Annotated in this window: 48 protein-coding genes and 1 pseudogene (1 of these 49 only partly in view); 14 read left to right on the top strand and 35 right to left on the bottom strand. The window is 67.4% G+C overall.

What is annotated here, in order from left to right; genetic code table 11:
- Positions 1-47: 47 nt before the first annotated feature.
- The 3 genes from AC1DR1_RS11530 to AC1DR1_RS11520 all read right to left on the bottom strand — a co-directional run bounded on the left by AC1DR1_RS11530 (position 48) and on the right by AC1DR1_RS11520 (position 3,386).
- Positions 48-1,220 carry a glycosyltransferase family 4 protein gene (locus AC1DR1_RS11530; protein ID WP_476992610.1) on the bottom strand — a complete coding sequence of 391 codons (1,173 nt, stop codon included), beginning with the start codon at positions 1,218-1,220 and terminating at the stop codon, positions 48-50.
- Between the two features lie 423 nt (positions 1,221-1,643).
- Positions 1,644-1,883 carry a hypothetical protein gene (locus AC1DR1_RS11525; RefSeq protein WP_364747149.1) on the bottom strand — a complete coding sequence of 80 codons (240 nt, stop codon included), beginning with the start codon at positions 1,881-1,883 and terminating at the stop codon, positions 1,644-1,646.
- A gap of 66 nt (positions 1,884-1,949) precedes the next feature.
- Positions 1,950-3,386 (bottom strand): flotillin family protein, encoded by a 1,437-nt coding sequence (locus AC1DR1_RS11520; protein ID WP_229994015.1) that lies wholly within the window; start codon positions 3,384-3,386, stop codon positions 1,950-1,952.
- Positions 3,387-3,711: 325 nt separating this feature from the next.
- Here AC1DR1_RS11520 and AC1DR1_RS11515 point away from each other — a divergent pair, with 325 nt between their 5' ends.
- Positions 3,712-4,173: a hypothetical protein gene (locus tag AC1DR1_RS11515; RefSeq protein ID WP_476992609.1), complete on the top strand. Its 462-nt coding sequence runs from the start codon at positions 3,712-3,714 to the stop codon at positions 4,171-4,173.
- Entirely contained in the window at positions 4,173-5,159 is a 987-nt protein-coding gene (locus AC1DR1_RS11510) for a phenylacetate--CoA ligase family protein (protein ID WP_476992608.1), read from the top strand. The genes AC1DR1_RS11515 and AC1DR1_RS11510 overlap by 1 nt, the downstream gene beginning before the upstream one ends.
- A 5-nt stretch (positions 5,160-5,164) precedes the next feature.
- Here the strand turns inward: AC1DR1_RS11510 and AC1DR1_RS11505 are convergent, their stop codons facing one another.
- The 3 genes and pseudogenes from AC1DR1_RS11505 to AC1DR1_RS11495 form a co-directional block, all read right to left on the bottom strand.
- Complete coding sequence (locus tag AC1DR1_RS11505) at positions 5,165-6,043, bottom strand: HNH endonuclease (protein WP_364747153.1); 879 nt, start codon at positions 6,041-6,043, stop codon at positions 5,165-5,167.
- Between the two features lie 89 nt (positions 6,044-6,132).
- Positions 6,133-7,344 (bottom strand): serine hydrolase domain-containing protein, encoded by a 1,212-nt coding sequence (locus AC1DR1_RS11500; protein WP_476992607.1) that lies wholly within the window; start codon positions 7,342-7,344, stop codon positions 6,133-6,135.
- 208 nt (positions 7,345-7,552) lie between these two features.
- A pseudogene (locus AC1DR1_RS11495) lies at positions 7,553-7,702 on the bottom strand (helix-turn-helix domain-containing protein); the annotation flags it as partial.
- 58 nt (positions 7,703-7,760) lie between these two features.
- On the opposite strand from AC1DR1_RS11495, the gene AC1DR1_RS11490 reads away from it, so the two are divergent.
- Positions 7,761-7,994: a hypothetical protein gene (locus AC1DR1_RS11490; protein ID WP_229994011.1), complete on the top strand. Its 234-nt coding sequence runs from the start codon at positions 7,761-7,763 to the stop codon at positions 7,992-7,994.
- A gap of 418 nt (positions 7,995-8,412) precedes the next feature.
- Here AC1DR1_RS11490 and AC1DR1_RS11485 read toward each other — a convergent pair whose 3' ends face one another.
- A complete protein-coding gene (locus AC1DR1_RS11485; RefSeq protein WP_476992606.1) occupies positions 8,413-8,976 on the bottom strand; it encodes a dihydrofolate reductase family protein in 564 nt (187 codons plus the stop codon).
- 227 nt (positions 8,977-9,203) lie between these two features.
- Here AC1DR1_RS11485 and AC1DR1_RS11480 point away from each other — a divergent pair, with 227 nt between their 5' ends.
- Positions 9,204-9,683 (top strand): hypothetical protein, encoded by a 480-nt coding sequence (locus tag AC1DR1_RS11480; RefSeq protein WP_229994009.1) that lies wholly within the window; start codon positions 9,204-9,206, stop codon positions 9,681-9,683.
- A gap of 375 nt (positions 9,684-10,058) precedes the next feature.
- Here the strand turns inward: AC1DR1_RS11480 and AC1DR1_RS11475 are convergent, their stop codons facing one another.
- The 11 genes from AC1DR1_RS11475 to AC1DR1_RS11425 all read right to left on the bottom strand — a co-directional run bounded on the left by AC1DR1_RS11475 (position 10,059) and on the right by AC1DR1_RS11425 (position 21,549).
- Positions 10,059-11,198 (bottom strand): aminopeptidase P family protein, encoded by a 1,140-nt coding sequence (locus tag AC1DR1_RS11475; RefSeq protein ID WP_364747159.1) that lies wholly within the window; start codon positions 11,196-11,198, stop codon positions 10,059-10,061.
- A gap of 116 nt (positions 11,199-11,314) precedes the next feature.
- Entirely contained in the window at positions 11,315-11,872 is a 558-nt protein-coding gene (locus tag AC1DR1_RS11470) for a putative immunity protein (RefSeq protein WP_476992605.1), read from the bottom strand.
- A 533-nt stretch (positions 11,873-12,405) separates the two neighbouring features.
- Positions 12,406-13,221 carry an MBL fold metallo-hydrolase gene (locus AC1DR1_RS11465; RefSeq protein WP_476992604.1) on the bottom strand — a complete coding sequence of 272 codons (816 nt, stop codon included), beginning with the start codon at positions 13,219-13,221 and terminating at the stop codon, positions 12,406-12,408.
- A 371-nt stretch (positions 13,222-13,592) separates the two neighbouring features.
- A complete protein-coding gene (fdxA, locus tag AC1DR1_RS11460; RefSeq protein ID WP_476992603.1) occupies positions 13,593-13,922 on the bottom strand; it encodes a ferredoxin in 330 nt (109 codons plus the stop codon).
- A gap of 6 nt (positions 13,923-13,928) precedes the next feature.
- On the bottom strand, positions 13,929-15,404 hold the full coding sequence (locus tag AC1DR1_RS11455) for an aldehyde dehydrogenase family protein (protein ID WP_476992602.1): 1,476 nt from the start codon (positions 15,402-15,404) through the stop codon (positions 13,929-13,931).
- Positions 15,405-15,451: 47 nt separating this feature from the next.
- Positions 15,452-16,237 carry an SDR family oxidoreductase gene (locus tag AC1DR1_RS11450; protein WP_476992601.1) on the bottom strand — a complete coding sequence of 262 codons (786 nt, stop codon included), beginning with the start codon at positions 16,235-16,237 and terminating at the stop codon, positions 15,452-15,454.
- Entirely contained in the window at positions 16,237-17,169 is a 933-nt protein-coding gene (locus AC1DR1_RS11445; protein WP_476992600.1) for a dihydrodipicolinate synthase family protein, read from the bottom strand. The genes AC1DR1_RS11450 and AC1DR1_RS11445 overlap by 1 nt, the downstream gene beginning before the upstream one ends.
- An 89-nt stretch (positions 17,170-17,258) precedes the next feature.
- A complete protein-coding gene (locus tag AC1DR1_RS11440) occupies positions 17,259-18,044 on the bottom strand; it encodes an enoyl-CoA hydratase-related protein (protein ID WP_229994025.1) in 786 nt (261 codons plus the stop codon).
- A gap of 29 nt (positions 18,045-18,073) precedes the next feature.
- The gene (locus tag AC1DR1_RS11435) at positions 18,074-19,336 is read right to left on the bottom strand and encodes a CaiB/BaiF CoA transferase family protein (protein ID WP_229994002.1); all 1,263 of its coding nucleotides are present in this window, start codon (positions 19,334-19,336) and stop codon (positions 18,074-18,076) included.
- Positions 19,333-20,715 (bottom strand): FAD-dependent oxidoreductase, encoded by a 1,383-nt coding sequence (locus tag AC1DR1_RS11430; protein WP_476992599.1) that lies wholly within the window; start codon positions 20,713-20,715, stop codon positions 19,333-19,335. Before AC1DR1_RS11430 ends, AC1DR1_RS11435 begins: the two co-directional genes overlap by 4 nt.
- 225 nt (positions 20,716-20,940) lie before the next feature.
- On the bottom strand, positions 20,941-21,549 hold the full coding sequence (locus AC1DR1_RS11425) for a helix-turn-helix domain-containing protein (RefSeq protein ID WP_229994000.1): 609 nt from the start codon (positions 21,547-21,549) through the stop codon (positions 20,941-20,943).
- A 606-nt stretch (positions 21,550-22,155) separates the two neighbouring features.
- Between AC1DR1_RS11425 and AC1DR1_RS11420 the strand changes: the two genes are divergently transcribed.
- The gene (locus AC1DR1_RS11420) at positions 22,156-23,460 is read left to right on the top strand and encodes an MFS transporter (protein WP_476992598.1); all 1,305 of its coding nucleotides are present in this window, start codon (positions 22,156-22,158) and stop codon (positions 23,458-23,460) included.
- Between the two features lie 41 nt (positions 23,461-23,501).
- Positions 23,502-23,999 (top strand): cytidine/deoxycytidylate deaminase family protein, encoded by a 498-nt coding sequence (locus AC1DR1_RS11415; protein ID WP_229993998.1) that lies wholly within the window; start codon positions 23,502-23,504, stop codon positions 23,997-23,999.
- A 254-nt stretch (positions 24,000-24,253) separates the two neighbouring features.
- Here the strand turns inward: AC1DR1_RS11415 and AC1DR1_RS11410 are convergent, their stop codons facing one another.
- Positions 24,254-24,739, bottom strand: coding sequence for a DUF4383 domain-containing protein (locus AC1DR1_RS11410; protein WP_090583425.1), 486 nt, complete (start codon positions 24,737-24,739; stop codon positions 24,254-24,256).
- 153 nt (positions 24,740-24,892) lie between these two features.
- Here AC1DR1_RS11410 and AC1DR1_RS11405 point away from each other — a divergent pair, with 153 nt between their 5' ends.
- Positions 24,893-26,212 (top strand): cell division protein PerM, encoded by a 1,320-nt coding sequence (locus AC1DR1_RS11405; RefSeq protein ID WP_476992597.1) that lies wholly within the window; start codon positions 24,893-24,895, stop codon positions 26,210-26,212.
- Between the two features lie 33 nt (positions 26,213-26,245).
- On the opposite strand, the gene AC1DR1_RS11400 is transcribed toward AC1DR1_RS11405, so the two are convergent.
- Entirely contained in the window at positions 26,246-26,674 is a 429-nt protein-coding gene (locus AC1DR1_RS11400) for a hypothetical protein (RefSeq protein WP_229993996.1), read from the bottom strand.
- Positions 26,675-26,713: 39 nt separating this feature from the next.
- Here AC1DR1_RS11400 and purN point away from each other — a divergent pair, with 39 nt between their 5' ends.
- Positions 26,714-27,292: a phosphoribosylglycinamide formyltransferase gene (gene purN, locus AC1DR1_RS11395; protein ID WP_229993995.1), complete on the top strand. Its 579-nt coding sequence runs from the start codon at positions 26,714-26,716 to the stop codon at positions 27,290-27,292.
- A gap of 97 nt (positions 27,293-27,389) precedes the next feature.
- On the opposite strand, the gene AC1DR1_RS11390 is transcribed toward purN, so the two are convergent.
- Positions 27,390-28,742 (bottom strand): MFS transporter, encoded by a 1,353-nt coding sequence (locus AC1DR1_RS11390; protein WP_229993994.1) that lies wholly within the window; start codon positions 28,740-28,742, stop codon positions 27,390-27,392.
- Positions 28,743-28,892: 150 nt separating this feature from the next.
- Here AC1DR1_RS11390 and purH point away from each other — a divergent pair, with 150 nt between their 5' ends.
- Positions 28,893-30,578 (top strand): bifunctional phosphoribosylaminoimidazolecarboxamide formyltransferase/IMP cyclohydrolase, encoded by a 1,686-nt coding sequence (gene purH, locus AC1DR1_RS11385; protein ID WP_229993993.1) that lies wholly within the window; start codon positions 28,893-28,895, stop codon positions 30,576-30,578.
- A 1,101-nt stretch (positions 30,579-31,679) separates the two neighbouring features.
- Here purH and AC1DR1_RS11380 read toward each other — a convergent pair.
- Entirely contained in the window at positions 31,680-32,678 is a 999-nt protein-coding gene (locus AC1DR1_RS11380; protein ID WP_229996100.1) for a trypsin-like serine peptidase, read from the bottom strand.
- Positions 32,679-32,923: 245 nt separating this feature from the next.
- Here AC1DR1_RS11380 and AC1DR1_RS11375 point away from each other — a divergent pair, with 245 nt between their 5' ends.
- Entirely contained in the window at positions 32,924-35,146 is a 2,223-nt protein-coding gene (locus tag AC1DR1_RS11375; protein WP_229996099.1) for an NADP-dependent isocitrate dehydrogenase, read from the top strand.
- A gap of 139 nt (positions 35,147-35,285) precedes the next feature.
- On the opposite strand, the gene AC1DR1_RS11370 is transcribed toward AC1DR1_RS11375, so the two are convergent.
- The 11 genes from AC1DR1_RS11370 to AC1DR1_RS11320 form a co-directional block, all read right to left on the bottom strand.
- Complete coding sequence (locus AC1DR1_RS11370; RefSeq protein ID WP_229996098.1) at positions 35,286-35,870, bottom strand: SRPBCC family protein; 585 nt, start codon at positions 35,868-35,870, stop codon at positions 35,286-35,288.
- A gap of 213 nt (positions 35,871-36,083) precedes the next feature.
- A complete protein-coding gene (locus AC1DR1_RS11365) occupies positions 36,084-36,605 on the bottom strand; it encodes a mucin-associated surface protein (RefSeq protein WP_476992596.1) in 522 nt (173 codons plus the stop codon).
- The gene (locus AC1DR1_RS11360; RefSeq protein ID WP_364747507.1) at positions 36,602-37,840 is read right to left on the bottom strand and encodes a serine/threonine-protein kinase; all 1,239 of its coding nucleotides are present in this window, start codon (positions 37,838-37,840) and stop codon (positions 36,602-36,604) included. The genes AC1DR1_RS11365 and AC1DR1_RS11360 overlap by 4 nt, the downstream gene beginning before the upstream one ends.
- A 627-nt stretch (positions 37,841-38,467) precedes the next feature.
- Positions 38,468-39,706: a hypothetical protein gene (locus AC1DR1_RS11355; RefSeq protein ID WP_476992595.1), complete on the bottom strand. Its 1,239-nt coding sequence runs from the start codon at positions 39,704-39,706 to the stop codon at positions 38,468-38,470.
- Positions 39,707-39,860: 154 nt separating this feature from the next.
- A complete protein-coding gene (locus tag AC1DR1_RS11350) occupies positions 39,861-40,931 on the bottom strand; it encodes a Gfo/Idh/MocA family protein (RefSeq protein ID WP_229992932.1) in 1,071 nt (356 codons plus the stop codon).
- A 185-nt stretch (positions 40,932-41,116) separates the two neighbouring features.
- Positions 41,117-41,824: an ABC transporter ATP-binding protein gene (locus tag AC1DR1_RS11345; protein ID WP_476992594.1), complete on the bottom strand. Its 708-nt coding sequence runs from the start codon at positions 41,822-41,824 to the stop codon at positions 41,117-41,119.
- A 2-nt stretch (positions 41,825-41,826) separates the two neighbouring features.
- Positions 41,827-43,263, bottom strand: a complete 1,437-nt coding sequence (locus AC1DR1_RS11340; protein ID WP_476992593.1) for an ABC transporter permease — start codon at positions 43,261-43,263, stop codon at positions 41,827-41,829.
- 263 nt (positions 43,264-43,526) lie between these two features.
- Positions 43,527-44,630: a substrate-binding domain-containing protein gene (locus tag AC1DR1_RS11335; RefSeq protein WP_476992592.1), complete on the bottom strand. Its 1,104-nt coding sequence runs from the start codon at positions 44,628-44,630 to the stop codon at positions 43,527-43,529.
- Between the two features lie 64 nt (positions 44,631-44,694).
- On the bottom strand, positions 44,695-45,963 hold the full coding sequence (mmsB, locus tag AC1DR1_RS11330) for a multiple monosaccharide ABC transporter permease (protein ID WP_229992928.1): 1,269 nt from the start codon (positions 45,961-45,963) through the stop codon (positions 44,695-44,697).
- 54 nt (positions 45,964-46,017) lie between these two features.
- Positions 46,018-47,574 (bottom strand): multiple monosaccharide ABC transporter ATP-binding protein, encoded by a 1,557-nt coding sequence (gene mmsA / locus AC1DR1_RS11325; protein WP_229992927.1) that lies wholly within the window; start codon positions 47,572-47,574, stop codon positions 46,018-46,020.
- Positions 47,575-47,704: 130 nt separating this feature from the next.
- Positions 47,705-48,895, bottom strand: a complete 1,191-nt coding sequence (locus AC1DR1_RS11320) for an ROK family transcriptional regulator (RefSeq protein ID WP_229992926.1) — start codon at positions 48,893-48,895, stop codon at positions 47,705-47,707.
- 245 nt (positions 48,896-49,140) lie between these two features.
- Between AC1DR1_RS11320 and AC1DR1_RS11315 the strand changes: the two genes are divergently transcribed.
- Positions 49,141-49,974, top strand: a complete 834-nt coding sequence (locus AC1DR1_RS11315) for a nitrilase-related carbon-nitrogen hydrolase (protein WP_229992940.1) — start codon at positions 49,141-49,143, stop codon at positions 49,972-49,974.
- Here AC1DR1_RS11315 and AC1DR1_RS11310 read toward each other — a convergent pair.
- The gene (locus AC1DR1_RS11310; protein WP_364747193.1) at positions 49,953-51,776 is read right to left on the bottom strand and encodes a PucR family transcriptional regulator; all 1,824 of its coding nucleotides are present in this window, start codon (positions 51,774-51,776) and stop codon (positions 49,953-49,955) included. The genes AC1DR1_RS11315 and AC1DR1_RS11310 overlap by 22 nt on opposite strands.
- Positions 51,777-51,887: 111 nt before the next feature.
- On the opposite strand from AC1DR1_RS11310, the gene AC1DR1_RS11305 reads away from it, so the two are divergent.
- Positions 51,888-53,426 carry an amino acid permease gene (locus AC1DR1_RS11305; RefSeq protein WP_229992924.1) on the top strand — a complete coding sequence of 513 codons (1,539 nt, stop codon included), beginning with the start codon at positions 51,888-51,890 and terminating at the stop codon, positions 53,424-53,426.
- Complete coding sequence (locus AC1DR1_RS11300; RefSeq protein ID WP_364747196.1) at positions 53,423-55,147, top strand: flavin monoamine oxidase family protein; 1,725 nt, start codon at positions 53,423-53,425, stop codon at positions 55,145-55,147. Before AC1DR1_RS11305 ends, AC1DR1_RS11300 begins: the two co-directional genes overlap by 4 nt.
- 61 nt (positions 55,148-55,208) lie before the next feature.
- Here the strand turns inward: AC1DR1_RS11300 and AC1DR1_RS11295 are convergent, their stop codons facing one another.
- Entirely contained in the window at positions 55,209-55,730 is a 522-nt protein-coding gene (locus AC1DR1_RS11295) for a gamma carbonic anhydrase family protein (protein WP_229992922.1), read from the bottom strand.
- Between the two features lie 89 nt (positions 55,731-55,819).
- Between AC1DR1_RS11295 and AC1DR1_RS11290 the strand changes: the two genes are divergently transcribed.
- Positions 55,820-56,280: the 5' portion of a hypothetical protein gene (locus tag AC1DR1_RS11290; RefSeq protein ID WP_229992921.1), read on the top strand. The gene runs 43 nt beyond the window's last position; 461 of the gene's 504 nt are visible here — the first part of the coding sequence; its start codon is at positions 55,820-55,822; its stop codon lies off the right edge, out of view.

Genomic DNA, 56,280 nt, shown 5'->3' with positions numbered 1-56,280 from the left:
CCCGCGGGTAAGGACCAAACGCCCCGTTGCGCTTTCACCTAGGGTGCTCAAAAGCCCGGGTTGGCCGCCCTAAGTGATAGGGCAACGAGAGGGGACTGGCCAATTAGGGGTTCCCGGGTCACGGCCTTGTAATGGCCAACGAGTTCGGCCCCGAGGACGGACCACGTCCGGCCCTGGACCGAGGCGTGCGCGGCCGCGGCGAACGCGCGGCGCTTGGCGTCGTCGCCCATCAGGTCCACCACCCGGGCACGGAGCGCGGCAAGGTCACCGGGCTCGTACAGCCAGCCGGTCCGCGAATTCTCCACGAGGTCCAGCGGGCCGCCTCGGCCCGTGGCCACCACCGGCACGCCGGACGCCATGGCCTCCTGGATGGTCTGGCAGAAGGTCTCGAACTCGCCGGGATGGACGAAGAGATCGAAGGACGCCACCGCCCGGGCGAGGTCGGCGCCGCCGAGGAATCCGGTGAAGACCGCCTGTGGCAGGGCAGCTTCCAGGGCTGGCCGCTGGGGCCCGTCGCCCACGATCACCAGCCGGGTCCCGGGAACATCGCCCAGCACCGCCAGATCCTCCACCTGTTTCTCCGCCGCCAGCCGGCCCACGTAGCCGATCAGGCGCTCGCCGCCGGGTGCCACCGAAGCCCGCCAGCCGGCGTCGCGCTTCGCGGGGCTGAACCGCTGGGTGTCCACGCCGCGCCGCCACATGTCCACGCGCGGAATGCCGCGGCCGCGGAGCTGGTTGAGCGCGAAGGTGGAGGGGACCAGGGTGCGCGAGGCCAGCAGGTGGATCTGGTCCACCCGGTTCCAGGCCCAGTTCTCCAGGAAGGGGACGCCGTAGCGGCCCGCGTAGCCGGGGACCTCGGTCTGGTAGACGGCGACCGTGGGGATGCCGAGCTGGTGGGCGGCCTGCGCTGCCCGCCAGCCGAGCACGAACGGGGACGCGAGGTGAACGACGTCGGGCGCGTAGTCGGCAAGGATTCGCTTGACCCGATACACACCGCCCATCGCCACCCGCACATTGGCATAGCCGGCCAGCGGAACCGAGGGGAGCCGATGGACGTGGGCGCCATAGACCTCGTCCGGAACGTCCGTGTCCTGCGTGGACGGCGCGATCACGAGCACCTCGTCCCCGCGCTCCTGCAGATGCTCCAGCACGCGCAGGATGGAGTGGGTGACTCCGTTCATGAGCGGCAGGAATGATTCGGCGACGATTGCGATCCTCACTCCTCCACGGTGCGGGCGGCGGCTTGCGGCGCGGGGGAGCGGGTGTGGCCTGCAGAGGAAGAGTGGGTTAACAGGTGGGCGCGCTCAGGCGTGAACTGCCACGGGGCGGACAGCGCGGAAAATGGGCGGTCAGGGCGGGGGCCTGCGGGGACTTAGCTAAGAAGTGCAAAGAGGGCGTACTTGATTGCGGCCATGCGTCCGAGGCGCAAACCCGACAAAGCAGCGGTGCCGGACGGCATGACGAAAGACGAACTACAGCGGATCGGGCCAGTTGCCGACCGGGAAGAGGGAACGGATGCCGGAAACCATCGCTATCCTCACACCCGGACCGCTACGCGCACGCATATTGCCTTCCATCTGAAAATACCTCCAGAGGCTACGGAACTTCAGAATACGCCCGTCGCCTCCAAGCGTCCAGAGGGGTCATTCGGCCTTGAGGATATCCGGAAGCTCGTCCACAAACACGGTTTGCGGCGGTTCAAAATAGATGACCAGGACCTGCTCGCCCACGGCGAAGACGCTGCTCTTGTCGAACGGGTGCGCATGGAACGCGCTGGTTCCGCCGCGGACGGGGAGCATGACCTCGCCGATGGTGCCCGGGCCGATCCGACCCGTGACCCGCCCGATCTTTCCGGTCAGGCTCCGGTCAACATCCCTGTGCATCAGAATCCCCGTACATCTAGACCCCTGCGTATCAGAATCCCCGTGTTTGCCCTCGCATGGCGGCCACTACGCCCCCGGAGCCTTGGTATCCCGTTTGGCGGCGTCCCGGCCGTGCTTGAGCGCGGTGGAGAGTGCCGGGAGGTAATCGCCCACCTGTGCCAAAATACCGCCGATCATCCGGTTGACCCCTTCGCCGCCGTTGAGGACGGTCATCTGTCCAACGTGTGAAAACGGCTCGGCCGCCGCCGCCACGATCGCCGGCATGTTCTCGGCGAGCTGCTGGGAGATGACGGCGTCCTGGTTGGTTGCGAGTGCTTCGGCACGGGCCTTGATGCCTTCCGCCTCGGCCAGTGCCTTGGCCTTGATGGCGGAGGCGGCGGCATCGCCGCGGGCCTTCGTGGCGGCAGCCTCGGCCTCGCCGGTGACCTTGGTGGCCCCGGCCGCCGCCGCTGCCGCCGTCGCGTTCGCCTGGGCCTGCAGCTCAGTCCGCCGGGCGTTGGCCGTAGCCTCGAGCTCGGTGCGCCGGGCCAGCGCCTCGGCCGCGCTGATGTCTGCGGATTTCTGACCCTCGGCATCGGTGCGCTTGGCGTAGGCCCTCGCGTCGGCGGGCTTGCGGACGGTGGTCTGTAGCTTCTGCTCCTCCCGGTCGGCCTCGAGCTTGGCCACCTCGGTTTCCTGGACCACCACCTGCTGACGCGCCGTCGCGTCCGCCAGCGGCCCGGCCTGGGCCGCGTTCGCCTTGGCGCGCTCGGCATTGGCCTGCGCCTCGGACTGCCGGATCGCGGACACGCTCCGGGCGTCGGCAATCAGGGCCTCGGCCTCCGCTTCCTTTTCTGCGGCCTCCCGGTTCCGGGTGGCCTCCGCGATGCGGGCTTCCATCTTGACCATGGCGATGTGCGGCTTGGCGATGTTCTGGATGTAGCCCGTGGGGTCCTGGAGGTCCTTGATCTGCAGCGAGTCGACCACCAGGCCTAGCTTTTCCATTTCGACGCCGCTGGCGCTGCGGACCTGGGAGGCCAGTTTGTCGCGCTCGCGGATGATTTCCTCGACCGTCATGCTGCCGATGATCGAACGCAGGTGGCCCTCGAAGACGTTGTACACCTGGCTTTCCATCTTGGGCTGCTGGCCCAGGAACCGCCGTGCGGCGTTGGCAATGAACGGCGGGGCGTCCCCGATCTTGTAGATGACCACGCCGTCGACAATCACCTGGATGCCCTGGGAGGTCACGCAGGAGACCTTGAGTTCGGTTTCATTCAGCGTCAGGGACAGCGGCCGCACAGTCTGGAGGCCGGGCAGCACCAGGGCCCCCTTGCCCGTGACGATCTTGAAGTCCATCCCCTCCCGGGTTTCCAGCGTGCCGCGGGTCAGCCCGGAGATGATGAGGGCCTCGTTCGGTTCCGCTACCTTCCACATCAGTTTTGTTGCCACCCAGATGACGCCGACGACGGCGACCGCCCCCAGGATGATCGAAATGAGCGGATACAAAAATGACAAGTCCGGCATAACCAGGTCCTTTCACGGCGGTGGAAAAAGGTATTAAGCAAAGCCCCAAACGATGCTGCTGGTAGTCCCGGCCGGCCTGGAGGCAGGAATTCTTACGCCGCCCAGCCAGCCGTTGTACACAGTCTGTGGTGCTGCCTGCCGTTAGTCCAGCAATTCGACGGTGTCCGGGCATATGCCCAGGTCCCGCCGGTGCCTAAAGCCCCTGTTGGGGCGGCCGCCGCCGTGCCAGCGTGGGAGAGGGTGCGAGCGTGGAAGAGCGGGTGAGCGTGAAAGAGCGGGTGAGGCCGAGATCTGGAGTGCCGGCCCCGCGAAAGGATGATGGGTGATGCGCGGCTCTCCTCTCGGGATGACACGACTGACCGGGATCGCGTGGGACATCTGGCGGGCCGGGCGGGCAAGCCAGGACGCGATCGCCCGCCGGCAACGGGACCGGCTCGCCGCGCTGGTTGAGTGCGCGCGGTCCTCCTCGCCCTACTACCGCAGGCTGTACCGGGACGTTCCGGACACGGTCACCGATCCGGTCACGAACCTGGGGGAGCTGCCTCCGGTGGGCAAACGCGAGCTCATGGAGAACTTCGACGAATGGGTCACCGACCCGCACATCACGCTCGCCGGGCTGAAGCAAGACCTGCTCGATGACCCCTCGCGCATCGGCGGCCTCTACCGCGGGCAGTACCTCGTGGTGACGTCGTCGGGGTCCACGGGGGACCCCTCGGTCCTGGTCCACGACCGACCTCGCAGCTGGTGGCGAGCCTCCTCGGCCCGATCCGCGAACGGCGGACCCTGATGACGGCTGCGGAGGCCCGCGCTTTCCTGCACCGGGGGCTGCGGGCCGCGGCGCTGATCGCGGACGGCGGCCACTTTGCCGGCGTCGTGCTGACCGAAGCCGCGCGGCGACGCAGCCCCCGCATTGCCCGCAGGGTCCGCGTGTTCTCCGTGCTCCGGCCGCTCCCGGACCTCGTGGCGGACCTCAACGACTTCCAGCCGACCGTCCTCTACGGCTATCCGAGCGCCATGCTGCAACTGGCCGCCGAACAGAAATCGGGACGGCTCAGAATACATCCGCTCCTGGCGGTCGCTTCCGGGGAGTCCCTGGCAGCCCATGCCGGGGCGGACATCGAGGCGGCCCTCGGCTGCCGGGTCACTGTGCGGTACCTTGCCTCGGAGGCCCTCGCACTGACCAGCCGCTGCCGGCAGCGGCTGCTTCATGTCAACGCGGACTGGAACATCGTGGAGCCGGTGGACGACGCCTTCCGTCCCGTGCCGGCCGGGGAACTCTCCCACACGGTGCTGGTCACCAACCTGGCCAACCGGGTCCAGCCGCTGATCCGGTACAACCTGGGCGACCGGGTGCAGCTGGGTGCCGGGCCGTGCGCCTGCGGCAGTCCGTTTCCCACGCTGCGGGTCGAAGGGCGCAGTGGCGACGTACTGAGCTTTGGTGCCGCCGAAGGGGCAGAGTTCGACAGCGCAGGGTTGGACGGCGCAGGGTTGGACGGCGCAGTGGTGACCGTGTTGCCGTTGGCGCTGGGGACGGTGATCGAGGAGACCGCCGGCGTCCGGCGGTTCCAGGCGATCCGCACCGGGCTGCGGTCGCTCACCGTGCGGCTCGAGCTCTGGCCGGGCGCCGAGCCAGGTGCCGTGCAGGCGGCGACTCGGGATCGCCTTAGTGCGTTCTTCGCGGCCCAAGGCGCCGACGGCGTCGATGTCCGGTTTGCCGAGGAGCCACCCCGGCCGGACCGCAGCGGCAAGTTCCGGCAGGTGTGGTCCGCCTGAGAACGCTACTGCTGATTAAGGATCCGCCGGGCGTCCTGCTGGGCCTGGAGCTCTTTCTGGGTCAGCGCCTGCCCGGTCAGGTACCCGGCTCCGGCCATGGCCCGGCGCAGCTCCGCGACCGTGCGCGGCGTCGTCACCCCGAGGTGCGCCATGGCATGGCAGTTGGCGCAGAGCGGCACGAGGTCCGTGACGGGATCAAGTTCATAGGTGCTGCCCAGCTGTGACACCGGGACCAGATGGTGGACCGGGATGAAGTCCTTGCCGATGTCCCCGTAGGCGATTTCAAAGGAGAACCCGCACACGGCGCAACTGGTCCCGTGATGGGCGATGCAGGCCCGCCGCGCGTCCGGATTGTGCTCATACCGGTTCACCTCGACCCGGCTGACCGCCGCCGACGTGACGGTTCCGGGCACCGGCTGGGTGGGGTCGGCCCCCGGCGGTGGGCCAAACTCTCGCCAGAGTCCGCGGAGCAGGGGCTCGACGGGCGGTTCGACCGCCAGCGCGGGGCCGTGCAGCGCTTCCCAGTCGAGGCCGGGCACGGTCTCCTGGAGGACCGCGGGCGGGATCTGGTCCCCGGCGGGCAGGAGGGCGTCGAAGGCCACCCGGACGTAGAGCGGGGACCAGTCCTCCGCGGCGCCCGCGGCGTCCGGTGCTTGGGGCCGTGGCGCCGGCCGCTCCGAGACGATAACGCCGTGGCCGATCAGGCCGCGCCCGTGGCGGCCCTGGAGCACCAGCCACGCGTCCGCGCCGGAGGTAGCGAAATCTGTAGTGCCGACCTCCCAGCTGGCCAGGAACCGGCCGGTTTCGGCGACCTCTTCCAGGACCGCCGGGTAGGTCCATTCGTTCCATTCGTCGGGGTTCCAGACGAGGATGATGGCTGTCATCTGCCCATTGTCGCAGTGACTTTTGCCTGCTTGTCACGGAGACGACTACTGGTCACAGAGACGCCTGCTTGTCACAGAGACTGCCGCCGTTAGCCCGGACTTCCTGCGGCATTGTTGAGGGGCCCTGTCGGCCCGGTCTGGCACGTCGCGTTGAGGGTGTCCTCCGCGATGGATTCCATCTGGTGCAGGATGCGGGTGTCCCCGGACCGGAGCGGTTCCGGCGGGTAGGCCACGGCCATGGTGAGCTGCCGGGTTCCGTCCGCGCTGGTCATGGCGATGGTGCCGTAGCCGGGCACGTCGCCGGGATGGCCGTAGTAGAAGTTGTTGGTGCAGAGGTCGTTCCAGCGGACCACCCCGAGTCCGTACCTGGCGTAGAGCGGGCTCTCCATTTGCGCGATCGTGTCCGGCTTGAGCAGCCGGTTCTGCAGCAATGCGCGGTAGAACGTATTCACGTCCGCCACGGAGGACACCATGCCGCCGGCGGCGTTGTCGATCTGGGCGGCCGGGTACGTGACATCGAGTTGTTTGCGGTCCAGCGCGATGTAGCCGTGGATCATGGACGACGGCGGCGGCCCGACGGCCGTCATCGAAGTTTCGCTCAGGCCAAGCGGCTGGATGATGTCGGTGCTGATCACCTCGCCGATCCGGCGGCCGCTCAGGCGCTCGACGATCAGCGCCAGGGCAATGTAGTTCGAGTTGGAGTACTCAAATCCCTGGGCCAGCTTCGCCTGCCACGATATCCGCCCCGCCATGGCCAGCAGGTCCGCCAGGCTCACCCTGGTGGTCAGGGCCTCCCGCACGGTGGCCGGATCGAACAACGGCCCGTCCACGGACGGCATGCCGGAGCGGTGCTGCAGCAGTTGGCGGACGGTGACAGGTCCCGGCGGGTGCATCACCTTGTTAAACTCCGGCAGGTAGGTGCTGACCGGTGCGTCCAGCTCCAGCCGGCCTTCCTCGGCCAGTCGGAGCACACAGACCGCCACCATGGATTTGGTGATGCCGCCCACGTGGACAGGGTCCGTTATTTCGGCCCGGGAATGGCTGGCCAGGCYTCGAACACCGTAGGCCGCGGACCACTCGTCCCCGCCCACGCGGATCTGGATGAGCACGGCCGGGGCGCCGTCGTCGAGCAATCTCCTGCTGAACTGTTCCAGCATGGCCCGGTAGCCGGAATCGGGCGACACCGGCTGCGCCGGCGGCTGGGGCCCGGGACTGCACCCGCCCGTCGCCGCCGCGAGCACGACGGCGACGATCGCGGCCGTGAGCCGGCGGAACGATGCTCGAGTCCAGGCCACCGACATGATGGTCCTTCTTGCAGGGCGGGTTTGTGGTCGGCGTAGGAGGATGCCCCTGGCCGGGCACAGTCCTGACCCTTGTGATGCTCCTCAGCCGGACGTCAGGAGACCAGAGCCATAGGTCACGGGTGTGGATTTGATAGCTCTTCGGCGGCGTTCTGTGATCGCTTGGTGTCGCCTTCAGGGAGGATGCGACGCGGCTAGTCCCTTGAGTGCTCGCGACCCGTCTATAAAACGTTGCTCGGGACATTCCGAGATCGCGGGCAACCTGCGCAGCGGGCTGACCGCCTTCGACCAGGCGGACAGCGCGTCGAATCTGACTGTCGGTGACCCGGCGGGGTCGGCCGCCAAGGTCCTTTCCTCCGGAGCTCGTCCCACGGCGGAACCTGTACACAGGACTTCGTCGGTGCAACACTGCGTCGATGAACATCTTCGAGTGGTGGCCTCTGGTCGATGCGGAAACACGCCGCTGGCTCATTGAGCACAACGGCGAGCCGCTGCCGCCGCATGTCATCGCCGACATCATGGCGACTACGGGCGGCGTGACCGATTCTGAGTGGTGGGCTGGCGAATCAGGAGACGGTCCCCAGCTTTCCGACGAGGCTGTGGATTGGATCGAGGCTGTCGCCAACGATGAGGAGCCGACAGCCGGCTGATATCTTCCGCCGCGTCCCGCTGAGCGTTCGGCTTACGGGCAGAGCTGCCTGCTGGTGCTTCAGCGTGGCACCACGTCACTGAAAGGGATCACTTTGTGGTGCTGCTCGCGGAGGCGGAGCTAGTGTGCGGATAGGCCAGTTTTCTCGCGTGGGTCGCACAATTCGGTGTCGTTCAAGGGACCATCATCGACGCCACACTGCGGAGCGGGATCTGGTGATCTGCGAGTCCCAATTGGAGTTGGCGCGTTTGCTGTTCGCGGACTTCGATGGCTCGGTGGGCCATATTGTGGCGCAACCGTTTCTGTTGAAGGCTGAGGTCGCCGGGGCGGTGCGCAGGCACATTCCGGACTATCTGCTGSCCRCCGACGTGGGGCCGCGGGYGGTGGAGTACTTCCCTGACCGCSCGGAGGAATYGCGCTCAGCGCCTCRTCTCGTACCTGGTCAGGACCACGCCGCCGGGAAACGTCCGCGTYTCCACCAGGTCCAGGTTCACCCAGCTKTCCAGCGMGGTGAAGAACGGMGTGCCGCCGCCCACCAGGACCGGATGGGTGGCCAGCACGTAYTCGTCGATCAGCCCGGCCCGCATGGCCGCCCCGGCGAGCGTTGCGCCGCCGACGCTCATCGGGCCGCCGTCCCCGGCCTTGAGCCGRGTGATCTCGGCGATCGCGTCGCCGCTGACCAGGCGGGTGTTCCAGTCGACCCTGTCGATCGTCGAGGAGAACACCACCTTCGGCGTGTCCCGCCAGTTCCGCGCGAACTCGATCTCCGCCGGGGTGGCGTCTGGCTGCTGGTCGCCGGTCGGCCAGTAGGAGCTCATTGTCTCCCAGAGCTTGCGCCCGTACAGCGACAGGCTGCTAGCCCGCTCCTGGTCGAGCCACCACTGGAACAGTTCGTCGCTCGGCCCGCCCCAGCCGATGTCGTCGCCGGCCGCGGCGATGTAGCCATCCAGGGTCAGATTCATGCCGTAGATTAGTTTCCGCACGGCGCCAGCCTTCCGTCTTGTCGTGGTCGAGGGCGTCATTGAACTCTGTCGTCCCGCATATGATCGGCAGCGTCCTGTCCCTCATGGAGCCACCGTAACTGCCAATGATCTGGATGCAATAGCCTTCGCTCCGCGTTTCAACTGAGCTGACCCGTGAAGGATCCCCTATCAGACGGCCGCACCCTCGGCACGGGCGGGAAACTTTTGCGCATCGGTAGGCTAAGCCCATGGCATTGGGGGATGCGGCGCGGCCGCAGGCAGTTCGGTCACAAAGAGTGGTGCTGGATGCGTACGCGTTCATCAAGGGCTGGCTCATCGCCACCTCGCTCTGGGTGGGCGTGCTACTTCTCCTGGTGGCGGCAGGCTATGGCGTGCCCGCCTCGCGGGACGGCACCGACGCCGGCCACGTATGGGGCTTTTTGGGCATGGCGATTCTGTATGGCTTCGGAGTTTCCCTGGTGGTCGCGGCGCCACTGGCCTGGGTGCTGGCCTATCTGTTGCGCCCGGTCCGGAATCAATGGATCCACATCGGAGCCTTTTTCGCGGTGCCCACCCTAGTGTTCTGGCTGCTCGGAAGCGCCCTGGGCCTCGGCTGGCAGCCCTGGCTACTGATCCCATGGGCCACCGTTGGCGCAGCGGCAGCCATCGGCCGTTGGGCAATCCGCAAAGACGTCCTTGCCTCGAATTCTGCAGCTAACCCGGCCTGACCGCCCGCTGCACGATCCCCTTGCGGGCTGCGAGATGACAAATAGCGCTGCGAAAGGACCGCCATTTATCGCTGCGAGTCACATTGCCGGCCCGCCACAGCTTGATGCAGAGGGGGTATGTCACGCTGCGGCACGGCATCACCCATTTAGCTACCGAGGATCTGTTTTGCTTCGCCAACCAGTGATACCGCGGGGATGCTGGTTCTGTTATGGGATCAGAGCAGGCCGGCAGGCTGCAGGCGAAACAGAGAGCGCATACACCGTGACCACAACACTGAATGAAACGACCCTCGACGTCCCCGTGGACGTCCGGTTCACCGCGCCGGGCATTCCGCTGGCAGTGCGCCACGTCAGATCGTGGACCACGTCGGCTAACTAGTGGACGATTCTCATCTCGTGCGAGGTCTGATTGAGTCGCCGTCCGCCGTCGGGAACGACCGTCACAATGTCCTCGATCCGTACGCCGAACCTGCCCGGCAGGTAGATTCCGGGTTCGATCGAGAAGCACATGCCGGGGTGGAGGATCTGGGTTTCGCCCTCGACCATGTACGGCGGCTCGTGAGTCGTCAGTCCGATTCCGTGCCCGACGCGGTGAATGAAGTAGTCGCCGTAGCCGGCTTCAGTGATCACCGCCCGGGACACGCGATCGATCTCCTGGCACTCGACGCCTGGCCGCACGGCCTCGAACCCGGCCTGCTGTGCGTGTCTGACGACGTCGTGAACCTCGCGCTCCTCGGCGGTGGGTTCGCCGACGTGCACGGTCCGCGTCGTGTCTGATCCGTAGCCGTGTTTGAGGCCGCCGAAGTCGAGGACCACCATGTCTCCGTCCTCGATGATCCGTGGGCCGATCTCGTGGTGAGGGTTGGCTCCATTCGGACCCGAACCGACGACGGTGAAGTCCACCTGCGAATGACCGAATTGGCGAAGGAGGTCGGCGAGATCAGAGCCGACGTCGGTCTCGCTGCGCCCAGCGAACCGCACGGTGACGATCTCCTCGTACGCCTGGTCTGCGGCCGCGCCGGCCGCCGCCAGCCGCTCGATCTCGTCGTCATCCTTGATCGCCCGAAGCATCGGCAGGGCGGTCGTCATCGAGACGTAGGACGACTTGGGCAGTCGATCCTGCAGGCCGAGGAGGTGCATGGCCCAGGCCGAGTCAGAGACGGCATAACGTCCGGTGCCGGCCATCAGCGTCGCAGATTCCGTGTAGGGGTCGCTCCCGTCGGTCCAGTCGGTGATCCGCAGAATCGAGGCGCCGGCGGCCGCTTCCGCGTCGGGCCTCTCGAGCCTCGGAACGATCATGGCGGGCTCCGCGTCGACGGGGATCACGAGCATGGTGATGCGTTCAGTGATGGCCACGGGTGCATACCCGGTGAGGTACAGCAGGTCCGGTCCGGGAGTGACCAGGATGCCGTCGAGCCCGGCATCTTGGGCGGCGTGGGCTGCTCGCCGCAACCGCTCGGCGAAGTCATCGGCGGTGAACGGAGCCGGCTCGGAAAGGCTGCGATGATCACTCATGGTTCGCATTTTCGTGCGCGGGGCATCACTGGTCAACCCGTCGCGGGTTTGTCAGACGCCCTAGCAGTTTCCGGTTCCTTTACGTTCGCTCTCGACCCCGCCCGTAAGCCGTTCGCCTACCGGGCACCCTCCTGTGGCGAGATATTGTCCATAGCGGCCTGAATCTTCCGAATGATTGACCCGAGAATGCCCGACGCGAGAAGTCCGGTACCGAGCGGGCCCGCGGAATCTTCACCAAGTGGTGGCAACTGCTGAAGCGCCGCCCTCACTTGAGCATTCATGTGCTCGAGTTGCCAAGAGATCTCGTCCGAGATGGCCGTGGGCTGATTCGGAGCGGCCAGCCCGGCCGCTTTCGCGGCGTAGGCGGCTGCGCCGAGAGCGTGCGCGCCCATGTGAGCGACCCCGGCAGCTTGTCCAGCAGCCCGGGCGGCCGCCACAGCCGCAGGAGAGCTAACCGCGTGCGCGGCCCGACCAGCAACGAAGCGCCGGCGAATTTCACCGGCGGCATCAAGTTCACCCTGAGCAAATGCCCGAGTACGAGCGATGGCATCACGTGGTCGACCGTCGGTCGGAGCCTCCGTCTCGAACAGGACCAGGACCCGCTCCGCACAATCCGCCGCCCACGCTGCGACGAGGCGGCGATCAGTTTCGCTCAGTGACTGCGGGGACGGCATGCCAGCATTTTCGCACGCGGGCCCGCTGGACGATCGTCTACCAGGCACCAGGGGTGACATTTRGCGCTGCGAAAACGCCGCCACTTATCGCTGCGATCCGCAGATTTCGGGCGGCTGCGAGCACGTAGCACCAAGCTGGAGTTCGTGAGACCGCGCGTGCCACCCGGCGCGCGATCCGCGATCGAGTCCCTCAACGCCCGCTACCGGTGAGCGGTGCGAACGGGCGGCGCTTACCGAACGACGCCGCAGCGCTGAAATGCCTCAACTCCGCGCCCTCGTTAACGCGATCACACAATGGATCCCAGACTGACCCTGCATGCCGGCGCAGACGAGTTCGGACATCGGTGCAGACGACTTCGGGCGCTGAAAAGTGTGTCTCGAAACCTCTGCATCTCATAACCCATGCCATGTAAGACGGCACCTGCCGCCGACAACTGCGACATCGAGCGACTACTCAACGGCGGTGAATCGCAGCGATAAGTGGCGGCGTTTTCGCAGCGCCAAATGTCACCCCCATGCCCGCAGGACGATCGCTAGCCGGGCGTCCCGTCGCGCTCGCTTCTTCGGGCGAGGAGCTCGAATTGCCGTGCGTGCACGCCGCCCACCCAGTCCCAGCCGGGCATGGCCGACGGGCCGATCCGCGGGTCGCTGGGAACATGGGCATCACGCAAGGCGTGCACGTACGCCCGATCCTGGTCGATCCGTGCGCGTACCTGATCAGCTCCGCCGATGGACCCGTGGCCGGGGACGAGGACATCGACGTCGCCCGCCACGCCCTCGAGCAGCCGCAGCGCGGCGAGGTAGTCCTCGATCGGGTCAGCGGTGTCGTTCAAGTCGAGCATCGGAATCAAGACATCAGAAAGCATGTCGCCGGCGACGAGAACCCCTCGTTCCTCAATCAACAGCGCCGCATGGCCCGGGGCGTGCGCCTGATGCTCAATAATCCGGACATGAGGGCCATCCCAAGGAATCTGCGCCATCCCGGCGGGCAGGCCGGTAATGAGGCCGAGCAGGTCCAGCGGTACCTGCTCGGGGATGCCGAGCCGGCGTGAATCGAGCCCGTCCGACAGTCGATCCCGGGCAGTAGCCGCACAGCGCGCGGTGCCGTAACGGGGCGCCGCGCCGAGCCCGGCGTGCCAGAGCAGGTGATCCCAATGAGGATGCGTCGAGAAGCCTGCCACCACGGTCTGGCCCGAATCGGACAGGTCGTTCGCGAGGCAGGACATTTCGTAGCCGTGCACCCCGGGGTCGATGAGCAACACGCCAGCCCGGCCTTGCACCACAACGGCGTTGCTCTGGCAGAACTCGCTCTCGTGGATTAGCACACCCTCCGCGACCGGCCTCAGCATGGCTGCAAGGCTACCGCGCCCAGCGCCCGCCAACAACGATTCGCGCGACTCGCGTCGCGACGGTGCAGATCGGTGTGCCTGGCGGCCCGCCAGTTGATCACCGTCACACCGTTTGACGCGGCGCCCGCTGAGGATCGTCGGCGGTCGGCTGGGAGGTCTGGGGCTGTTGCGTAGCGCGCCCATTCGCGAGGATGTATTCCATCCGTGTAGTGCGATCAAGGAGGCGACACAATGGCGCGCACGAGGTGCGTGCGTTCCAGTACGACCCCGCGAGCTGACGGACCTCAAACTCGCACCCGCCCGCAGTAGCGGAGCGACACCAAGCGATCACAGAACGCCGGCACGAAGCGCTGAACTCCACAGTCACGGGCTCAGCTGACGGCGCTGGCCGTTGCGGGCGCATCCGCCACCACAGGATGGTCGCGGTGCAGGTTTCCGAGGGCTGAGGCGCCTTGCGGCGACCCCAGCTCCTCGAAGAACTCCACGTTGGCGCGCACGTAATCGGCCCATTCGTCCGGGACATCGTCCGAGTAGTAGATCGCCTCCACGGGGCAGACGGGATCGCACGCCCCGCAGTCCACGCACTCGGACGGGTGGATGTAGAGCGAGCGTTCACCCTCATAGATGCAGTCCACCGGGCATTCGTCGATGCAGGCCTTGTCCTTGACATCCACACAGGGCTGGGCGATCACGTACGTCATGACTGGCTACACGCCCGTGTAGACGGTCTTGCCCCACGTGAAGAAGTCCAGCGCGGACTTCCCCTGTTCGCGGAACGTGTTGGTGGAGGAGTCCTTGACGCCGCCGAACGGCACGTTCAGGTCCAGGCCCGCGGTCGGACGGTTGACCTTGATGACCCCGGCCTGGGCGCGGGCGGCGAAGTCCGTGGAGAACGCCAGGGAGTCGGTGCAGATGCCGGCGGTGAGGCCGTAGCGGGAATCGTTGATCGCGGCGAGCCCGGCCTCATAGTCGGGGACCTCGAGGACGGCCACCACGGGACCGAAGATCTCCTCGGTCACGGCGGCGTCGTCGAAGGGTAGGTCCGTGAGGATGGCGGCCGGGAAGCGGAAGCCGGTGTCCGTGCCGCCGTCGTACTCGCCGTGCAGGAGCGTGGCGCCGCGTTCGACGGCGGTGCGTACCGCTGCCTGGTTCTGTTCGAACTGCTGGCTGCTGACGACGGCGCCCATCTTTGCGTCGAACCCGTCACCGGCGGTGTACTGCGCGGCCTCCTCCGTCAGGGCTGCCAGGAAGGCAGCACGGATGCCCGGCGTGACGTAGACGCGGGACGTGGCGGTGCAGGCCTGGCCGGTGAGGCCGAACGCGCCGGCCGCCACCACCTGGGCGGCCTTGCGGGGATCGGCGTCGTCCAGGACCAGCACGCCGTTCTTGCCGCCCATTTCCAGCTGCACCCGGGCGCGGCGGGCGTTGAGGATCTCCTGCAGGCCCAGGCCCACGTTGGTGGAGCCGGTGAACGACATTCCGGCAATGCGGGGGTCGCGGGCCAGGACGTCGCCCACCACGCGGCCCTTGCCGTGGACCACGTTGATCACGCCGGCGGGCAGCCCGGCGTCCTGGAGGGCCCGGGCCAGGTGCGTGGCCGAGAGCGGGGTGAGCTCGGCAGGCTTGATGACCACGGCGTTGCCGCTGATCAGCGCCGGGGCGGCCTTCCAGGCCGGGATGGCGATGGGGAAGTTCCACGGCGTGATGAGCCCGACGACGCCCAACGGCTCGCGGCGGGTGGTGATGGTGGTGTCCGGCAGGCCGCTGGGCAGCACCTCGCCGGTGGCGGCCCAGCCGAGGGAGCCGAAGAAGCGCAGCACGTCGGAGGCGCGCTTGACCTCGCCCTTGGCCTCGGCGAGGGTCTTGCCCTCTTCACGGACGAGGTCCTCGGCGATGGCCGCCTGGCGGTCCAGGAGCAGGTTTCCGGCGGCCATCAGGATGGCGCCGCGGGACGGGGCGGGCAGGGCTGCCCAGGCAGGCTGCGCGGCGGTGGCGGCGGTGATGGCGGCGTCGACGTCGGCCGCGGTGCCGCTGGGGGAGAGGGCGGCGAGCTCGCCCGGGCGGGCAGGGTTCATCCGTTCGGTGTCCGCCCCGCCGAGCCATTCGCCGTTGATGAGGTGCCGGGCGGTGATGAGGTCCCGCTCGGTGGAGTTGGTGGAGTGGTCGGTGATCGTGGAAGTCATGGTGTTCCTTCGGGAGAGTCGGAGCAGAGAGCGTGTGTGCGGGTCGGTTAGAGCCCGCGAATGAGGCCGCCGTCGCAGCGCAGCGCCACGCCGGTGATGTAGGAGGCCGGGGCGCTGCAGAGGAACGCCGCGGCGGCGCCGAATTCCTCGGGTTCGCCGTAGCGGCGGGCGGGGATGGTCTTGCGGGATTCCAGCTGGATTTCCTCGGGCGTGGTGCCGCGGCGCTTGGCAGCGGCCTGGTCCAGTTCCGCGACCCGGTCCGTGGCGATGCGTCCGGGAAGGAGCATGTTGACCGTGACGGCGTCCAGGGCGACCTCGGCCGCGAGGGTCTTGAGGTAGCCGGCCAGCGCCGCGCGGCCGGTGTTAGATACGGCCAGGTTGGGCAGCGGCGCCACGACGCCGCTGGAACCGACGGCCAGGATCCGTCCCCAGCGCCGTTCCCGCATGCCCGGCAGGATGTGCGAGACCAAGGCGTGGTGCGGTTTGACCAGTTGTTCGAACGCCGCGGCGATGTCGTCGGCGCCGAGGGTGGCGGCCGCGCCGGGCTTCGGTCCGGGACCGTTGAGGACAAGGATGTCGATGGGCCCGAGCGCGTCCACGGTGCGTTCGACAGCGGCGGCGACGCCGTCGGCGGTGCTGAGGTCGGCTTCGACGGCGACGGCGCTGTGCCCGTCGGCCTGCAGGCCGGCCGCGATCTCCTCGGCCCGCTCGCGGCGCCGGCCGGTGATGGCTACGCGTACGCCTTCGGCCGCGAGGGCCCGGGCGACGGCGAGGCCGAGTCCGCCGGTGGAAGCGGCCACCAGGGCGGTCTTCCCGCTGATTCCGAGGTCCATTAGTTCCTCCCCGCCGTGGTGAGGGCGATGGCCGGGTTCGGGCCAAGGGCCTTGGCGGCCTCGGCCAGATGGGTGCGCAGCCTGGTCCGAAGAACCTCCGGGAAGGCCGCGGCCGGGGCCCGGACACCGGCGTCGGCAATCAGTCCGCGCTGGTGCAGGCATTCCTTGCGGACCGCCAGCGCGATTTTGGCCTGCTGCTCGAAGTTGATCAGCGGCAGGTACGGCAGCAGGGCATCCCGGGCGGCCTCGTAGCCGTCCTTCTGCCAGGCCCGCACGCAGGCGGTGAGCGCCTCCGGGTAGGAGAATCCGGTCATCGCCCCGGCGGCGCCGGCCATGAGTTCGTCCAGCAGTCCCTGGCCGCCCAGGCCGCCGAACACGGAGACGTCGAGGGCTGCGGTGAGGTGTGCGATCGCCACCGACGTGGGCGGGGCCTCGGCCTTGACCGCGGTGACGAAGCTGCAGGCCTGCACCACGGAGATCAGTGCCTCGGTGCTGATGTTGACGCCGCTGGCCAGGGGGTAGTCCTGCAGCACCACGTTGGCGCCGGTGGACTGGTGAATGGCGTTCAGGTGGGTGATGACCACGCCGGGGTTGGCGGAGTTGGCCTGCACCATGACGGCCGCCAGCCGGTCCCCGGTGGCTGCCTGGATGGAGCGGATCTCATCGACGGCCGTGCCGGTGTAGAGGGAAGTCACCCCCGCCACGAGGGGCAGGCGCGTTTCCTCCACGACCACTTCCAGGACCAGACTGCGCTCGGCTGCCGTCAGGGCCGCGGCTTCGCCGAACACGCCCAGGACCGTGAGTCCGGTGGCGCCGATCGACTCGTAGTAGCCCACGAGTCCGGCCAGGCTGTCCGTGTCGACATCCAGGGCGCTGCCCTGGAACGGTGTGGCGACGACGCCCCACACGCCGGGTGTCAGTGACTCCCGCATTGGTTTCTCCTTCTAAGCTCTTGTTGTTCTTCGAGCGGCTGAACGTCAGCCACCGGAAATCAGGCGGTGGAACGGCTAGCGTCCGTCTCCTAATGTCCAGGCCAGAGCGGCGGGCGCTTTTCCTGGAAGGCGCGGACGCCCTCGGCTGAGTCCTCGCTGTCCAGCGCCGCCATGAGGGCCGGGAGCCGGAGCCCGCGGGCCTCGGCGGCGGTCAGGTGCGCGGTCTGCGTAACCATCTGCTTGACCGCCCGGAGGGAGGTGGGGGCGCAGGCGAGGATCTGGTCCACCCAGCGCTGCACCGCGGCGTCGAGCTCCTCCGCGGGGACCACCTCGTTGACCAGGCCCATGGACTGCATCTCCGCGGCCTCGGCCTTCCGCCCGGTCAGGAGCATGCCCATCGCCTGGGTGTACGGGATCCGGCGCACCAGCTGGTGGATGCCGCCGTCGAGCGCCAGGCGCCCGACGCGCGGTTCCGTCAGCCCGAAGCGGGCCGTGTCCGCGGCGATCACGATGTCCGCGCCGAGCACGATCTCCATGCCGCCGCCGAGCGCGTAACCGTTGACCCGGGCGATCACCGGGATGTCCAGCGTGGTGCGCAGGCTGAGCCCGCCGAAGCCGTTCGGGTCCAGGCCCGCCCAGTATTCAAGGCCCGTTTTGTCCACGGCGGAGGCGGACATGTCCGCGCCCACGCAGAACGCCCGGATGCCGGCGCCCGTGATGACCACGGCCCGGACGTCGGGATCAGCTTCGAGCTGGTCCCAGATCTCGTTGAGCCTGGCCTGGGCGGTGCCGTCGACGGCGTTGAGCACGTGCTGGCGGTCGATCACCACGGTGGCGACGTGGTTCTCGATGGTCAGGGTGACCTGGTCCAGCATCGTCTTCGCGGGGGAGTCTGTTGTGGCCGTCACCGGAGCACCCCCAGCTGCTGCAGGCGCTCGATGGTCTCGGCGTCGAACCCGTTCTCCAGCAGCACCTCGACGTTGTGTTCGCCGAGCCGCGGGGCCACCCGGCGGATGGTGGGCGGGGTGGCGGAGAGCCGGATGGGCGCGTTGAGCATTTTCACGGTGCCGACACCGGGGTGTTCTGCCTCGACGATCATGTTGTTGGCGTGCGTCTGCGCGTCGGCCAGGGTCTGCTCGAGCGTGTGCACAGGGGCGTTGAGCAGGCCCTGGTCCTCCAGCTGGGAGGTCCAGTACTCGGTGGTGTTCGTGGCGATGCGCTCGCGGAAAATCGCCTGCAGCGCCGGCTTGTTCTCGAACTGCTGCTCCAGGTTGGCGAACTCGGGCCGGAGCGTGAGGTCCTCGTCCAGGCCCAGGGCCTCGGAAATGCGCAGCAGCGGGTCCGGGGTGAAGCCGCCCACCATGCAGACGGCGCCGTCGGTGGTTTCGAAGACGCCGCTGAGCGGCATGGCGCCCCAGTTGACCTCGTAGCCGCGGTTGAGCTGCATGCACGCCTCCTGCATCTGCAGGTGCAACATGGAGTCGTACATGGTCACCTCCACTTTCTGCCCGACGCCGGAGGTTTCCCGGGTGCGCAGCGCCAGCAGGATGCCCTGCATCAGGTGCATGCCGGTGATGTAGTCGCACAGCGTGGTGGGGTAGATGGACGGCTTGACGTCGTCCGACTCGCGCCGCCACATCACGCCGGAGTAGGCCTGGGCGATCGCGTCCTGGCCGCCCTTGTGCGAGTAGGGGCCCTCGGGGCCGAAGCCCGTGCCGGAGGCCCAGATGATGCCCGGGTTCTGCTCCTTGAGGTCCTCGTAGCCGAAGCCCATCCGCTCCATCACGCCGGAGCGGAAGTTGCTGACCACCACGTCCGCGTCGGCCAGCAGCCGGCGGAGCACGGCTTTGCCGTCGTCGGTGCGGGTGTCCACGGAGATGCTGCGCTTGTTCCGGTTGATGGACAGGAAGATCGGGTTGTCCTGGCCGTCCTTGTCCGGGAACGAGTTGCGGGAGATGTCCCCGGCGCCCGGGCGTTCGACCTTGATGATGTCCGCGCCGTAGTCGCCCAGCAGCTGGGTGCAGGACGGGCCCATGAACACCTGCGTGAAGTCCACGATCTTGATTCCATCGAGCGGGAGCGGGGTGCCGGCGGGTTCAGCGGCGGTGGCCGCCGTCGTGCTTGCAGTTGTTGTGCCTGACAGCAGGTCGTCGATGACGGTGCTCATGCCGGCACCGCCACGTCCGCGTCAACGGTGGCGTTCGACGACGGGACGTCGCCCGGGTCCGCGCCGTGCCGGCGCATGCCCTGCTGGATGTCCAAAGCGGAGACGTCGCGGACGAGGGTGCCGGTCTGGACCGCCAGCGCGGCGGCGACGCCGACGGCCTGGCCCATGGCCATGCAGGGCGGGATTTCGCGGGACATCTTCTGCGCCTCGGGGGTGGCGGAGTAGTGCCGGCCTGCGACCAGCAGCTGGTCCACTTCCTTGGGCAGCAGCGAGCGGTAGGGGTAGTAGTAGTCGCGGCCGCGGGCCACGGTGTCGGCGAAGTGGCGGCGGGAGGTGACGTCGTCCTTCGTCATGACGTACTCGCCTTCCAGCAGCCGGGTCTGCCGGACGCCCATCTGGGACGCGACGTCGAGCATGTAGCAGTTCTCGAAGCCGGGCAGGTTGGCGCGGACGTAGTCCACCGCCTCGGTGATGCGGTCACGTGCGGCGAACTCGGCGGCGGTCATGTCCGCCGGGTCCACGCCGTCGAAGCCGGTCATGTGCGGTGCGTTGCACCAGACGACGCCGTCGATCGGGGTCTTGAGCCACCACAGTTCCCAGGCCCCGCCGAGGAGGCGCTTGATCTTGCGGTTGATGGCGCGGGCTTCCTTCGGGTTGGCCTGTTCGAAGGCTTCCGCGGCGTTGGTGTCCACGTTGCCGAGGCGGAAGACGAGCGTGGTGAGGTAGCTGTCCTTGACGTAGCTGGCGCCGGCCCGGGAGGCGACGTCGATGTCGCCCGTGGTGTCGATGACGATGTCCGCCATGAAAGCCTGCGGGCCGGACTTGGTCTCGCAGATGACGCCCTTCATGACGCCGTTGTCCACGATCGGGCGGGAGAACCAGGAGTGCAGGCGGAGGTTGACGCCGGCCTCGCGGACGAGGTCGTTGGAGACGCGCTTCCAGCCGTCCGGGTCGAAGGCGGCGGCGTAGCAGACCGGCTTGGGGGTGGTGTGCGAGTGGAAGTCGAAGGTGCCGTAGCGGCCCCACTTGTTCCACAGTTCCTCGGAGGTCTTGCGGTCATCGGCGGGCGGGACGATCGCCAGGCCCAGCTTCTGCAGGCGCTCGACGTACTCGGAAACGATGCCCGTGACGGTGATTTCCTGGCCGTTGATCATGTCATCCAGGACCAGCACCATGCCGCCGGAGGCGAGGCCGCCGAGGGAGGAGTAGCGTTCCAGCAGCGTGACCGAGGCGCCGGAGCGGGCCGCGGTGACGGCGGCGGCCACACCTGCGGGGCCACCGCCCACCACGAGGACGTCGGAGCGGGAAATGATGGGAGCGGTGAGGTCCGCCGTGGTGGTGCTGAGTTCCAGCGACGACATGGCTGTAGACGGGTTCATGGGGATCCTAACTTTTCCGGCGAGAGTGCCGTTGGAAGGGCGGCCGGTGACGTGGAAGACGGTGCTCAGGAGGGGATTGCGGCGACGCTGACCGTGAAATCCACCCGGCAGAGGGTATGACGCAGCGCGGCCCCTTGCGGACCTTGCTGCGGAGTGTAGATAAGGTTCCGGCGGACACCTTGGGTGTCGGGACCGGAGTTGGCGACGGCGGCTAGGGCCGGCTGATCACCACGCGTGAGGTGCGTTAACCCAGATCGCTACGCAGACCTCTTCGTAGCTGTTCTTGTACCAGTGCGGCGTATCCGAAGAGAAGGTGATCGAATCGCCTGCTTCGAGGGTGTATTTTTCGCCGTCCAGGAAGACGTCTTTCCGGCCGGAGAGAATGATGCCGAATTCCTCGCCGCTGTGCCGGAAAGGAGTGGCGCTGGTGTCGTGGCCTGGCGGACTCACGATCCATTGGGCCTCCAGCGCACCGTTGAGGTCCGGGGTGAGCAGTTCAAAGACCGCCTCACCCATAGACTTCTTGGTAACGCCCTTGAGGTTTCGCCGCTCGGCCTTGCGGACTACGGGGGACCTGGTTTCTTCCTGTCCGAGGAAGAACTTGCCCACGGGGATGTCCAGGCCGTGCGCCAGCTGCGCCAAAGTGGTGAAAGACGGATTGGCCAGGCCGCGTTCGATCTGGCTTACGATCGCCGGGCTGAGGCCGGTGACTTCCGAGAGCTTCGCAAGGGTCATTCCTTTGTCCTTGCGCATGTTGCGGACCTTGTTGCCTACGGTGGCAAGGAGGACGCTCGTGCCGGCTGGGGAAGATCCCGTGACGCTTTCGGTTGCCATGGCCCGTCTTTCTCTTGGTGAGCTGACACACATAACTATAGTGAAAACTTTTAGCGAATCAATGCTTTTTGTAAATTTCTTTACCGTTCCTGCCGTTCGGACCAGGGTCCCGATGCGCTCCCACTTGGCCCTGGCGGCGTCGTCCGAGGTGAGGCCGCTTTTTCCGCAGAACCATTGACTCTGTGAAGATCTTCAATATAGTTGTGTGAGCCGCAACACTAAGGGTTCGACGCTAAGCGAACAGGGGTGGAACGCAACGACCTTCTGGCGGAAGGTGCGCCCCGGCCAGCGTTCGTGATCGTTCCCTTAGTACTGATGCAGTGGCATCTGCCAAAGCCATCCGCAAGCCTGATGCTGGCCGGCCAACAAAGACACGTTCCTTTGCGGATACGTTCCGTGTTGCCGAGCTGGATGGCCCGTTTGCATTCAATCGCTACGAAGAGGCATGCGTAGCTATCTGGGCTAACTCGCCTCCCATGTGGTGAGCCGGTCCCGCCCTGCGGACCAAGCCAAACGATAGTTTAGATTACCGGTGACCCCAACAGGGCGTCCGCCGGTGATCCGTACCCTCCCGCGCCCCGAAGGCGCGGGGGAAGGAAAAGTATCATGACTGACACTGCCGTCAAGATTGACCTAGAGAGCGGCCGGAAGTCCCGGCTCTCGCCGGAAGTACGCCGCGGGCTGCTGGGCCTCGGACTAGGCAACACCCTGGAGTGGTACGACTGGATGGTCTTTGGCCTCCTGTCGGCATTCATCGGGCCGAAGTTCTTCCCGTCGCAGGACCCCGTTGCCGCCACGCTCAGCGCACTGGCAGTCTTCGCCGTCGGCTTCGCATTCCGTCCGCTGGGCGGAATCATGCTCGGCACCCTGGCCGACCGGATAGGCCGCCGCCGGGTGATGCTCTGGTCCATCATGATGATGGCCGGCACCACCCTGATCATTGCGCTGTGCCCCACCTACGACCAGATCGGGGCCGCCGCCGGCGTCATCCTGCTGGTCTGCCGCGTCATCCAGGGCATCTCCACAGGCGTTGAAGCTCCGCTGTCCACGGCCCACGCCGTCGAACTCGTCCCTGAGGGACGCGAGGGCTTTGTCGCGGGCATCATCTCCTTTTACGTCAACGCGGGCATCCTGCTCGCCTCGCTGGTCAGCTACCTGTCGTCCCTGATGCTCGGCGGAGCCGTCATGGCCGACTGGGGCTGGCGTGTGCCCTTCATCGTCGGTGCGGCCTTCGGCTTTGTGGTGGTCTACCTTCGCCGGACGCTTCCGGAAACCATGAAGCCCGAGGAGTTGGCGGACAACTCCGCGAAAAAGGTCTGGGGCGGGGTGCGCAAGCACTGGCTCAGCGTGCTGGCCATCACGTTCGTCGTCGGAGCTGCGCAGGCGTACAACTACGCGTGGAACACGGGCCTCCCGACGGCGGCCCGCAGCGGCTTCAAGGAAGACGCAACCGCTGTCTTCGCGCTCACGACCGTCCTGGGCGTCGTGCTGGTTATCGGAAGCCTCATCATCAGCAAGGTCTGCGATGGCAAGTCGATCTCCAAGTGGTTCCTGATCACCCGCGCGCTCGCCATTCCGTCCGTCTTCCTGATGCTGATGTACGTCAAGCCCGGCATCGCGGGCTTCGCGGCCGTCCTCCTCGGCGGCTCCGTCGTGCTGGTCCTTAACATGACCCTGTACAACGTCGTCTGCAGCTCCCTCATGCCGAAGACCATCCGCGGCGCCGGAACTGCCCTCGGCTACGGCCTGGGCGTCGCTCTCTTCGGCGGCACTGCCTCCTACCTCCTGGTCTGGCTCCAGTCCGTGAACGCGTCCTGGATCTTCCCGGTCTACGTGGCCGTCCTGTCGGCGCTCAGCATCGTCTTCTACCTGCTGGCCCGGAAGAAAAACGGCATCTTCATCGGCAGGTAAGAACACGGTCAGGGCAGGAACACAGGAAAGCAGGAACACTCATGGACGCCAGTCGCCCGGACCGAACCAGCCTGGAGGCAAACGTGATCTCCTTTGATCTCGACGTGTCAGACGTGGAGCTTTACGAGGCAGCTCGTGGGCTGTTGCTTACCGCCCATCACAGCGAGAACCACCGGGTGGCCGCGGCCATGCGCGGTGAGTCGGGGGCTATCTACCTCGGGCTCCACATTGGCGCAAAGCGCATCAACGTGTGTGCCGAATCCAGCGCCCTCGCCAATGCCCGCATGGCGCAGGAGGCATCAATCCACTCCGTAGTGGCCGTCAGTATGGACGGACAGGGACAACCCCAAGTCACGAACCCCTGTGGCCTCTGCCGGGAACTGCTGCGTTCATACGGAACCGAGACGTCCGTCCTGGTGGATGCCGAGGGCGAAGTGGGGAAGGTCCGGATCAAGGAGCTGCTGCCATTTCCCTGGATGCGGGCCGCTGAAACGGAGTGGGACACCCTTCCGCCCCGCCTGGAGCACAGCACCACCTAACGCGGCAGCGTCAGTCGCGGCACTGCCAGCCGCGGGACCAGCGGCAAGTGCGTAGGCATTACGGAAGGCCGGGACTCACAAGGTCCCGGCCTTCCGGCTGGCCGGACGCTTCGCCGTCGACGGAAACTGTGCCGAGCAGGCAGGAAGCGGGCAGACAGAAAGCTGGTGCAGCCGCCGCGTTTCCGCTAAACCACTGCACCAGCAGGTAGTACGAATTTTTTCGATTCTATGAAACGTTACTCATTCGCGGCTCCCTATGTCCCGGGGGTTGATGACCGGGTCTCCACACCTTCTTCAATATGCCTCGACATCAGCCAGCCTGCGCCGGCCATTGCAATGCCCATCACCATAAAGGCCCAATTGTCCATGGTGTTCAGCGACAGGAAGTTGGCCGCCGAATCCACGCCGACGATAAACCCGTAAATGCTAAGGACGATGTACAGCAAGCCGGAGCCCATGAGGAAGTTCCGGGCGCCCAAGGCGGTCCGGGACATGGTCAGGCCGACGGCGCCGATCGCGAGCTGAACGATGTTCAGCAACATCGACACCTGGAACAGGCCGAGGAACATAGCCTTGGAATCAGGCCCGAAGAACCTCAGTTCGCTGTAGTTCGTGGTGATGCCCGGGATGAACCCCAAGACGCCTACGACTAAAAGGACGATACCTACACCCATGCCAACGTTCTGTACATCTGTCCGACCAAAATGAACGCCATGCGCATGGGGAGATGCGGTAGTCATGTTCTGCCTCCAACCACTGATTGCGGACATTTACAATTTTACGGCCCGGGTCTGGAAAAAGCTCGGCGGCCCATGAGGGCGAATTCCGCGGATCCGGGCGTTGTGCCTGTCGGAAACCGGCCGGATGCCGGGCGCGTGGCACCATGGATCTCGATGAAACTGCGCGCTGATCAGACCGGACAACGTGGGCTGCCCATGCCTTTGTGGCTGCAGGGCGGCCTCGAATCCGCCCAGGCCGCCGTCATCTCCGCCCTCGTGGTGGTGGCGCCGATCGTCACGGTCTGGGCAACGGCCGGATTCCAGAACAGCGGCTTCGACGTGCTGGCTCGTTTGGCCGGGCAGGCCTGGCTGCTGATCCACGGCGTTCCGCTGCTGCTGGATACGGCCAGTGCCGGGTCCGCGGCGCACCCGGATTCCGACACGCTCTCCCTCATTCCGCTGGGGCTGGCCCTCATCCCGTTCCTGCTCGCCTGGCGCGCCGGACGACGCCTCGCCCGCGCCTCCTACACGGACCAGCTCTGGCAGGCGCTGCTCGGGTCCTGGCTGGTGTACGCGGGGTTCGGGATCGCCACGGGCTTCGTCTGCCGCACGGCCGACGTCGGCATCAGCCTCTGGGCCGCCGCGTTTATCCCGCTCATCCCGTTCGGGCTCGGCATGGTGGTCGGCGCGCGCCGCGAGGCAGGCTCGTGGAGCCGGCTGATCGGCGTCGACGCCGTGGCCTGGCTGTCCCGCACCAGCCAGCACTCCCGCTGGGCCGGGTCCTACCTGGGCTCGGCCATCAAAGCCGGATCGGTGGCGCTGATGGCGAGCCTGGCAATGTCTGCCGCGCTGCTCGCCGTCGACCTCTTCATCCACTGGAACCTTGTGGTCGCCGTCTATGAAGGGCTCGACGCCGGCGCCATGGGCGGCGGCGTGCTCACCATCGTGCAGCTGGGCTTCCTGCCCAACCTCGTCGTGTTTGCCCTGGCATGGATCTGCGGCTCGGGTTTCGCCCTGGGCGTCGGCTCGCTGGCCGGACCGCTCGGGACCGCCGTCGGGCCGCTGCCGTCCATTCCGGTGTTCGCCGCGCTGCCGGCCGGCTCGCTCGACTTCGGCTTCGTGGCACTGGTGGTGCCGGCGCTGGCCGGGGCGCTGGCCGGCTGGTGGTTCCTGCGCGAAGGCGAAAACCACTTCGACGAATGGCTGTCCATCAAGATCCGGGCCCGCTGGTTTACCGCCGCGGCCTCCACCCTGGTGCTGGGCGCGGTGATCGGCTCCGTCGCCGGGCTGCTCGCGGCGGGACTCGCCTGGCTGGCCCGGGGCTCGGCCGGCATCGGGCGGCTGACGGAGATCGGGCCGGATCCGCTCCGCACGGCACTGTTCGTTGCCGCGGAGGTAGGGATCGGCGTCGTGATCGGGTACGCGGCCGGACCCTGGCTGGAACGCCAGCAGAAGCTGCGTGAGGCGGACCTGGAGACGGTCAACAGCCGCTAAGGCAACGGCCTAGCGCAGCTTCCGGGGCAGCTGCTAGCGCAGCCCCGTGGGCATGGAGTTCTCCAGCTGCGTCCTGCACGCGGACGTTGACTGCTCCGTCAGGGCGTGGCGGACGCACTGCTGGTAGTCGCGGATCTGGTTGAAGAACAGCGTCGAGGCCAGGATCACCAGCAGCATCACCGCCGAGACCACCAGCCCGGAAATCGTGCCGAACAGGACCAGCCGGGATTCCTTGTACTTCACGGCCCGGATCAGCACCACGACGCCCAGCACAATCCCGGCCGCCGTGAGGAGCGCCGTCAGCCACAGGTAGCTCACGTCGAGCTGGAAGACGAAGAACGAGCCCAGGACCGCGACGATGAACAGCCGGAATAGGGTGTGGGTCAGCCGCGCGGATTCTTTGACAGCCGTATCGCGGGGTTGCCGGCCCGGCTCGCTGCCGGAGTCCGTGGGGGAATTCATGTTTTCCAGCCTACGCGAGCGGCCCCATAAGCTAGGACCATGCGCATAGTTGTCCTCGTTTCCGGCACCGGCTCCAACCTCCAGGCAGTTATCGATGCGGTGACGTCCGGCGCGCTCGACGTCGAGATCGCCGCCGTCGGCGCGGACCGGCCGGGGACTTTCGGGGTGGAGCGCTCCGCCGCCGCCGGGATTCCCACGTTCGTGGTGGACTTCAAGGCCTACCCGGACCGGGCAGCCTGGAATGCGGCCCTGACCGAGGCTGTCGCCGGCTTCGCCCCGGATGTGGTGGTGTCCTCAGGCTTCATGCGGATTGTCAGCGCGGACTTCATCGACGCGTTTGGCGGCAAATACCTCAACACGCACCCGGCGCTGCTGCCGTCTTTCCCAGGCGCCCACGGTGTCCGCGATGCACTGGCCTACGGCGTGAAGGTCACCGGCTGCACGGTGCACTGGGCCGACGCCGGGGTGGACACCGGCCCCATCATCGCGCAGGAAGCCGTGGCGATCGGGGACGGCGAGAGCGAGGAATCCCTGCACGAGCGCATCAAGGTCGTGGAGCGCCGGCTCCTGGTCTCCACCCTGGCGACCCTGGCCGCGGCCCAGCACGCCCCCGCCTGACCCGCCCGCCTGATTTCCCCGATGCGCTATCACTTGAGGTGGTCTCGCAGCACCCAGAACCGCCTGAAGTGATAGCGCAACGGGTGGTGTGGGCGCGTTATTCGAGCCGGCGCTGCTTGGTTTCAGGGGCGAAGAACGCCATCCACAGCACGGAGATCAGCACCAGGACGCCGGCCAGCGCGAACGACGTCGCGAGCCCCAGTTCCGGCCACAGGAAGGCCGCGAAGATCAGCGGGCCGAACCCGGCGCCGAGCCGGGAGAATGTCGAGGCCCAGCCGAAGCCGGAGCCGCGCAGCTCCGTGGGGTACAGCTCGGAGACGTAGGCATAGAGCACCGGGATGGCCACCTGCACCACAAAGCCGAACACGAGGAGCCAGAACACGGCGGCGGTGGGGATGTCCACCACGATCGCCACAATCACCAGCGTCAGGGCCGACAGCGGACCGGTGATCGCCAGGATCCACTTGCGGCCCACCCGCTCCACCAGCAGAGCGGCCACCACCACGCCGAGGAGTCCGACGGCGGCCATCGACGCCGTGGTCAGGAAGGCCTTGTACTCCTCGAAGCCGGCGCCGATCAGGATCCGCGGCATCCACGTCAGCGACAGGTAGTACACCAGCAGGATGCTGAAGAAGAGGGCCCATGCCGCCGTCGTGATCTTCCAGTTGAACTGCCAGAGGGCGCGCAATTGCGTCCATGCGCTGCCTGCCGAGAGGCGGGGCGCATCCTGCGGTTCGGGCAGGCTGTAGACCCGGGCCTCGGCGCCCGTGGCCCGGACCAGGTTGTCGATCACCTTCGCGGCTTCCTCGCGGCGGCCCTTGCGGATCAGGAACAGCGGGGATTCGGGCACGCTGCGGCGGATCCAGAACACCAGCAGCGCCGGGAGCACCATGACCAGCATGGTCAGCCGCCAGTCCCCGTACAGGGCCACGAGGCCGGCGGAGACAAAACCGCAGAGGGCCGCGCCGATCGGCCACCAGCCGTCCATCGCGGTGAGCACCCGGCCACGCTGTTTGCGGGGAGTGAACTCGCCCACCAGCGCATAGTCCACCGGAATGCAGCCGCCCAGGCCGAACCCGGCCAGGAAACGGAACACGACGAACCACAGAAAATCAGGGGAAACCGCGCCGAGCACGGTGAAGATGGAAAAGATCAGCAGGGTCGCGGTGAAGGCCTTCTTGCGGCCGATGGTGTCCGCGATGGTGCCCCAGACAAAGGCGCCCAGGGCCATGCCAATCAGGTTCGCGGTGCCGATCCAGGCGGCATCGCCCGGGCTCAGCGACCAGTGCTTGGACAGCAACGGAATGAGGATGCCGTTGAGGGTGACGTCCCAGGCATCGAACATGAAGCCCAGTCCGCCGATCAGGAAGATCCGGCCTTGGACCTTCCACCGCCACGGCAGCTCCTGGACCACCTGTTCGCCGCTGGGCACAGTGGTGTACGTGTTCATCTTGGCCTCCTGTGAAAACTCTACGTGCCCCGGCCGCGGCCCGGGTGTGCTTCACACTCTGGCGCGCGGGACGGCCCGGCGCCGGGACGCGATAAACTGGCCGCATCCCCACCACCCGCGGCCCCGCCGCGATATAAGACGGAGACTTTTGTGAGCTTCACGCAGCTTGACCGTGTATCCATCGACCGAGTTCCCATCCGCCGGGCACTGATTTCGGTCTACGACAAGACCGGTCTGGAGGAGCTCGCTCAAGGCCTGCACGCCGCCGGCGTCAAGATCGTCTCCACGGGCTCCACGGCCAAGAAGATCGCCGCCGCGGGCATCCCCGTGCAGGAAGTCGAGGAAGTCACCGGCTCCCCGGAAATGCTGGACGGCCGCGTCAAGACCCTGCACCCGCGCGTGCACGGCGGCATCCTCGCGGACCGCCGCGTCCCGGCCCACATGCAGACCCTCGCGGACATGGAGATCGAGCCGTTCGACCTCGTCGTCGTCAACCTCTACCCCTTCGTGGAGACCGTGAAGTCCGGTGCCGCGCCGGACGACGTCGTCGAGCAGATCGACATCGGCGGCCCCGCGATGGTGCGCTCCGCCGCGAAGAACCACGCCGCCGTCGCAATCGTGGTGGACCCGTCGTCCTACGGTGCCGTGGTGGAGGCGGCCGCCTCGGGCGGCTTTGACCTGAAGACCCGGCGCCGGCTCGCCGCCAAGGCGTTCGCGCACACCGCGGCCTACGACACCGCCGTGGCCACCTGGACCGCCAGCCAGTTCCGCGACGAGGACGGCGACGGCGTGATCGACTGGCCCGCCTACGCCGGCCTGGCCCTGGAACGCTCCGAGGTGCTCCGCTACGGCGAAAACCCGCACCAGCAGGCCGCACTGTATGTGGACAAGGCCGCCCCGGCCGGCATCGCACAGGCCGACCAGATCCACGGCAAGGCCATGAGCTACAACAACTTTGTCGACGCCGACGCCGCCCTGCGCGCCGCCTTCGACTTCGCCGAGCCTGCCGTCGCCATCATCAAGCACGCCAACCCCTGCGGCGTGGCCGTGGGTTCCGCTTCCGCCGCGGACCCCATCGCCGACGCCCACGCCAAGGCCCACGCCTGCGATCCCGTGTCCGCGTTCGGCGGCGTCATCGCCGCTAACCGCACGGTCACGGCCGGCATGGCCCGCACCGTGGCCGGCATCTTCACCGAGGTCGTCATCGCGCCGGGCTTCGACGAAGAGGCCGTGGAGATCCTGTCCAAGAAGAAGAACATCCGCCTCCTGGCCCTCCCCGACGGATACGGCCGCTACCCGACCGAGTTCCGCCAGGTCTCCGGCGGCATGCTGGTCCAGGCCACGGATAAAGTCGACGCCGACGGCGACACCCCCGCGAACTGGACCCTTGCCGCGGGCGACGCCGCCGATGCCGCCACCCTGGCCGACCTCGCGTTCGCCTGGACCGCCTGCCGCGCAGCCAAGTCCAACGCCATCCTGCTCGCGGACAACGGTGCCGCCGTCGGCATCGGTATGGGCCAGGTCAACCGGCTCGATTCCTGCAAGCTCGCGGTCGAGCGCGCCAACACGCTCGGCGTCACCGTGGAGTCCGACGTCGATGCCGCCGGCGGGGCAGCCGGAACCGACGCGTCCGAAGCACCCGAGCGTGCCCGCGGCGCGGTGGCAGCGTCAGACGCGTTCTTCCCGTTCGCCGACGGACTGCAGATCCTGGTCGATGCCGGCGTCCGCGCGGTCGTCCAGCCCGGCGGCTCCGTCCGGGACGAGGAAGTCATCGCCGCGGCCAACGCCGCCGGCATCACCATGTACTTCACGGGAGCCCGCCACTTCTTCCACTAGGTCTGTTCCACCAAGGTCTGTCCACCAAGCCGCACAAAGAATGGACATGCCCTCCCTCATCCGGAGGACATGTCCATTTTTTGTGCCCAAAAGTGGGCTGGTGGCCGGCCCGCGGGACATGCCCATTCTTTCCGCGGGACGTGCTCATTGTTCGCGGCAAGGAGTGGGCATATGGGGGATATGTCCAGGCCTCGGGGCGTGGGGAGGGCATGTCCTGTGAGTTTTGACGCTGGCCGGGCCGGCCTGGGGACAGGCTCATTCTTGCCTGGGAACATGCTCATTCATTTCGGACTCCGGGGACCTGCCCGGGGGACATGCTCATTGTTCGCGGCAAGGAGTGGGCATGAAGGGGATATGTCCAGGCCTCGGGGTGTGGGGAGGGCATGTCCCACGAGCTCTGACGCTGGCAGGGCCAACCTGGGGACATGCTCATTCCTGCCTGGGAACATGCTCATTCATTACGGACTCCGGGGACCGGCCGGGGGACATGCCCATTGTTCGCGCCAAGGCCCGGACACAGGGGTATATGTCCAGGCCTCGGGGTGTGAGGAGGGCATGTCCCGTGAGCCCTGACGCTGGCCGGGCCAACCTGGGGACATGCTCAATCTTGCCGGAGCGCCGGGGACCAGCCCGGGGGACAGGCTCATTGATTGCGGACCGTCGAGGACCTGCCCCGGGGGACATGCCCATTGTTCGCGCCAAGGCCCGGACATAGAGGGTATATGTCCAAGCCATGCCGTGTGGGGAGGGCATGTCCAGCGGATAGCCGCCGTCGCCGACTGATGCCAACGCGGGGCCACCGCGTCCTCCCCACTGCTGAAGAGGGGCCGCAAGTGACCCCGCGCTGGGGTGCATAAGGTCGGGGTAACAAAGGCTGGAGGAAACAAGGGTTGGGCTAAACAAGAGGCTGGGCAATCAAGGGTTGAACAAACAGGCCGCGAATCAAAGCGGGGGTGCCCGCGCTAGGGATAACACGGCTGGGCATCCACCCCGGTCCGCACCCGGGGTAACAAGGCTGGGCATCCACGCACCCTGTCCACGCACCTGGGGTGACAAGGCTGGGTGCACGGGCCCCGCGTGAACGGGGCCCGTGCCCTCAGGCTAGGAAGCGGCCGCGGTGGTGTAGGCCTGCTGGATGACTGTGCCCCAGTAGGGGCCGTACATCTTGGTGGATTTGCTGCCGTAGCCATAGCTGTTGATGGAGTTCTGGTAGCCGGAAGCGCTGGTGCCGATGAACCACGGACCGCCCGAGGACCCGCCGGTCATGTTGCAGGGGATCCCCTGGGTGTTGAACTGCGGGTTGTAGGGATCGTTGGTGGCGGTGCCGCTGCAGCTCTTGAGGGATTCACCGTTGAAAGGCGCCGCGGCCGGGTATCCGAATGACTTGTAGCTCAGGCCGCGGGCGGCGTTGAACTGCAGTCCGGAGCCGCCGACGACGTCGCTCAGGTACTGGCCGTTGAGCGTGGACATTACGGCGAAGCCGGTGTCGTAGGTCATGTCGCCCGCGGAGCTCCACTGGGTGGGGGCGTAAAGGGCCTTGGCCGTCCACATGCCGTAGGGGGCCGCGCCGTTCAGGTACGCCGGGACGAACGTGAACTTGGTGGCGAAGGCGCCCGGACCCTCATTCACGCAGTGTCCGGCCGTGGAGACCGTGCTCTTGTTGGCGGAGGAGACCGAGTTGCCGGAGCAGACGTAGTTGGTGCCGCCGAGGGTGAAGAAGACCTTGCCGATGTGCGGGACGGGGGTCTCGCTCGCATTGGCCTTGGTCTGGAGCGCCTGGGTTTGCAGCTTCGGAGCAGCGGCCTCTACCTTGCTCGGCGCGCCCGTTTCCGCTGGGCCCTGGGCCGAGGCGGCCTTGCCACTGCGCTTCATGGCCCTGTCGGCCAGGACGTCGCCGGGGACGGCATTGCGCATGCGTTCCGGGGTCCAGTAGTCGGCCGTCCCCGTTTCGGTGACGGTGTGGCTTGCGACATCGGAGGCGGAAACCGGTGCCTTGGCCGGGGCGGGGGAGGCGGTGGCCGCCCCCGCGGCACTCAGGGCCAGCAGAGCGGCGGCCGACAGAGTCAGCAGGCTGGTGGCCAGAGTCTTGGGTGTTCTCATGGGTGTCCTAACCGGTGGAAATGCGGGGCGGCCGCTGGTGGCGGCCGCTGGATGGAACGAAACTACGGCAAATTGACTAACCTGTAAAGTAGCTTGTCAATTCTTGTTATGCCGTGTTGGGGTGTCACCTATCCGTCCGCGCACGACGCCGGTAGGCGCCAACGGGGGCACCTCGGGTAAGTTAGGGGTGTTGAGATAACACAAGATTCCGGAAATACCCAGACCTTCAGGGAGACGCCCGAGCAATGGCAAAGATTATCTATACCCACACCGACGAAGCGCCGATGCTGGCCACCTATTCGTTCTTGCCGATCATTGAGGCGTTCGCCTCGACGGCCGGTGTGGAAGTGGAGACCCGCGACATCTCGCTGGCCGGCCGCATCATCGCCGCGTTCGGCGACTACCTCACCGAAGAGCAGCGCGTCAGCGACGCCCTGGCCGAGCTTGGTGCCCTTGCCAAGACGCCCGAAGCCAACATCATCAAGCTGCCCAACGTCAGCGCCTCCGTGCCCCAGTTGAAGGCCGCAATCGCCGAACTCCAGGGCCACGGCTACGCGCTGCCGGACTACCCGGACAACCCCACCTCCGATGAGGAAACGGACATCCGGTCCCGCTTCGACAAGATCAAGGGCTCCGCCGTGAACCCTGTCCTGCGCGAAGGCAACTCGGACCGCCGTGCTCCGCTCTCGGTCAAGAACTACGCCCGCCAGAACCCGCACAGCATGGGCGCGTGGACTCCGGACTCCAAGACCAACGTGGCCCACATGGAGGCCGATGACTTCCGCTCGAACGAGTTGTCCGTGGTCATCGATGCGGACACCAAGATCAAGATCCAGCTCGTCAAGGAAGACGGCACTGTCAAGGTCCTTAAGCGTGCCTTCCCGGTCCTGGCCGGCGAGGTCATCGACGGCACCGTGATGCGCGCGGCGGCCCTGGATGCATTCCTCGCCGCCCAGGTGTCCCGGGCCAAGGAGGAGGGCGTGCTGTTCTCCGCCCACCTGAAGGCCACCATGATGAAGGTGTCGGACCCCATCATCTTCGGCCACGTCGTCAAGGCCTACTTCGCTGACCTCTTCGCCACCTACGGCGAGCAGATCGCCGCCGCCGGCCTGAGCCCCAACAACGGCCTGGCCTCCATCCTGAACGGCCTCGGGGACCTCCCCGAGGAGATCCGCGGCGACGTCCAGGCGGCCATCGAAAAGGGCCTCAACGACGGCCCCGAACTCGCCATGGTCGACTCCGACAAGGGCATCACCAACCTGCACGTGCCCTCCGACGTGATCGTCGACGCCTCGATGCCGGCCATGATCCGCAGCTCGGGCCACATGTGGGGCCGTGACGGCCAGGAGGCCGACACCCTCGCCGTCCTCCCGGACAGCAGCTACGCCGGCATCTACCAGGTTGTCGTCGACGACTGCCGCGCCCACGGCGCCTTCGATCCCACCACCATGGGCACCGTCCCGAACGTCGGCCTCATGGCCCAGGCCGCCGAGGAATACGGCAGCCACGACAAGACGTTCGAGATCCAGTCCGCCGGCACCGTCCAGGTCGTCGACGACGCCGGCACCGTGCTGATCGAGCACCAGGTCGCCCCGGGCGACATCTGGCGCGCCTGCCAGACCAAGGATCTGCCGATCCGTGACTGGGTCAAGCTCGCCGTCACCCGTGCCCGCGCCTCCGCCACACCCGCCGTCTTCTGGCTGGACAAGGGCCGTGCACACGACGCCCGGATGATCGCCAAGGTGGAGGAATACCTCAAGGACCACGACACCGAGGGCCTGGAGATCGCCATCATGTCCCCGGACGAGGCCACCGCCTTCACGGTGGAACGCCTGCGCAAGGGCGAGGACACCATCTCGGTGACCGGCAACGTGCTCCGCGACTACCTCACGGACCTCTTCCCGATCCTGGAACTGGGCACCAGCGCCAAGATGCTCTCCGTGGTGCCGCTGATCAACGGCGGCGGCCTGTTCGAGACCGGCGCCGGCGGATCCGCCCCGAAGCACGTCCAGCAGCTGCTCAAGGAAAACCACCTGCGCTGGGACAGCCTGGGCGAGTTCCTCGCGCTGGCCGTCAGCTTCGAGCACCTCGCCACCAGCACCGGCAACGCCCGCGCCCAGGTCCTGGCTGACACCCTGGACCGCGCCACCGGCACGTTCCTGCTCGAGGACAAGTCCCCGAAGCGCAAGGCCGGCGAGCTGGACAACCGCGGCAGCCACTTCTACCTGGCCAAGTTCTGGGCCCAGGAACTGGCCAGCCAGAGCGACGACGCCGAGCTCGCCGCGGCCTTCGCCGCCGTTTCCGAGGCACTGAACTCCAATGAGGACACCATCACCGGAGAACTCCTGGCCGTGCAGGGCTCCCCGGTGGACATCGGCGGGTACTACCGGCCGGACGAGGCCAAGGCCACAGCGGTCATGCGCCCCTCGGCGAAGTTCAGCGAAGTGCTGGCGACGCTGACCAAGTAGTCACCGCCGCGGCGCTCCCGCAGCGCTCCACGGCGCCCGCTAGGTCGCCATGCAAAACGCCCCGTCTCCCGAAAGGGAGGCGGGGCGTTTTGCCGCCAGTCCGGCAGCGCAACCCAGCCGGATCAGTGCGAACGCCAGGTCAGCGCTGCTGGTCCTGGCCGAAGGGCGGCTGGGGGGCAAGGTCGGGATCGGTGTCCACGCGCTGGAAGGCAGGTTCCGCGCCGTAGCCCACCTCCTCCTGGAGCGGCACGGCGGTGGTGGCGCCCGGCGCGACTGCGTCCACGCGACCGCGCCATCCGCCCGTCTCGGCGCCGCGCTCTTCGATAAACAGCTTGAATTTCTTCAGGTCGGCAGCAACCTGGCGGGAATCAAGGCCGATGGCCGCGCCGACCTTTTCCGCGGCCGAGTCCGGCTCCCAGGTCAGCTCGACGTTCACCTTCGTTTCGGCGTCGCCGAGGTCCTCGAACCAAACGGTGCCAGCATTCCGTGGTTCGTCAAGGCTTTCCCACGACACGCGCCGGTCCGGTTCCTGCGCGGTGATCCGCGCGTCGTACTCACGCCGGACTCCACCGATGCTGGTCTTGAAATGGACAGTGGTGTCGTCCAGCTGACTAACGGATTCCACGCCGCTCATGAAGAGCGGAAATTCCTCGAACTGTGTCCACTGGTTGTAGGCCTGGTTCAGCGGAACATTGACTTCGATGGATTCCTGAACAGTTGCCATGCAGGCGTCACTCCTTCGATTGGCGGACGGCAGTCCGCGATTCTTGTCGTTGACCGGCGCAAGGCCGTTTCTCCACGCTAGCGGACTTCCTCCGAAATAGTAAGCAGGCTGACGATGGTGACGACGGAGGCGTCCCGGTCGGTCTGCGGCCAGGGCCGATGTCGCGGCCTTTTACCGTCGCGGAATCTGGTGCGGCACCAGGTAGGCGGCTCCTCAGCCCTTGCCCTTCCCCTTGTCCTTCGATTTGCCGTTACTGTTCGCGATATCGCTGGCGACCGGAGCGGGAGCCGGCGCCGGGGCAACGGCGGCAGGGGCAGTCTGGGCAGCAGCTGCCGCCTGAGCCGCGGCAGCCTGTTCAGCCGATGCTTCTTCCGCCGCCTTTCGGGCCGCCTCGGCCGCCTGCTGCGCGGCAAGATCCACCCGGACGGCCTCAATCGATGACTTGATGCTCTGGTGGCGTCTGGAGGACACCTCGCCGCTCGCGGCTGCGGCATCGAGGCGGGCCAGCAGCTCGTCAAGGTGCTTCAGGGAACCGGCGGGATCATTGGCGGCCGCAGCCTCGCTGACAGCCAGAACCTGGGATTGCAGCTGCCTGGCCGCGTCGCGGCCGAGCTCGGGCGCAGGGGAGCCGCAGCCGGCCAGTGCCCCGGCCACCAGCAGTCCCGCGAGGAGACCCGCCGGCACCCGGTACCTGGGACCGTTGTGGTCCTGCCCGGCTGTTCGCGAATGGCTCATGGTTCCACGCCCTTCTGCAGATTCTTCAGATGATCGCCGAGTGGCCCCGTAACGGTGGGGTAGGGGACGACGTCGGGGGCCGCCGGGACGGACAGTGTGACGGCGACCGTTGCTACGACAGCAAGGACTGCCAGTCCGGCAAGCAGCAGGGCCAGGCGGGTGCGGAGCCCGGCCCGGAGGAACCAGGAGGCTCCATGCGAATGCGAAAGACGGTGGCGCGGCCGGCGCGGCAGAGCATCCGGGTCCAGCCAGCTCAAGGAGCGTGTTCCTCCCGCCGCCGCTCCCGTTGCTCCTGCGGATTCGGGCCGGGATGGGCGGGGCCGCCTCGGCGGCGGGACTGGGAGTGTCCGGGTGGGCTCCGCTTGGACGGGCCCCGGCAGGGACCCGGGGGAAACGAGGGCGGTCCGGAAGGCAGCCTCGAGTTCGGCGGCCGAGGGGCGGTCCAACGGGTCGAGGACTGTCATGGCCTGGATTAGCTGTGCCCACTCCTCGGGCACGGCGTCCGGGATGACGGGTGCGCGGTGCAAACGGGCCACGGCGGATTCGACGGCGCTTCCCGGGTACTCCACATCGCCCTTGAGGCATTCGAGCAGGACCAGGCCCAGGGAGTAGATGTCACTCGCTGGTCCGAGATCGGCGCCGCGGGCCTGTTCCGGACTGAGATAGGCGGCCGTTCCCACCAGGGTTCCCGTGGACGTAAGCCGTGTCCCATCGATGATCCGGGCAATGCCGAAGTCTGTGAGCTTGGGCCGAAGCGGCTCGCCTGGCCGGACCGGCACCAGGAGGATGTTGGCGGGTTTGATGTCCCGGTGGACGATGCCGAGCCCGTGGACGTAAGCGAGGGCGTCGGCTATCCCTGCGCCGACCACGGCCAACTCGTCCAGCGGCAGGGGACTGTGGCGGATCCGGGTCCGCAGATCCTGGCCGTCTACGAGTTCCATGGTCAGGAAGGGCCGGGGTTCGTCGGGAACCCGGGTGTCCGTCCCGACGTCGAACAGCGTCACCAGGCTTGGATGGCTCAGGGTTGCCAGCAGTTGGATCTCTGCCTCCTGGCGGCGAAGCTCGTCAGGATCAGCTGATTGAGGCGCGAAGAGTTTTAGGGCAACGTCCCGGCCAAGATTCAGGTCCTTGGCAGCGTAGACCGACGCCATGCCGCCCCGGCCAATCAACTCCCCCAGCTGATAGCGGCCACCCAGGGGCTCCGCCGTGACGCTGTTGGGCGAACTGTCCACGATTTCCCCATACCTTCCGTGTGCGCACCGGCGGCGCTCCTAAAGAATGATACGGGGGACGGGTATGCGCTTCTGTTCAGTGCAGCAGATCAGTTCGATGCGGCAGATGTGTTCAGGCAGCAGATTTGCTCACTGCGGCAAAGGCGCCGGTCCCTGTATTGAAGCGCATTACGTGACGTACTTATTGACGGTCCGCTCATCCGCGGGTGCCCGTCCGCCGGAGCCGGAGCATGCCGTTGGGTCCCCCAGCGGACCCAACGACCTCGCTCCGGCGGTTACAGCACCTTGATGGGAGCGGTGGCATGCGTTAGGGCGGGCGGGGTTTGCAGCCGGGGCGCGGCTGCGGACCGGAGCGCTCAGGGTGCGAGGGAGGGCGCCGTCCTTGGGCCAGTCCTTCCCGGGCCAGCCCGGGCGTGGCCAGCCCGGGCGTGGCCAGCCCGGGCGTGGACGGCGAAGGCGTGGATGGCGAAGGCGTGGAGGGCGAAGGCGCTGACGGGGTCAGGCGGGCGGGAATTGGGGTGCCGGATACCCGGCGGTGGACGGTCGAGTCCATGGGGGATTCTCCTGGGTGACTGTGGGCGGCCAAGGCAGCCCGAGGGGCCGTGCTCTGTGGAGGCAGAGACGGCCCGACTAGTCAGGAGAAGAACCAGGATCAGCGCATACGGCTGAGTACTCGTGCTGGAGCGGACCGCCGATGGGGTCAGCCCCGATGGTGGGCAGGTAGAAGAACAGGCTGGGCATCCACGCAGCTGTTCCGGCAGGTCCGTTGGCGCAGTGCCCGCTGCCGGACCCCGAGCCCGGAGCAGGCGGGAGCGCTTCCGGGGCAGGCAGGTCCGTGCCGCCATGCCATGGGCTCGGGCCCGGGTTGCCGGAGGGAACCGGCGGTTCACCAGTCCCGGCAGGGGGGTCGGCCGCAGGGGCAGCGCCAGGCCGGACAGGCGCCGCCGCACGGGGCTCAGGCAGCAGCAAGGGCGCGTAGGTTACTGGGGTGACCGGGGGATGGTACGCCTCGAGGGGACGGGCCGCAGTGGGACCGGTGGTAGCGGGCGCCGGCTGCGTTGATGATGCTGCCTTCGCGGTGTCTGCTTTTGCGCTACCCGCGGTGGGAGTGCCGGCCGACGACGATGCGCCGTCGGCGGCTGCCGGCGTGCCCGCCGGCGTCCCCGTTTGGACCTCGCCCGGAACGACGCCGCCTGGAGGGACGGCTGCCGGGTCACCGGGCAGTGGGCCAGCCGGATCGGTAATCGGAAGCGTGGGGTCTGCAACCGGCGGAACAACGCCGGGATCCGGTGCCGCGGGGTCAACAACCGGTGGGTCAACAACCGGTGGGTCAACAACCGGTGGATCAACAACCGGTGGGACAACGCCGGGGTCCGGGACGGCAGGATCCACACCGGGGACGCCGGGGTCCACCACGGGCGGGGTCACTGCCGGAGCAGGGAGCGCCGGGTCGACTGCCGCCGGCCCTGTGGCGGGCGGTGCCGAGTCCGGAACCTGGGCCGCCGAGCCCGGGTCCGCCTGCGCAGGCTCGTCGGCGTCGGCGGGATCAACGTCCGCGATATCTGGCCTCGGGCCAGGAACGGCACCAGCGGACCAGGTGCTGGCCGGTACCGGAGCGATGTCCACGGAGATCGGGCCGTCGAGGGAGGGAACAGGGAGGTCGTCGGCGTCCATGCAGCCGGCGACCGCCGCTCTCTCGCCGGCGTCGTCGGCTGTCCCGGAGAACGTGCACGCGTCATCGGCCTGTGCGGCCGTGCCGGAGAGGGTCAACCACGCGGCACCGGCGACGGCGGCCAACAGCACGTGGCGCAAGGGGCGCAAGGGGCGCAGGGTGCGGCCCGCGCGGGAGGACGCTGCTGCTGGATCCATGCGCGCACCCCCGCTCCCGGAAATCTGGACGATTGCCTACAGGGTAAGTCGGCCCCGACGGGAGAGTCCAGAGCGGAACCGAAACTGTAGGCATACCGAGACACTCGGAAGGCGTCGGATCCGGTGCCTGTGGGACGTGGAAAGTGGGACGTGGTCAGTGGGCGTCGTTCGGGTAGGTCACCCCGAGTTGCGCGCGCACACCGTCGAATAGCCGCATGGTGTTCAGGGAGTCCTCCAGCGGCATGACCGGGCTCTCGGTGAGTCCGTGCTGGATGCACCGCGTGACCTCGCGCAGTTCGTAGGTGTAGCCGCGCCCGACCACCGCGAACCGCTCGGTCCGGGGATCGTCGAAGCCGATCCTGACCAGCAGTTCCTTGGGGTTGTTGATGGAGCCGGACGTCTGCAGGAAGCCCTGGCTGCCGGCGACGGTGGCCGTTCGGGGCCCGTGCGCCAGCAAAGAGGATGTCAGCTGGGCTTGCCCGCCGTGGTGGTAGCCGAGCGTCAAGGCGTTCTGGGCGTCCACGCCGTCGTCATTGAGCCAGCCGGTGGCGCTGACGGTTTGCGGGAACCCCAGGGTGCCAAGCGCCCAAAGCAGCGGGTAGACCGTCAGGTCCAGCAGGGCGCCGCCGCCGTCCTTGGGCGCCCAGAGCCGGGAGGCGGGCGAGTACGGCGCCGGAAAGCCGAGATCGGCGCCCACCCACTTGACCGCGCCGATCTCGCCCGAGGCAGCGATCTCAAACGCCCGCTGCATGCTGGGCAGGAACCGGCTCCACACCGCCTCCATCAGGAACAGGCCCTTTGCCCGGGCCGCCGCAATCAGCTCGGCGGCTTCCCGGGCGTTGACGGTCAGGGCCTTCTCGCACAGCACATGCTTGCCGGCGTTGAGGGCGGCAAGGGCGATCTCGTGGTGGTGGGCGTGTGGCGTGGCGACATAGACGACGTCGACGCCGTCGTCCGCGAGCAGGCGGGCATAACCGCTGACGCCGTCCCGGTCACCGTAGGCGCGGACAAAGCCGTAGTCGGCCGCGAAGGCATCGGCCGCCGCCTGGGTGCGGGAACTGACGGCGTACAGTTCCGCATCCGCCAGAAGTTCAAGGTCGCGGGTGAGCGCAGCGGCGATCCCTCCGGTGGCGATGATTCCCCAGCGCAGCCTGGCGCCGGTGGCTGTGCGGGGATCCTGGTCAGGCTGGCTGAACAGCCACGGTTTCGCGATGAGATCAGACATGGTGCCATCTTCTCACCCGGGGGCGGAAGGGCCGCGGTGTTGCAGGCCCGGCACGCGTGAGGTTCAGCGCGCAAGGAGGTTCAGTTCAGGAGGCTCGACGCCGAAACCGCGGACGGCCCCGGAAGGACCGCCCGCGGGGCGGCGCCGGGCGGGCCTCAGCCGGGTGGGCGTCAGCCCGGCGGGCCTCAGCCGGTTACGGCCGCCGTCGCACGGGTCCGTACCGGTTCCTCCGTGAGCCGGCCTTGCTGGAGCCGGAAGCGCCGGTCCGTCTTGTTGGCCAGGGCGCGGTCGTGGGTGACCACGAGGATGGTGGTGTTGTTGTCCCGGCTGAGCGTGCTGAGGAGTTCGATGATGTGCTCGCCGGTCTGCTCGTCCAGGTTGCCGGTGGGTTCATCGGCCAGGATCAGCTTGGGTTCGTTCGCCAGCGCCCGGGCAATCGCGACCCGCTGCTGCTCGCCGCCGGAGAGCCGGTTGATGCGCCGCACGTGCTTGTCCGGATCGAGCTGGACCTGTTCGAGCAGCTGCCGGGCACGCTCGGCCCGGACGCCCTTGCGCACGCCGGCAAACTCCATCGGCAGCATCACGTTGTCCACGGCCGAGAGATTCGGGATCAGTTTGAACTGCTGGAACACGAATCCGATGTCCCGGCGCCGGTAGTTGGTCAGCTTCCCGTCCGGCATGGTGGCCAGGCTCACGCCGTTGACCACCACATCGCCGCTGGTGGGCTTGTCCAAGGCACCGAGCAGGGAGAGCAGGGTGCTTTTGCCGCTGCCGCTCTTGCCCACGATCGAGGCCAGCGCGCCCTGTTCGAGCTCGAAGCTGACGTCGTTGACCGGCTTGATGGTCCGGTCGCCGGACTTGAACGTGCGGACCAGGTTCTTGACTTCGATCATGGCTATTCTCCTCGGAGGACTTCGATGGGACGGATGCGGGCGGTGAGCAGGGCCGGCACCAGGGCCCCGATGATGGCGACGCCGAAGACCGCGGCGATGCCCGCGGCAATGACGCCGGGGGAGGCGCTCGCCGTCACGGAGGTCAGCAGCTGGCTGGCCCCGCCGAGCGGGCCGCCCGGCCCGCCCGGGAAACCGCCGGGGCCGCCGCGCTGGGCGGTTGCCGCGCTCGTGGTGCTGCTTGAGCTGATGAGGGCGCTGGCGATGCCGCCGCTGGCAAGGGAGGCGACGGCGGCGCCCACCACGCTGCCCACGGCCACCAGCACGAGGGCCTCCAGCACAAACTGCAGGCCGATGGTGCGGTTTGGGGCGCCGATGGCCTTCAGAACGCCGATCTCGCGGCGGCGTTCGCGGACCAGCATGACCATGATCAGGAGGATGATCAGCCCGGCGGTGCCAAGGGCCGCGACGAAGGCGATGAAGGAAATATTCTTGACGCTGTCCAGCGAGCTGACAGCAGTCTCAAGGTTCCGCTGCCCCTGGGTGACGTCGGCCTTGTCGGAGCCGAGCGCCGCCTGCAGGGCCGTCTTGGCGGCGTCGACGTTTTCCATGCTGTTGACCGTGACGATCATGGTGGAGAGTTCGTCCGGCAGCGCGGCGAGGGTCTGGGCGGTCGGAAGCGTTACATAGAGGGCGTTGTTGCCGAAGGCGGTGCCGGAGTCGAACAGTCCCTGGACAGTGAAGGTCTGGTCCTGGATGGTGAACGTCGAGCCCACGCTGAGGCCGTTCTTGGTGGCCAGGGTGGTGCCCAGCAGGGCGCCGGTGGACGCGGCGGTGTAGTTGCCCAGACCGGTGCCTTGCGTCAACTGCAGGGCCTTGCCGGTGGAGTCCATCTCGGCGCCGATGCCCGTTGCGGTGATGGGCAGCGAGAACGCCGGCGCGGCCGCAGCGGTACTGCCCGTGGTGCCGCTTGTGCTGCCCGCTGTCCCGGAAGTCGCTTGGTTTCGGTTGCCGAGAGTTCCGGCGTCGACGGCGGCCGTGAGGCTCGTGGTGACAGAGGTGGCAGACTGCCCGCCGGGGCCGCCTTGGCCTGTCCTTCCTGTCTGGCCCGCGGCCGCCTCGGCGGCAATTTCTGCGGCGTTGCGCAGGCGCAGTGCCTTGGTGCCGACCACGCTGCTGACGTTGGGGACGGCCGCCGCCGTGGCCGCCTGTGCCGAGGTCAGCGGCTCGCCACCGCCTTCGAAACCCTGGCCGCCGGCCGGGTTCACGGTCAGGACCGTGCCCACCGAGGCGTTCAGTTCGGCGACCTTGCCTGTGACGGCCTGGTTGGCCACGAGCATGGCCAGGGCAAGTCCGATGGCTACGGCCAGCACGGCCACCACGGCGGCGGTCCTGACCTTGTTTCGGAAGGCATTGCCTACACTCCGGGCAAGAACGCTCACGGTACTCCTAATTTTTTGGGTGTCTCTTGGGTGCCACTTGCCGGACCCGATGCCCGGCGCTGGTCCCACAGTGGTACGGGCCGCTGTGCGAACCTCCCGGCGAAGCTATGTCTCCGCTGTGAAGAGGATTGCCGCAGGCAGCGCCACCGCCACGGTGAGAGCCAGCGCGTCACGGCCAACGCAAGAGCCCCGGCCCTCCCTTGCGGGGGAGCCGGGGCTCTGTTGTCTCGCCTGCGCCGGTGCAGCTGGCGCCTCGACGGGTACTACTGCTTGGTGATCGGTCCGAGTACCGGATCGTTGACGTAGGCAGTGTGGACGTTTTCCTGGGTCACGATGACCGGCTCCAGCAGGTAGGCCGGAACAACCTTGACCGTGTTGTTGTAGGACTTGTCGTCGTTGATCTCCGGCTTCTTGCCTGCCTGGATGTCGTTGACCATGACGATCGAGTGCTCAACGAGCGCACGGGTGTCCTTGTTGATGGTGGAGTACTGCTCGCCCGCCATGATGGACTTGACCGACTCAACCTCGGAGTCCTGGCCCGTGACAACCGGGATCGGCTTGCCGGCGGCCTTGACGGAGGTGATGATGGCGCGGGCCAGCGTGTCGTTCGGCGACAGCACGCCGTCGAGCGCGGCGGTGCCGTAGGTTCCGGCGAGCAGGGTGTCCATGCGCTTCTGGGCGTTCTCGGCCTTCCAGCCCTGGGTCACGGCCTGTTCGAAGGTCGTCTGGCCCGAGAGCACCTTCAGGGTGCCGTCGTCCATCTTCGGCTTCAGGACGCTCATGGCGCCGTCGAAGAAGACCTTCGCGTTGGCGTCATCAGGGGATCCTGCGAAAAGCTCGATGTTGTACGGGCCTTCCGGCTTCTTGGCCTTCATTCCGTCCAGCAGCGCCTTGCCCTGGAGTTCACCGACCTTGAAGTTGTCGTAGGCCACGTAGTAGTCCACGTTCTCGGTGTTCAGGAGCAGACGGTCATACGCGATGATCGTGGCGCCGGCGTCCTTGGCCTGCTTGAGCTGGGTGCCCAGCTGCGCACCGTCGATGGCGCCGACGATGATGACCTTGGCGCCCTTGGTGATCATGGCGCTGATCTGGTTCTGCTGCTCCGAAACGCCGCCGTTGGCGAACTGCACGTCCGGCTTGTAGCCTGCCGCGGTGAGGCCGTCGTTGAACAGCTGCTCCGCCAGGACCCAGTTTTCGGAGGTCTTCTGGGGGAGTGCGACGCCGATCGAGGAGCCCTTCGGGAATGCTTCGCCTCCAGTGGTCGAACCGCCGGTGGTCCCGGTGTCGGAACGGCCGCAGGCTGTCAGCGCCAGTGCCGCAATAGCAGCGATCGCTGCTGCCTTTCCTGCTTTACCAATCATTCGCATTGCTTGGTTCACTTTCTTTTGGTGGTGTGCGGAGAAACGTGGGCTTTGGGAGCCGGGGAGTGGATCAGATCCCTCGCGAGATGACCTCTTTGGTTTGGGTGGTCTCGTCGGCCTTGATCTCGCTGCTGCGGCCGAAGTTCTTCATGAGCATGCCGACGATCGATGTCTTGCCTTGGGTCTTGTTGTAGACGTCGAACGCGACGGCTATCAGCAGGACCAGGCCCTTGATGATCTGGGTGAGGTCGGCGCCGACGCCCATGAGCTGCAGGCCGTTGTTCAGCACGGCCATGACCAGGCCGCCGATGATCGAGCCGATCACAGTGCCCACGCCGCCGGTGACCGCGGCGCCGCCGATGAACACGGCCGCGATGGCGTCCAGTTCCCAGCCGACGCCGTCGAACGGTCCCGAGGCGGTGGAGCGGCCGACGAAGATCATGCCGGCGAGGCCGGCCAGGAAGGACATGTTCATCATGACCAGGAAGTTGACCTTCTTGGACTGGACACCGGAGAGCTCGGCAGCGTGCCGGTTGCCGCCGACCGCGTAGATGTGGCGGCCGATGACGGTCTTGGAGGAGATGAAGCCGTATACGAGGATCAGGACCGCGAGGATCAGGCCCGGCACCGGGAAGGACGTGCCCGGCCGGCCGGTGGCGAAGAGGTAGGTGGCGTAGAGGATGGCGCCGGAGACGAGCACCAGCTTCAGGACCATGACCCAGGTTTCGGAGACCTCGGCGCCGAGCTTCTTGGCGTTCCGGCGGGACCGGATCTCGCTGAAGATCACGAACGCGACGGCGAGCAGGCCAATGAGCATGGTGGGGTTGTTGTAGCCGGTATTCGGGCCAAACTCGGGCAGGTAGCCGGAGCCGATGTACTGGAAATCCGCAGGGACCGGGATGGTGTTCGACTTGCCGACAAACTGGTTGGCGCCGCGGAAGATCAGCATGCCGGACAGCGTCACGATGAACGCGGGAATGCCGACGTAGGCCACCCAGTATCCCTGCCAGGCCCCGATCAGGACGCCCAGCCCCAGCCCCATCAGGACGCCGATGTACCAAGGCATTCCCCAGTCGCGGATGAAGAGGGACACACAGACGCCCACGAAGGCCGCGACGGAACCGACGGAGAGATCGATGTGGCCGGCGATGATGACCAGCACCATGCCGATGGCGAGGATCAGGATGTAGGAGTTGCCGTTGAAGAGGTTGATGACGTTGCCCGACGTGAGCGTGCGGCCCTCCGTGAAAATCTCGAAGAACACGATCAGCGCAACCAGGGCGAAGATCATGCCGAATTGGCGGGTGTTGCCGCCAAAGAGCTTCTTGAGCGCGTTCATTGTTTCATTCCTTGTGTCCGGGGTGTTCGGATTGTTCTGGTTGGTCCCACAGGGTCAGGCGGTTTTGCGGGCGGACGTCATGAGTTTCATGAGGCTTTCCTGGCTGGCTTGGTCTTTGTCCAGCACGCCGGTGATGGCGCCTTCGAAGATCGTGTAGATCCGGTCCGAGAGGCCCAGCAGCTCGGGCAGCTCCGAGGAAATGACGATCACTGCCTTGCCCTCGTTGGCCAGCTTCTGGATGATGCCGTAGATCTCGTACTTGGCCCCGACGTCGATCCCGCGGGTCGGCTCGTCCAGGATCAGCACGTCCGGGTCGGTAAACATCCACTTCGCCAGCACGACCTTCTGCTGGTTGCCGCCGGAGAGCTTCGCGACGCCTTCCTCCACGGAGGGCGTCTTGGTCCGCAGCGCCTTCCGATATTCCTCCGCGACGGCGTATTCCTTGTTCGCGTCCACCACGAAGTGCTTGCTGATCTTGCGCAGGTTCGCCGAGACGGTCGTGGCCTTGATGTCGTCCAGCAGGTTCAGGCCCAGGGACTTGCGGTCCTCCGTGACGTAGCCCAGCCCGGCGTCGATCGCCTGGCGGACGCTTTTGAGCTGCAGCTCCTTGCCGTCTTTGTAGACGTGGCCCGAGATGAAGCGGCCGTAGGAGCGGCCGAACACGGACCGGGCCAGCTCGGTGCGCCCGGCCCCCATCAGGCCCGCGAACCCGACGATCTCGCCGCGGCGGACGAAGAAGCTGGAGTTCTTGCAGACCAGGCGGTCCTGGATCGCCGGGTGCCCGACGTTCCAGTTCTTGACCTCGAAGAGGACATCGCCGATCTTCGGCTCGTGATCCGGGAACCGGGATTCCAGCGTCCGGCCCACCATGCCCTTGATGATGCGGTCCTCGTCGACGCCGTCGGCCTTGACATTCAGGGTCTCGATCGACTTGCCGTCGCGGATGATCGTGATCTCATCCGCGATCTGTTCGATCTCGTTGAGCTTGTGCGAAATGATGATCGAGGTGATGCCGCGGCCCTTCAGGCCCAGCATGAGGTCCAGCAGGTGCTGGGAGTCGGACTCGTTCAGCGCGGCCGTGGGCTCGTCCAGGATCAGGAGCTTCACCGACTTGTTCAGGGCCTTGGCGATCTCGACCAGCTGCTGCTTGCCGACGCCGATCTCCTTGATCGGGGTGTCCGGGTCCTCGCGCAACCCCACCCGGGCCAGCAGCTCGGTGGAGCGGGTCCGGGCCTCGGCCCAGTCGATCACGCCGCGCTTGGTGGGCTCGTTGCCGAGGAAGATGTTCTCCATGATCGACAGCTCGGGGATGAGCGCGAGTTCCTGGTGGATGATCACGATTCCGGCGTGTTCGCTGGCCCGGATGTCCTTGAACTCCTGGACCTCGTTCTGGTACACGATGTCGCCGGTGTAGGTGCCGAACGGGTATACCCCCGAGAGCACCTTCATCAGGGTCGATTTCCCGGCGCCGTTCTCACCGCAGATGGCGTGGATCTCGCCGGCCTTCACCCGCAGGCTTACATCGGCCAAAGCTTTAACGCCGGGGAATTCCTTGGTGATGGAGCGCATCTCGAGAATTAGCGGATCACTGTGCGTGTTGAGGGACGTCATCTGCCCTTACGCCTCCAATGCATGACTTCGTTGTCCGCCCCTGCAAACCGCAGGGCCGTCTGATGGAAAAGTAAACTGGATCACGCCCTTGTCGTCAAGTCTTTAACGCAACGGGCGGATAACGAAATGGTTAGTTACGCCGGATTCCGGCGTGCTGGAAGACCAAAGCCGTGGCCCCGAGGGCCTCCGCCCGGTCGCCCAGGGACGACATTGTGAGGGTGGTTGTCTCGCCGATGACCGGCACGGCGTGGCGGATCAGGCCGCGCCGGATCGGGTCCAAAAGGAGTTCGCCAAGCCCCGCCAGTGGGCCGCCGACCACGATCACTTCGGGGTTGATCAGGTTCGCCACGTTGCCCAGGGCGCGCCCGACGGCGAGCCCGGCGTCGTCCACCACACGGAGCGTCGCGGAGTCCCGCTCCAGGGCCTTGCGCACGATGTCCCCGGGCGTGAGCGGCCGGTCCTCACCGCGGCTCAGGAGCTCGATCATGGTGGTGGTGGAGGCTATCGTTTCCAGGCAGCCGCGGTTCCCGCACCGGCAGATCAGCCCGTGCTCGTGGATTGTGGCATGGCCGATTTCGCCCGTGATGCCGACGTTGCCGTAGTAGGGGATGCCGTTGAGGATCAGCCCCGCGCCGATGCCCGAGCCGATCTTGAGGAACATCAGGTTGCTGATGCCGCTGTGCGGTCCCCACGTGACCTCGGAGAGGGCGCCCAGGTTGGCGTCATTGTCCACGAATACAGGCAGTTCCAGCGCTTCTTCGAGGCGTTTGAGGATGTTGATGCCCACCCATTCGGGCAGGATCGCGCCCTGCGCCACGGTGCCGGTGCGGCGGTCGATGGGGCCGGGAATTCCTACGCCGGCACCGACCAGGGCGCTGCGCTCCACGCCGCTGTCCGCGAGCAATCGGTCCAACACGCCGACGGCGGCCTGGATGCCCTCCTCGGCGTGGTGGCCCAGGGGCAGCAGGACCGACTGTTCGGCGATCACGTGGTAGCTGAGCGAGGCCAGTACGACGCGCAGGTGCCGCCGGCCAAAATCGATCCCCACCGCGACGGCCCCGTTGCTGTTGAGCCGGACGTTCAGGGCGCGCCGCCCTGAGCTGGTAATCGGTTCAGTGGAGGCCAGCCCGGCGTCCTGCATGATCTTGACGATGTTCGAAACAGTGGCCGTCGATAGCCCTGTCTGGCGGGCCAGTTCCGCTTGCGTGGAGGGGCCCGCGAGGAGGCATTCGATGATCCGCTGCTGGTTCAGATGCCGGAGGGCGGACTGCGATCCGGGGTTCTTGGTTCGGCTCCTCGTTGAGCGCGTTGGTGAGGGCATGCTATGAAGCGTGACGCATCGGCGGCTTGTAGTCAAGAAGTTAACGCATTGATAACGGCCGTCTGGGTTTCCGGGGACGCGACGGGCCGCCGGCCCTCCCGGTCTTCACCGCCGGGACGTTCCGCCCTGTTCGCCGGCTGGCTGGGTGGAAATGCACCAAATGCGGCTTCCCGGGCCGCGGCTACTCTGGGAGCAGAGAGTCCGCAGTGCTCCTGCGGAGGTACCCGGAGAGTCGTGAGGTGGTAATGGTGCTGCTGGCCCTGATGCAGGCGAACGCCGCCGTGCTGGATGCGAAGGCGAACTGCGCCGCGGTGGAGGCGGCGGCGCGCGAGGCGTCCGCCGCTGGTGCGCAGCTGCTGCTGACCCCGGAGCTTTTCCCCGTGGGCTATGCGCCGCGCCGGCTGCGGTCAGCCTTCGATCCCGGCACGCTGCCTGCGCTCCGGGAGGCCCTGGCCGGAATCGCCCGGCGCCACAACATTGCCCTGGTCTACAGCCTCCCCGCCGTAACGCCGGCGGGGGAGTGGCACATTTCCGCCACCCTGGTTGACGCGTCCGGCGACGAACTGCTCACCTACGACAAGGTGCACCTGTTCGGCCCCGAGGAACGCGCAGCGTTTGCGCCGGCCGCGGCAGCCCCTGGCGTCGTCGACTTCCACGGGCTCAAAACTGCCCTGGTCATTTGCTACGACATCGAGTTTCCCGAGTCCGCACGGGCCGCTGCCGTGCGCGGCGCCGAACTGCTGCTGGTGCCGACCGCACTCGCCGGCGGGTTCGACGCGGTGCCGAACGTACTGGTCCGGGCCAGGGCGCTGGAGAACCAGCTGACGGTGGCGTACGCCAACCACACCGGCTCGGAGGAAGGCTACGACTTCCGCGGCGGCAGCATCGTGGCGGGCGCGGACGGCACGGTCCTGGCCGCGGCCGGCCCCGGGACGGAACTGCTCTTTGCCGAGCTGGGAGGAGCTGTGCGCGCCGACGCGGACAGGACGGATGATGCGGACGGGGCAGACGACGCGGATGACGCCGTCGCCTACCTGCGCGACCGCCGCCCGGACGTCTACCGTTCCTGGGGCATCTGACCCGCGGGAGGTCCGGTATCGGGTGAAGCGGCCGCGACGGCAGCAGCGACCGGGGCGCCGCCCGGGGATACTGCGTCGGGCAACTCGGGTCCGCCCTGGTCCTGATGGGCGATGTACTGGAGGGCGATCCACAGCTCCGCGCGGGCCTGGGCCTGATTGAGATCCAGGCCCAGCAGCTCGCCGATGACGCCGATCTGCCGGCGGACGCTGTTGCGATGCAGCGCCGTGGCCTTCGCCGTGGCGTCCCAGCTGCCGTTCTCACCAAGCCAGGCCCGCAGGATGCCCAGCAGGGTGTCGCGGCGCTCCGGTTCCAGCGCGAGCACCGGTGCGAGCAGGCGGTCCGCCAGCATGGTACCGGCCTCGGAACCCAGCAGGCCCGTCACGGACCAAGTCACGTCGTCCGCCCGGACGCTTCGGCGGCTGGTCAGCACCCGGTTGCGCAACGAGGAGGCGTCCTGGTACGCGCCCGCCAGGCCCGAGAATTCGGTGCCGCTGCCGATTACCAGGCGCCAGCCGAGCCGCTCCACCTCGGCGAGCAAGGCGTCGTCGACCTTGAGCCGGGTGATGGCGGCAAAGCCGTAGTCGGTGTGCTCCACCAGTTTGGTGTCGAACAGCCTGCGCCATTCCAGCAGCTCCCGCACCGGGCCCTCGCCCGTCTGGCGCGGTCCGCCCGCCGCCCGGTCGCTGCCCGCGGCGGCGTCCACCCGGATGCCCTGGACCACCCGCAAATGGCCGGACCGGGTGGAGGAAAGGCTTTGTGCCAGCAGGTCCTTCAACCCGTTGACCTGCCGTGCAGTTCCCGACGCCACGCTCTCCGGATGCAACAGCAGCGCCGTGGCAAGCTGGCTGGGGGCCAGGGAACCGCTGGTGCGCTGGCGGACCAGCAGTTCCAGCAGCCCGACGGCGGTGGAGACCACGTTGTTCTGGGCCGGGGTCAGCGGGGCGTCCGTGCCTAGGACGAGCGCGCCGAGGTTGGCGTCCCGGGTGCTGCGCAGCGGATACCCGAAGACCAGGGATGAGCCTGCCGCGTCGAATGAATCCATCTCCACCCGGGGGCCGCTGCCGGCGAGCAGCCGGGCCAACAGCGGCTGCAAGGCGGCGGAATCAACGCCCGGCACGGTGCCGGCAACGGAGTGCGCGGAGTGCGGGCCGGGGGAGCCGCCCGAGCCCCGGGCACGCACCCGCCCGTCCGCCCCGACCAGCACGGCCCAGACCGGGACGCGCTGCACCAGGGCCGCGAGGAGCTCGTGCTCGGGGCGTGCAGACAAGACCGCCCGCATGAGCTGCCGATTGGTGTCGGCCAGTTGGCGGAAGGTCTTGGCGTTGTCCGACTCAAGGAGCCGGGAGAACTCGAGTCCCAGCGCGGCGAACGGGATGGTCCCCGGGATGGACACCAGGGTCAGGTTGTGCCGCCGACAGGCCCTAACCACGGTATCCGGCACGGCCTCGAAGTAGGGTTCCAGGCCAAAGCCGAGGGCGCCGACGCGGGCCCCGACCAGGCGCAGCACGTAGGCGTCCACCGCCTCCTCGCTGCCACCATCACCCACGAACGGCAGGCCGGCGGTGAGCAGGAATTCGCCGTCGAGCAGGTAAGGGGTCGGATCATCCAGCTCGCTCGGCTCCACCCAGCGCAGGCGCTCGTCCCCGTTGCCGCCGTCGTGCAGGACGCCGAGCTCCGGCAGCTGGCGCAGGAACTGTGGCAGCGTGACGAAACCAAACCGCTCGGAGTCCTCAGCAGCCACGGCCGCGGCCCCCGTCCAGCCGGGCCGGCCGCCGGGCAGGACGCCGGGCCCGCGGTGCATTAAGTCTCATGTCTGAAGAATACAGGTCATTTTGCACAACCATGAGAGGTGGCTCACATGCCTAGGGTGGTCAGGGGAAACCGACCACTACTGAAGATAAGGACGTCAACGATGACTGTGCCAACTCTGATCGGGGAACGCCCGCCGGCCGCCGCCGGCCGTCCCGGGCTCGCCACCCAGCTCCTGCGCCGCAAGCCGATCGGGCAGCTGGTCAGCGAGGCCGAAACCGGGCACGGCGGCACGCAGCTGGTCCGCAGCTTCGGCGTGCTGCAGCTGACCATGATCAGCGTCGGCGCCACGCTTGGCACCGGCATCCTGGTGATCCTGGGCGAATCGGTGCCGCTCGCCGGCCCGGCCATCTGGATCTCCTTTGCCATTGCCGGACTCGCAGCCCTGCTCTCCGCCGTGTCCTATGCGGAGATGGCCGGCCTGGTTCCCGCCGCCGGTTCCAGCTACTCCTACACCTACGCCACCATGGGCGAGGGCATGGCCTGGATCTGCGGCTGGTGCCTGGTCCTGGAATACGCCGTCTCCGTGGCCGCCGTCGCGGTCGGCGCGGGCCAGTACGTCAACGAGGCCCTGGCGGTCTTCGGTCTGGCGCTCCCGGACGCCATGTCGCAGCCGCCGGGAGCCGGCGGGGTGTTGAATGTGCCCGCGATCGTCATTGTGGTCCTGGCCATGATGCTGTTGATCCGCGGTGCCAAGGAGAGCGCCTGGATCAACACGGCGATCGTCCTGGTCAAGGTCGGCATACTGCTGTTCTTCTGCGCCGTGGCCTTCACCGCCTTCAACGGCGGACACTTCGAACCCCTCATGCCGATGGGCGCCGCCGGCGTCTCGGCCGCGGCCTCCAGGGTCTTCTTCTCCTACATCGGCTTCGACGCCGCCTCCACGGCTGGCGAGGAAGCCCGCAACCCCAAGCGCGATCTCCCGCGGGCCATCCTGCTCTCCATGCTGATCGTCACCAGCATCTACGTGCTCGTCGCCGTCGCCGCCATCGGCGCCCGCCCCTGGGGCTGGTTCGACGGCACCGAAGCCGCCCTCGTGAAGATCCTCGAGGAAATCACCGGCCAGCCGTGGGTTGGCGTGGTGTTCGCCGTCGGCGCCGTGCTTGCCATCGCCAGCATCGTGCTGACCGTCCTCTACGGGCAGACCCGGATCCTGCTCTCGATGTCGCGGGACGGCCTGGTCCCCAGGGTCTTCGGCCGGGTCTCGGCCCGGACGGGCACACCGGTTGCCGGAACCCTGATTGTGGGCACCGCCGTCGCACTGACTGCCGGCCTGGTGCCGCTGGGTGCCCTCGCGGACGCCACCAGCATCGGCACCCTGTTCGCGTTCGCCCTGGTCAACGTGGCAGTCATCTACCTGCGGCGGACCCGGCCGGAGCTCACGCGCAGCTTCCGCGTCCCGCTCTTTCCGCTGACGCCGATTCTGGGCGCCCTCATGTGCGCCTACCTCATGGCCAACCTCGGCGCCGGGACCTGGGTGGTCTTCGGTGTTTGGATGCTCGTGGGCCTGGCCGCCTACTTCGGCTATGGCCGGAAGAACTCAAGGGTGGCCGCCCTGAGCCACGAGGAATACCGTGAACTATCAAGCCGCCAACCCGCCACCACCACCACAACCCAGGAACTGAAGGCAGAAATCTCATGACCACCGCCACCGAACTGCCGGCCCCCGAACCGGCTTTCACCCCGGCAGACAGCCTGGCCGGCCACCGTCCGGTCGAGGCGCCCATCACCATGCTGAATCCGGATTTCCCGTTCAGCTACGACCACTACCTCGCCCACCCCGACGGCCTGGGGTCGCTGCCGCCCGAACTCTACGGGACGGAGGTCGCCGTCGTCGGTGCCGGCCTGTCGGGGCTGGTGACCGCCTATGAACTCATGAAGCTGGGCCTGCGGCCGGTGGTCTACGAGGCCGACAGGATCGGTGGCCGGCTGAGGACCGCCAGCTTCCCGTCCGCGCCGGGCATCGTGGCGGACCTCGGCGGCATGCGTTTCCCGGTCTCCGGAAAGGCCTTCCATCACTATGTGGACCTGCTCGGACTCGAGACCCAGGAGTTCCCCAACCCGCTGGCACCGGCCACCTCCAGCACGGTGATCGAGCTCGCGGGCGAGAAGCACTACGCCGAGACCGCGGCGGACCTGCCCCCGTTCTTCCTCGAGGTGGCGGACGCGTGGAAGGCGGCCGTGAACGATGGCGCCCGGTTCGCCGAGATGCAGGAGGCCATCCGGGCCCGGGACACCGCCCGGATCAAGGAACTGTGGAACGCGCTGCTCCCGGAGCTGGACGAGCAGACGTTCTATGGCTTCATCGCCGGCAGCGACTCCTTCAAGGAGGCCGGCTTCGCCCACCGCGAGGCGTTCGGACAGGTTGGCTTCGGCACCGGCGGCTGGGACACCGACTTCCCCAACTCCATCCTCGAAATCCTCCGGGTCGTCTACACCGACGCCGATGACCAGCACCGGCTCATCGCCGGCGGCGCGCAGCGGCTCCCCGAGGCGCTGTGGGAGCACACGCCGTCGGGCATGGCCCACTGGCCTGACGGCACGTCCCTGGCATCCCTGCACGCGGGTGCGCCGCGGGGCGCCGTGGAGCGCATCGCCCGCGACGGCAGCGGAGACTTCCGGATCCGCGAACGCTGGGGACGCGAATCCGCCTACCCGGCGGTGGTGACCACATGCCAGTCCTGGCTGCTGTCGACACGGATCCACACCGACGAAACCCTGTTCCCCGCCGAGCTGTGGACGGCGATCGAACGCTCGCACTACATGCAGTCCTCCAAGACTTTCGTCATGGTGGACCGGCCGTTCTGGAAGGACATCGACCCTGCAACGGGCCGCGAGGTCCTGTCCATGACGCTGACCGACCGGCTGAACCGAGCCACGTACCTGCTGGACAACGGCCCGGACAAGCCCGCCGTAATCCTGCTGTCTTACACGTGGAACGACGACGCGCTGAAGTGGCTCTCGCTCGACGCGGACGAGCGGGCGGAGCTCATGCTGCACTCGCTGGAGCAGATCTACCCCGGCGTCGACATCGCCAGCCACATCGTGGGCCAGCCGATCACCGTCTCGTGGGAGGCCGACCCCAACTTCATGGGCGCCTTCAAAGCCAACCTGCCGGGGCACTACCGCTACCAGCAGCGGCTGTTCACCCACTTCAAGCAGGACGCGCTGCCCGACGAACAGCGCGGGATCTTCCTCGCCGGCGACGACGTTTCGTTCACCGCCGGCTGGGCCGAGGGCGCCGTCACCACCGGCCTGAACGCGGTCTGGGGTGTGGTCAACCACCTCGGCGGCCGGACCCCGACGGGGAACCCCGGACCGGGCGAGCTGCTGTCCGAGCTGGGCCCGATCGCGCTGGACTGAGCACCGCGACCGGGGGGCTGAGCGGCCGGGTCGGTCAGATTGGACCGCTCAGTCCGCTATCTCAGGCGCCGTGCAGTTCGCGGTGCGCGCGTGCCAGTTCCTGGTAGTGGGCGGCGTTGTGCTGGACGCCCGCGAACTCCTCGTCGCTGAGCTCGCGCCGGACTTTGGCCGGAACTCCGGCTACGAGCGAGCGGGGCGGGATGACAGTGCCCTCCAGCACCACGGCACCGGCGGCGATGAGGGAGCCGGCGCCGATCACCGCCCCGTTGAGGATGGTGGCGCTCATGCCGATCAGGCAGTCGTCCTCGACGGTGCAGCCGTGGACCACGGCGCTGTGGCCGACGCTGACCCGAGCGCCGACGGTGCAGGGGAAGCCGGGGTCGGCGTGCAGCACCACGTTGTCCTGCAGATTGCTGCCGGCGCCCACGGTGATGGCGGCGGTGTCGGCGCGGACACAGACGCCGTAGAAGGCGCTCGAGTTCTCGGCCAGGGCGGCGTTGCCGATCACGGACGCCGTGGGGGCGATGAAGGCGGAGTCATGGACGGCCGGAGCGGTGCCGGCGAATGCGTAGAGGGGAGCCATGCCACCAGCCTAGGACATGAGCCTCTTGCGGGCGGGGCGGCGCTGAGTAGGATCGGGGCCATTCCCACGCCCTACTGGAGGTGGCCGAAATGTTCCTGCAGCTGATGAAACGCTTGGGGGAGGCCGAAACTCTTGACCCGGCCGTCCGGACCGCGGAGCCGCTGGCTTCCCGGCTTATCGCCGACGCCCGGCTCCGGAGCTTCTTTCACGGTGATGCCACCGGCATCCCGCCGCACGTCATCCTCACCCGCGTGCCCTTGGGTGCATGGTTCATGGCGATGTTCCTGGACCTCTTCCCGGACGATGGCTCGCGTCTGGCGGCCCGGCGGCTGGTGGGCCTCGGCGTCGTCGCCGCGGCCCCGGCGGGGCTCAGCGGCTGGGCGGAGTGGGCGCGGGCCGACCACACCACGCGCCGCATCGGCGTCGTCCATGCCGGCGCCAATCTCGTCGCGACGCTGATCTTCCTGGCGTCCTGGCATGCCCGGCGCCGGGAGCGGCACCGTCTCGGCGTCGCTCTGGCCCGGGTGGGCGCCATCCTGCTGGTTGTTGG

This window comes from Arthrobacter sp. P4_F10 (genome assembly GCF_056401435.1).
This window is presented reverse-complemented; position numbering and strand designations above follow the sequence as displayed.

What these genes read in the sequence shown, in the direction of transcription:
- AC1DR1_RS11350 (WP_229992932.1), bottom strand. Translation starts at nt 40,931, where the DNA reads ATGTCTGATCTCATCGCGAAACCGTGGCTGTTCAGCCAGCCTGACCAG.
- AC1DR1_RS11370 (WP_229996098.1), bottom strand. Translation starts at nt 35,870, where the DNA reads ATGGCAACTGTTCAGGAATCCATCGAAGTCAATGTTCCGCTGAACCAG.
- AC1DR1_RS11390 (WP_229993994.1), bottom strand. Translation starts at nt 28,742, where the DNA reads ATGAACACGTACACCACTGTGCCCAGCGGCGAACAGGTGGTCCAGGAG.
- AC1DR1_RS11440 (WP_229994025.1), bottom strand. Translation starts at nt 18,044, where the DNA reads ATGCTGGACCAGGTCACCCTGACCATCGAGAACCACGTCGCCACCGTG.
- AC1DR1_RS11415 (WP_229993998.1), top strand. Translation starts at nt 23,502, where the DNA reads ATGGACGCCAGTCGCCCGGACCGAACCAGCCTGGAGGCAAACGTGATC.
- AC1DR1_RS11410 (WP_090583425.1), bottom strand. Translation starts at nt 24,739, where the DNA reads ATGACTACCGCATCTCCCCATGCGCATGGCGTTCATTTTGGTCGGACA.
- AC1DR1_RS11355 (WP_476992595.1), bottom strand. Translation starts at nt 39,706, where the DNA reads ATGGATCCAGCAGCAGCGTCCTCCCGCGCGGGCCGCACCCTGCGCCCC.
- AC1DR1_RS11425 (WP_229994000.1), bottom strand. Translation starts at nt 21,549, where the DNA reads ATGGCAACCGAAAGCGTCACGGGATCTTCCCCAGCCGGCACGAGCGTC.
- purN (WP_229993995.1), top strand. Translation starts at nt 26,714, where the DNA reads ATGCGCATAGTTGTCCTCGTTTCCGGCACCGGCTCCAACCTCCAGGCA.
- AC1DR1_RS11435 (WP_229994002.1), bottom strand. Translation starts at nt 19,336, where the DNA reads ATGAGCACCGTCATCGACGACCTGCTGTCAGGCACAACAACTGCAAGC.
- AC1DR1_RS11365 (WP_476992596.1), bottom strand. Translation starts at nt 36,605, where the DNA reads ATGAGCCATTCGCGAACAGCCGGGCAGGACCACAACGGTCCCAGGTAC.
- AC1DR1_RS11315 (WP_229992940.1), top strand. Translation starts at nt 49,141, where the DNA reads ATGGTGCTGCTGGCCCTGATGCAGGCGAACGCCGCCGTGCTGGATGCG.
- AC1DR1_RS11375 (WP_229996099.1), top strand. Translation starts at nt 32,924, where the DNA reads ATGGCAAAGATTATCTATACCCACACCGACGAAGCGCCGATGCTGGCC.
- AC1DR1_RS11525 (WP_364747149.1), bottom strand. Translation starts at nt 1,883, where the DNA reads ATGCACAGGGATGTTGACCGGAGCCTGACCGGAAAGATCGGGCGGGTC.
- AC1DR1_RS11335 (WP_476992592.1), bottom strand. Translation starts at nt 44,630, where the DNA reads ATGCGAATGATTGGTAAAGCAGGAAAGGCAGCAGCGATCGCTGCTATT.
- fdxA (WP_476992603.1), bottom strand. Translation starts at nt 13,922, where the DNA reads ATGACGTACGTGATCGCCCAGCCCTGTGTGGATGTCAAGGACAAGGCC.
- AC1DR1_RS11450 (WP_476992601.1), bottom strand. Translation starts at nt 16,237, where the DNA reads ATGGACCTCGGAATCAGCGGGAAGACCGCCCTGGTGGCCGCTTCCACC.
- AC1DR1_RS11480 (WP_229994009.1), top strand. Translation starts at nt 9,204, where the DNA reads ATGGCATTGGGGGATGCGGCGCGGCCGCAGGCAGTTCGGTCACAAAGA.
- AC1DR1_RS11465 (WP_476992604.1), bottom strand. Translation starts at nt 13,221, where the DNA reads ATGCTGAGGCCGGTCGCGGAGGGTGTGCTAATCCACGAGAGCGAGTTC.
- AC1DR1_RS11515 (WP_476992609.1), top strand. Translation starts at nt 3,712, where the DNA reads ATGCGCGGCTCTCCTCTCGGGATGACACGACTGACCGGGATCGCGTGG.
- AC1DR1_RS11405 (WP_476992597.1), top strand. Translation starts at nt 24,893, where the DNA reads ATGAAACTGCGCGCTGATCAGACCGGACAACGTGGGCTGCCCATGCCT.
- AC1DR1_RS11475 (WP_364747159.1), bottom strand. Translation starts at nt 11,198, where the DNA reads ATGAGTGATCATCGCAGCCTTTCCGAGCCGGCTCCGTTCACCGCCGAT.
- AC1DR1_RS11520 (WP_229994015.1), bottom strand. Translation starts at nt 3,386, where the DNA reads ATGCCGGACTTGTCATTTTTGTATCCGCTCATTTCGATCATCCTGGGG.
- AC1DR1_RS11320 (WP_229992926.1), bottom strand. Translation starts at nt 48,895, where the DNA reads ATGCCCTCACCAACGCGCTCAACGAGGAGCCGAACCAAGAACCCCGGA.
- AC1DR1_RS11420 (WP_476992598.1), top strand. Translation starts at nt 22,156, where the DNA reads ATGACTGACACTGCCGTCAAGATTGACCTAGAGAGCGGCCGGAAGTCC.
- AC1DR1_RS11490 (WP_229994011.1), top strand. Translation starts at nt 7,761, where the DNA reads ATGAACATCTTCGAGTGGTGGCCTCTGGTCGATGCGGAAACACGCCGC.
- AC1DR1_RS11455 (WP_476992602.1), bottom strand. Translation starts at nt 15,404, where the DNA reads ATGACTTCCACGATCACCGACCACTCCACCAACTCCACCGAGCGGGAC.
- AC1DR1_RS11445 (WP_476992600.1), bottom strand. Translation starts at nt 17,169, where the DNA reads ATGCGGGAGTCACTGACACCCGGCGTGTGGGGCGTCGTCGCCACACCG.
- AC1DR1_RS11295 (WP_229992922.1), bottom strand. Translation starts at nt 55,730, where the DNA reads ATGGCTCCCCTCTACGCATTCGCCGGCACCGCTCCGGCCGTCCATGAC.
- AC1DR1_RS11400 (WP_229993996.1), bottom strand. Translation starts at nt 26,674, where the DNA reads ATGAATTCCCCCACGGACTCCGGCAGCGAGCCGGGCCGGCAACCCCGC.
- AC1DR1_RS11430 (WP_476992599.1), bottom strand. Translation starts at nt 20,715, where the DNA reads ATGAACCCGTCTACAGCCATGTCGTCGCTGGAACTCAGCACCACCACG.
- mmsB (WP_229992928.1), bottom strand. Translation starts at nt 45,963, where the DNA reads ATGAACGCGCTCAAGAAGCTCTTTGGCGGCAACACCCGCCAATTCGGC.
- AC1DR1_RS11310 (WP_364747193.1), bottom strand. Translation starts at nt 51,776, where the DNA reads ATGCACCGCGGGCCCGGCGTCCTGCCCGGCGGCCGGCCCGGCTGGACG.
- AC1DR1_RS11380 (WP_229996100.1), bottom strand. Translation starts at nt 32,678, where the DNA reads ATGAGAACACCCAAGACTCTGGCCACCAGCCTGCTGACTCTGTCGGCC.
- AC1DR1_RS11345 (WP_476992594.1), bottom strand. Translation starts at nt 41,824, where the DNA reads ATGATCGAAGTCAAGAACCTGGTCCGCACGTTCAAGTCCGGCGACCGG.
- AC1DR1_RS11505 (WP_364747153.1), bottom strand. Translation starts at nt 6,043, where the DNA reads ATGACAGCCATCATCCTCGTCTGGAACCCCGACGAATGGAACGAATGG.
- AC1DR1_RS11300 (WP_364747196.1), top strand. Translation starts at nt 53,423, where the DNA reads ATGACCACCGCCACCGAACTGCCGGCCCCCGAACCGGCTTTCACCCCG.
- AC1DR1_RS11305 (WP_229992924.1), top strand. Translation starts at nt 51,888, where the DNA reads ATGACTGTGCCAACTCTGATCGGGGAACGCCCGCCGGCCGCCGCCGGC.
- AC1DR1_RS11470 (WP_476992605.1), bottom strand. Translation starts at nt 11,872, where the DNA reads ATGCCGTCCCCGCAGTCACTGAGCGAAACTGATCGCCGCCTCGTCGCA.
- mmsA (WP_229992927.1), bottom strand. Translation starts at nt 47,574, where the DNA reads ATGACGTCCCTCAACACGCACAGTGATCCGCTAATTCTCGAGATGCGC.
- AC1DR1_RS11510 (WP_476992608.1), top strand. Translation starts at nt 4,173, where the DNA reads ATGACGGCTGCGGAGGCCCGCGCTTTCCTGCACCGGGGGCTGCGGGCC.